This window comes from Pseudomonas syringae pv. coryli str. NCPPB 4273 (assembly GCF_000972175.1).
GTDB lineage: Bacteria > Pseudomonadota > Gammaproteobacteria > Pseudomonadales > Pseudomonadaceae > Aquipseudomonas > Aquipseudomonas syringae.
The window spans coordinates 1-43,012 of the sequence record NZ_AWQP01000064.1; the positions used below are offsets into that span (position 1 = coordinate 1).

Here is a 43,012-nt window from a genome sequence, read left to right on the forward strand (position 1 = left end):
ACAGATTTTTAGCGACTGCACTGGCCTCTTCGTGAGCAAGCTCACCCCCACAGTTCCGAGGTGTTTTCAGGGGGATCAGTGAGGACTAAAGACGGCTCATCAATCCAGCCCCAAGACCTCCAGCACCTCATCAACACCCCAGAACAGCCGGTCGACGTCAGGCAACTGCGGGCGTTTGAGGATCAGGACGGGCAGGCTGCGTTCGCGTGCGACATCGAGTTTGGGTTCGGTGGAGCTGCTGCCGCTGTTTTTGCTGATCAGTACGTCGATGCGGCGCTGTTCGAACAACTGGCGTTCGTCTTCCAGTATGAATGGGCCGCGTGCGCCGATCACTTCGCAGCGTTCGTTGCCGGGGTAGTCGTCCAGTGCCCGGAGTGTCCAGAACTGGTGCGGCGGGATTTCGTGCAGGTGCTGCAGGGGCTCGCGACCCAGCGTGAACAGCGGGCGCTTGAAAGGAAGCAGGGCAGTGGCCAGTTCTGACCAGTCAGCCACTTCGCGCCAGTCGTCCTCTGGACCTGCCTGCCACGCGGTGCGGCGCAAAGCCCAGCAGGGAATGCCAGCCAGTTTGGCCGCACGCGCTGCGTTGTGGCTGATCTGCGCGGCGTAGGGATGGGTGGCGTCCAGCAGCAGGTCGACGCCCTGTTCGCCCATGTACTGCGCCATGCCCTCGGCGCCGCCATAACCGCCGACCTTCAATTGGCAGGCCAGATCCGACGGCACCCGGCCCACGCCCGCCAGGCTGTAGATGTGCTCAGGCCCGAGCCTTCGCGCAATGGCCAGGGCCTCGGTGATACCGCCCAGCAGCAGTATGCGTTTCATGTCGCCTCTCTCTGTGAGTGAACGCCAGCCTGACCCACCAGCCCGCCCTGACGATCAATGGCGAAGACCTCCACCTGAACGCTCGCAGGCACGATGCTGCGCGCGAAATTCAGCGCGTGGCGACACACTTCGTCGCCCAGTGGCACACCCGCCGCGGCGCTCATCGCCAGCGCTTGCTGACTGGTGTTGGCTTCAAGGATCCGTTGTTGCAGGCCTGCATCCGCGCCGACATCCGCAGCCCAGTGCGCCAGCTGTGGCAGGTCGATGCTGGAATGGCGGCTGTGCAGGTCCATATGGCCGGCGGCCAGCTTGCTGATCTTGCCGAAGCCGCCGCACACGCTCAACTTATCCACAGACACCTTGCGCAAGTGCTTGAGCACCGCACCGACGAAGTCGCCCATCTCGATCAGTGCGATGTCCGGAATTTTGTAGACGCGGCGCATGGTGTCTTCGCTGGCATTGCCAGTGCAGGCGGCGATATGCCGATAGCCGTTGGTGGTGGCGACGTCGATGCCCTGATGGATCGAGGCGATATAGGCTGCGCAGGAGAACGGCCGGACAATCCCGCTGGTGCCCAGAATCGACAGTCCGCCGAGAATGCCCAGGCGCGGGTTCATGGTCTTGAGCGCCAGCGCCTCGCCCCCCTCGACGCCGATCGTGACTTCGAATCCGCCGCTGTAGCCTTGTTCTTCGGCCAGTTGCAGCAAGTGCTCGGTCATCATGCGCCGAGGCACCGGGTTGATGGCCGGTTCACCGACTGCCAGCACCAGCCCGGGGCGGGTCACGGTGCCGACACCTGCACCTGCAACGAAGCGCACGCCTGCTGCCGCTTGCAGCCTGACGCGGGCAAACACCAGTGCGCCGTGGGTGACATCCGGATCGTCGCCGGCATCCTTGAGCGTTGCGGCTTCCGCGAAGTTATCCACAAGCCGGCAGAATTCCAGACGCATCTGCACCTGTTTGCCCTTGGGCAGGACGATGTCTACCGCGTCGCTGACCTGCCCGCAGAGCAGCAGTCGCGCCGCCGCCAGGCTGGTCGCGGTCGCACAGCTGCCAGTGGTCAGGCCACTGCGCAGTGGCGCAGGCTGTTCGGCGGTTTCTTCGCGCATCAGGGTTTGACTACGTCCAGCAGGGTGATCGGCAACGCCTGACGCCACGTGTCGAATTCGCCAAGGGGCTGCGCGTGGGCGACGTGGATACGGGTCAGCTCGCCGCCATGCCGTTCGCGCCAGGCCATCAAGGCCGTTTCGCTTTGCAGGGTGACCGCATTGGCGACCAGTCGGCCGCCTGGGCGCAGCTGTTCCCAGCAGGTTTCCAGCACGCCGATACGCGTTACGCCACCGCCGATGAAAATCGCATCCGGGCGTTCCAGACCGCTCAGTGCCTGAGGCGCGCTGCCCCGCACCAGTTGCAGGCCGGGCACGCCAAGTGCCTCGCGGTTGAATTCGATCAGTTGCTGGCGGCCTTCGTCGGCTTCGATGGCCATCGCCCGGCAGGTCGGGTGCGCGCGCATCCATTCGATGCCGATGGAGCCGCAGCCCGCGCCGACATCCCACAACAGTTCGCCCGGCAGCGGTGCAAGGCGTGCGAGGGTGATGGCGCGTACGTCGCGCTTGGTGAGTTGGCCGTCATGTTCGAAGGCGCTGTCCGGCAGACCTGAAACGGGGCTCAGACGGATGGCGCTGGCGTCGGCGCGACAATCGATGGCAACCAGGTTCAGCGCGGCAATCTCGGGGTTGCCCCACTCGCTGGCCAGCCCTTCGACGCGCCGCTCGGCTTCGCCACCCAGATGCTCCAGGACGGTCATGCGGCTTGGACCAAAGCCGCGCTCGCGCAACAAACCGGCAATCACGGCGGGGCTGCTGCCGTCGTTGCTCAACACCAGCAGACGCATGCCATGGTGGAAGTGCGCGTTCAGCGCGGCCACCGGCCGGGCAACCACTGACAGGGTGACGACGTCCTGCAGTGGCCAGCCGAGGCGGGCGGCGGCCAGAGAGTAAGAGGAGGGCGCAGGCAGAATACGCATTTCGTCAATGCTGACCACGCGTGCAAGACTGGCGCCGACGCCGAACATCATCGGGTCGCCACTGGCCAGCACGCAGATCTCGGCACCCCGCTGCTCGAGCACAGGGTTCAACGAGAAAGGGCTCGGCCACGCACGTCGCTCGGCGCGAATGCACGGCGGCAGCAACGCCAGCTGGCGCGGGCCGCCGAACACCTGATCAGCGTGCAGCAGAGCGTGTCTGGCGTTCTTGCCGAGCCCCTTGTAACCGTCTTCTCCGATTCCCACGACTGTCAGCCACGGCGACATGTACCTACCTCAATCCGAACTTCCGACAGAGCGCCTTTTCATGCCTGCGGACAAAGCAGGCATAATACCGCGCCCGACGGGGTACAAGTGCTCTAATCAACGTCCGTTTCCAGCCAGTTCACATCGGGTGACCCATTGAACGAGCAGCAGTCCGCTCGCACATCCTCTGCAACGCTACGCCCCTCGGCCTGTCCGGGGTTGCTGCGTATCGTCCCGGCACTGGACGGCGGGATCTGCCGGATCAAGCTGGCGGGCGGGGTGATCAGCAGTGCGCAGGCCATGGCCGTTGCCGAGGCCGCGCGCACCTATGCACAGGGCGTTATCGAGGCCACCAACCGCGCCAACCTGCAGATTCGCGGCATTGTTGGCGATCATGACGGGTTGATCGGTGCCTTGATGGCGGCAGGGCTCGGCCCCGCCAACCCGGCCAGCGACGATGTGCGCAACCTGATGCTCAGCCCGACGGCCGGCCTGGACCCGCAGATGCTCTTCGATGCCCGGCCGCTGGCGGCGCAGATTCTCGACGCGCTGGAACATCACCCGCGTTTTCATGAGCTGTCCCCCAAGTTCGCCTTGTCGCTGGACGCTGGTGAAGCGCTGGTCATGCTCGAACACCCGCACGACGTGTGGCTGTCGGCGCTGAAACTCGACGACGAAGTGCTGCTGGCGTTCGGCTTGGCCGGCTGCCCGGCCCATGATCGACCGCTGGCCGCTGTTCCTGTGGCTGAGGGTAAGACGCTGGTTGTCGCCCTGCTGGAGCTGTTTCTCGACTTGGGCCGTCCCGAGCACACCCGGATGCGGCATCTGCTGGCCGAGGTATCGACCGCCGATATGCTGCGCGAGCTGTCGACCCGGTCCGGCTGCACAGTGCGGACCGACAAGGCGATCACCGATTGGCAGCGTCCGGCCATTCAAGGCACTCGGCATATCGGTGTTTATCCACAGGCTCAGCCGAATCAGGTGGCGGTGGGCGCTGCAGTACCGTTGGGGCGTCTCGATGCGGCGATGCTTTCCAGCGTGGCGCAACTGGCGGCGGATCAGGGCGACGGCACGCTGCGCCTGACGCCCTGGCAAAGCCTGTTATTGCCCAACGTGCCGGTCGAGCGCGCGACGGCGGTGCTGGGCGCGTTGCAGGCATCGGGCTTCGTCGGGGCGGCCGGGCAACCGCTGGCGCAGATGCTCGCCTGTACCGGTTCTGCCGGGTGCGCCAAGGGGCTGGCCGACACCAAGGCCGACGCCCTGCAACTGGCTGCCGTGCTGGCTACCGGCCAGGCTGTTCACTTGAGCGGCTGCACGCGTTCCTGCGCCGCCGCCCACGTAGCGCCAGTAACCTTGCTGGCTGTCGCGCCGGGCCGTTACGATCTTTATTTTCGCGATGCAGCGCATGCCGGTTTCGGCGTGCTGCGCGCGCGCAACCTTACTATTGAAGCAGTCGGTGCGCAGTTGAACGCCGGCTCACGGAGCAACATGCATGATTGATTACATCCGCGATGGTCAGGAGATATATCGCAACTCTTTCTCGATCATTCGCGCCGAAGCGCGTCTTGACACGATCCCTGCCGACCTGGAAAAACTCGCCGTGCGCGTGATCCATGCCTGCGGGATGGTCGAAGTCATCGAAGACCTGCGCTTCTCGCCGGGTGCCGGTGCTGCCGGGCGCAACGCTCTGGCCGCCGGAGCGCCGATCCTGTGTGATGCGCGCATGGTCTCCGAAGGCATCACCCGCACCCGGTTGCCCGCCAATAACCCGATCATCTGCACCTTGCATGATGAAGGCGTGCGGGAAATGGCCCTGGAGCTGGGCAATACGCGTTCTGCGGTGGCGCTTGAGCTGTGGCGTCCGCACCTGGAAGGCAGCGTGGTTGTAATCGGCAACGCGCCGACCGCGCTGTTCTATCTGTTGGAAATGCTCGATGCCGGTGCGCCGAAGCCTGCACTGATTCTCGGCTTTCCGGTCGGCTTTGTCGGCGCCGCCGAGTCCAAGGCGATGCTCGCCGCCGATAGCCGCGGCGTGCCGTTCGTGATCATGCAGGGCCGTCGTGGCGGCAGCGCCATGGCCGTGGCCGCTGTCAACGCACTGGCCACGGAGATCGAATGATGCAGGCACGCGGTCGATTGATTGGCCTGGGCGTCGGTCCTGGCGATCCGGAGCTGATCACCGTCAAGGCCCTGCGCCTGCTGCGCGAGTCGCCGGTGGTGGCGTATTTCGTGGCCAAGGGTAAAAAGGGCAACGCCTTCGGCATCATCGAAGCGCATCTGCAGGACGTTCAGACCCTGATGCCGCTGGTCTACCCGGTCACCACCGAGGCATTGCCGGCGACACTGTCCTACGAAAAGCTCATCAGCGACTTCTACGACGAATCCAGCCGGCACATTGCCGCGCACCTGGACGCCGGACGCGACGTGGCGGTGATCTGCGAAGGCGATCCGTTTTTCTATGGCTCCTACATGTACCTGCACGATCGTCTGGCCGAGCACTACGACGCTGAAGTGATTCCGGGCGTGTGCTCGATGCTCGGCGGTGCTTCGGTGCTGGGCGCACCGCTGGTGTATCGCAATCAGAGCCTGTCGGTGCTGTCCGGTGTGCTGCCCCACGATGACCTGAAACGCAAGCTGGCCGACGCCGACGCGGCGGTGATCATGAAACTGGGGCGCAACTTTCACAAGGTCCGCGAAGTGCTGACCGAGCTGGGCATGGCCGGGCGTGCGCTGTATGTCGAGCGCGCCACGATGAGCAACCAGAAAATCGTCCCGCTGGATCAGGTTGACCCGATGTCGTCGCCCTATTTTTCGCTGATTATCGTTCCTGGCGACAGGTGGCAAGGCTGATGACCTCCATGACTCCGGCCATCGTCATCCTCGGTAATGGCAGCCTTGCTACCGCGCGGCGCATTCAACAGCTGTTTCCCGATGCGCTGATTCATGGCCTGGCCGAGCGCGTGCAGGGGGCCGACCGTACTTACACTGACTTCGGCGCGACGCTGCGCCAGCTGTATCAACAGAACACGCCGATCATCGCCCTTTGCGCAGCCGGTATCGTAATTCGTACGCTGGCCGCCGTGCTGCTGGAGAAGGGCGCCGAACCGCCGGTGCTCGCCGTGGCCGAAGACGGCAGCGCCGTGGTGCCGCTGCTCGGCGGCCTTGGCGGGGTGAATGTTCTGGCGCGCAGCATCGCCAGCGGGCTTGGCGTTGCGCCGGCGATCACTACCAGCGGCGAGCTGCGTTTCGGCACCTGCCTGCTCAATCCGCCAAGCGGCTATGCGTTGGGCGATCTGGAGCTGGGCAAGCGTTTCGTTTCCGACCTGCTGTCCGGCGAGCCCGTGCGCATCGAGGGTGAAGCCCCCTGGCTGGCTCAGGCGCAACTGCCCGAACATCCACAGGCGGCGCTGGCCATTCATGTCGGCAGTGCCCTGCGCGAGCCGTCGCTCCATGAATTGCTGATCTACCCACGTAACGTGCTGGTGGCGGTGACTGACCTCAGTGATGAGTTGGCTGAGCACGTGCGCTCGGCCCTGCACGAGGCACGTATCGCCGGGCAGTCCCTGGCCTGTCTGTTGGCGGCCGAGGAGCAGATGGCCAATCCGCATCTGCACAAGGCTGCCGCCGAGCTGGACGTTGCGGTGCGATTCGTCAGCGCCGCTGCGGCCAGCGAGATGGCCATGAAGGCTGTGCCGCAGCTGTTGCCACCGCTCTGCGTCGATGCCCACACCGCGATTGCCGTCGCGGCGCAACCGCTGGAGGTGCAGAGCATCGGCCGCGGGCGTGGCCGCGTTGCAGTCATTGGTCTGGGTCCTGGCGCTGCAGACCTGATGGTACCTGCGGTCAAGGCCGAACTGGCGCGTGCCAACGATGTGCTGGGCTATGAAACCTACGTGCGCATGGCGGGGCCGTTTCGCGCTGATCAGGTACTGCACTGCACTGACAATCGCGAAGAAATGCAGCGTGCCCGGCATGCTTTCGAGCTGGCTGCTCAAGGCCGTTCGGTAGTCGTGGTGTCATCAGGTGATCCGGGAGTGTTCGCCATGGCGTCAGCGGTGCTTGAAGCGTTGCATGAGTCGGATAATCCTCATTGGCATGCGGTCGAGCTGGAGATTCTGCCGGGTGTCTCGGCCTCTCTGGCCACCGCAGCCCAGGCCGGTGCGCCGCTGGGGCATGATTTCTGTGTGCTGTCGCTGTCCGACAACCTCAAGCCCTGGGAGATCATCGAAAAGCGTCTGGACCTCGCCTGCCATGCCGATCTGGCGCTGGCGTTCTACAACCCGATATCCCGCTCCCGACCCTGGCAACTGGGGCGTGCGCTGGAGATTGTCCGCCAGCATCGCATCCCTGCAACCCCCGTGACGCTGGGCCGCGACATCGGCCGTCCCGGGCAGACATTGAGGGTTATCACGCTGGGCGAATTGACACCGGAGCAGGTGGACATGCGCACCATGGTGTTGATCGGCTCTTCCCTGACGTGCACCTTTGCGCGCGCCGAAGGCGGCAACTGGGTCTACACGCCGCGTTGGTACGGCAACAAACCTACAGGGTGAGCGCGCACGCGTGTCATACCTGCCGCCATCCAGCGTGGGAAAGCGCTGAAGTGGCGATGTCACCTCAAGCCTGTGAGCCAGTGTTTCGGCCCACAGGCTTGAGCGAATCGGCTCTCTTCAACCTTCGTCGCCCGTAGTCCGATTCCAGAAACCTCCCCGGAATCTTCGCTTACCTGCGGTATGCCGGGAGGCAGATGGCGGGTCGAATTTAGCTCTGCGTATCGAGTTCGGTAGTCAAGTGCCCGAAAGCCATCAGAGGACAACCGGAAAGCGCCGAAAAAAATGCCTGATTTATTTCGTTAGTCTCGATTCAGTCCATCAGGACGCATGAATTAAAGGACTAATTAAATGACACAGGACAAAACCATGAACATCACTGACAACCTCGACTACATTGCCGCCTGCGAGCTGGCTGAATGCCCACCTTCGTTGGGCGCATTCGCGGCCCCCGCAACTTCCGGATTACTTAAGGCAGGTGACGTCACTGACGCACAGTCCGGCAATGAAGGTGCGGTGGTTGCAGGCAGTGTGCTGGCATTTCCCAACGGTATGTCGGCGCAGAGCAAGCAGGACGTGATGAATTCCTTTCTGTTCGCCACCCTTGTGGCCAACAAGGCGTTCAGCTCTGAAACCCAGGGCGATCAGTGGTATGACAAATTCAACGAAGTGCTTTCCAAGGTGGGCTGGCTCTCCACCCATTGGAACTATGCGCGCTATCGTGCCACCCAGCAGCGTTTCACCATGGACGAAGTCGGTCTCGAGATCCTCGGTTCGGCCATTGCAGCTGCCGCGTTACCCGGACCTGCATCGGTACTGATGCTCAAAGTGGCTGCAGATGCCGTCGCCGCACTGCAGGCCAGGAAAGAACCCCTGCGCCTGTTCGAGAGCCAGACCAAGGCACACCGTGGCGGTAGCTTCCGTATCGCATCCTGCATCGAATCCGAGGACAGCATCGTGAGTCTGGCCATGGCGGCAGTCAGCTTCCAGGCCGACAGTGACGTCACCAATGTGCTGTTCTGGGAATGGCAGGACACCAGTGTCCAGACCTGGAAGGGCGAGGACAACCTGTTGCTCAACACGGCCTTGTATGCGCGCCATCGCGAGCTGATCGAGCAACGGCTTGGCGACAATGTCAGTAATGCGATTGCAGAATACGAAATCTGATCGGAGTGTTGGCGGAGGCGCGGACTGCCTCCGCTTTCGGGATAAAAGGAATTCTCCCATGAAGCAGGAATTGGATGCTGTAGTCGTCAATGCGGGCTGTTTGATGTTTTTCCCCGAGCCGCAGCGGGTCGCCCTGAAAAACGATGTGCTGGACTCGATGCTGTACGTGCAACTGGCCGCATCGAAACAACACTCGAAGTTTGCCGAAGCCGAAAAATGGAATGAAACCCGTCTCGCCGCTGCGCAGCGTTTCGGCTGGTTGCCGAGTGCCAGCGAACATATCAGCCAGCCCTTGCCGCCAGAATCTGTCGAAACGGCATGGAGTTGCATGGCGCGCGCGCTTGCACCCTTCGTCTCCGCCGAGACGCTCCTGCATGCGGAGGCGTTCATGCGCAGGGCAGGCAGTCAGCCCCTCGCCAGCGAAGCGCTTCATCTGCTGCGCAGTCAGACGGTACAGAGCGGTTTGAATCATGCGGGAAGATTGCAGGTCAACGTGGTTCTGCAACTGGCTTTCGTCGACACCCGGCAAAACCTCAAGCTGGCGCAGTTTCAGTTCGCCACACGTCAGCCGTTGTCATCCGGGTTTCTTTTCGAGGTCATCGAGCCGAACAGTGTCTACGGCAACATCGCTGTGACTGTCTATGCAATGCAACTGTTCGAGCAGGTCTATTCACAGTTTCGCGATGGCATCGACACCGCGCTGTCGAGCAAGCGTGCGGGCCTGATCATGCCGCTTGGGGGCAGTCCTGATGTCTGATCCGGATGAAGCCCTGCTGACGGGTGCCAGCCTGCTGTCCTTCGCCGGCAATGTCGAACCTGATTTGCGCCAGGACATAATGGATTGTCTGCACCATGCCCGACTGGTCGCAGATGATCGCCATTCTTCCAGGATGAACTGGCGTGCATGGCTGGATGCTTACCAGCGCTCGATTGCCGCCACCGGTGGTCCGCGGAGCGCCGGGATCAACGATGCCCGCTTGAAAATCCACAGTTTCAGTGACATCGGAAAACTGCAGCTACCCGTGGTCGATAACACTGGCGAGCTTCGCCAGCTCTACCGCAGTTCGCTCGACAAGCTATTGAACAGCGATCATGCGACGCGTTTTTTCGGCAGTTGGTTCACGTCCGGGCGTTCTGAAAGCTTCCAGCTCATGCCCTGTGCAATGCGCAATGAGGACGAGGTGTCGATCCTTCTGTGCAGCCTGCAGATGACCACCCTGGCGCTGCGGCCCGCGCGTTATTTCTGGCAGATATTGGGCGGCGAAATGCAGGTGCATGCCGTCACTACTGCGTTCCGCTTCAGTCGCCAGAGTTTCGAGCCTTTTCGCCAGACGGTGCGGGACGCCTTGGCTGATCGCGCTGCAGCCGAAATCATCAGTCTTTAGCAACCTGGACAAGCCCATGGAAGGGAGTAACGCAAATGAATGCAGACACAGGCAACGCGGCCTATCTGGGCACTATCCCCAGTATGGTCGCGTTTTTGCCCGGGCTTTCGAGCGAGGAGCGCACGGATATTCAGAACGTGCTTCTGGACGCCCAGTTGTTCGCGGGCAGGCAGTTTGATTTCAAAACCCAGTGGGGCACCTGGATGCATTACTACCGCAGTCGCCTCAAGGCGCGCGGCATACAGCAAAAGGGCGTGGTCCTTGGCGACTCGCTGGTGGTGAGCAGTGTCGACGATTTACTGCAGGCCACGTTCAAGGTCAGTCATCCTGCGGATCGCAAGCGTCTTGGCGGCATAGTGCAGCGTGCGGTCGCTGCAATGGGAGTGGGACAGGCCGCAGAGTCGTACTTTCAGAGCGGCTTCGACCAGGGACGGCTGGGCAGTTTTCAGATCGTACCCTGCGAAAAGTATGAACCTGGCCGGATGCTCCTGTTGCTTTGCAGTCTGCACCTGAGTGTGGACGACCATGCGCCAGGAAGACGAAGACTGCTGTTTCACTTCAAGGGCGGCAGTTACATCTTTGACAGCAAGGTGTATGCAGCTCATCGTGACGAGGTGATGCGTTATCTGGACGGCAGGGCGCAGGAGCTGGTGCGGGCTGCCAGTATCTGAACCCTGTCAGGGCAGCAGGTAGCCTCTGATGCCGGTGAAAATGATTTGCGCGGCCAGCGCACAGACGAACAGCCCCATCAAACGGCTGACAATCTGCAAACCCTGATCGCCGAGGATGCGTTCGATACGGTTGGAGAGGTAGAGCACGACGCCGACGGTGAGGCTGGCCAGCGCAATACTCAGGATGGCGGTGAGTTTGTCGTCCCAGTGGGGCTGACTGACGCCCATGACCAGCAGCGCACCAATCGTGCCGGGGCCGACGGTAAGCGGGATGGTCAGAGGAACGATGGTCACATCCTGCTGGATATTGTCGGTCTGCACTGCCGACTTGCCTTGGGCCATGCCCAGTGCCGATATGAACAGCACGCTGCCGGCACCAATCCTGAACGCATCCACGGTGATGCCGAATACATCGAAAATCACGCGTCCGAACAGATAGAGCAATACGCTGGAAACCAGTGTCGCCAGTGCCACCTTCCAGGCCAGGCGCCGTTGTTCCTTGCGCGAGTGACCACGCGTCAGGCTGATGAAGCAGGAAAGAACGAAAAACGGGCTGTAGAGCACCAGCATTTTCAGATAGACGCTGAACAACACGTGAAGCATGGCTTCGACTCACAGCAGCAGGTGGATGGCATCGCCAGTCTATCAGGCCACAGGCCTTTCCCGTCGCTGTCAGTTTTGTCGATAGTGTTCGCCTTCCGACGTCAGCCCGCGGGCCTTGTCACGATGCGCTACCCAGTGCTCGACCAGTTCGCGCAACTGGGACAGTTCGATGGGCTTGGCCATGTGGCCGTCCATGCCGGCCTGGCGTGCGCGGTCCTTGTGCTCGGTGAGAATGTGCGCGGTCAGTGCAACGACCGGGGTGCGTACACGCTGATTGCCGACTTCCCAGGCGCGCAATTGCTCGGTGGCCGAGAAGCCGTCGAGTATCGGCATCTCGCAGTCCATCAGCACCAGGTCATAACGCTGCGCCTTCATGGCTCGCAGCGCTTCTTCGCCATTGCTCGCGGTATCGGGGTTGAGGTTGAGCTTGCCGAGCATGCCGCGGATGACCTTGGTCGAAATGCTGTTGTCTTCGGCCACCAGAATCCGGAAGTCGCCGGGAACGTTGACCGGCGGCGTCACGACCGGGCCGGGCTTGCTCGACACAACACCCTTGTTCAACTGGGTCAGTTCATCTGCCAGCGTGGTCTTGAGCGTATAGCCTGCCACCGGTTTGGCCAGAATGCGCTTGATGCCGGAGTTGCGCGCGATGATCTTGCTGGGCGCATTGCTGATGCCGGTCAGCATGATCAACAGAATGTCGTGATTCAGGCTCGGGTCTTCCTTGATCTTGGCGGCCAGTTGCATGCCGGTCATGCCCGGCATGTTCTGATCGAGCAGGACCACATCGAAATAGTCGCGCAGGTGAGCCTTGGTTCTGAGCAGGGCCAGTGCCTCCTTGCCGGACGCCACTGCGCTGACATTCAGGCCCCAGGCGCTGCATTGCTGGACCAGGACCTTGCGGCACGTGTCGTTGTCGTCGACCACCAGCACCCTGGCATCTTTCAGCGGGCTGTCCAGATCGATGGTCGGCTGTTCGAGCAGCTTTGCATCCAGCGGCAGGTTCAGCCACAGCGTATTGCCTTGCGCCCCACTGTTCTGAATGCCGAACTCGCCGTCCATCAGTACGATCAACTGACGAGCGATCACCAGCCCGAGATGACCGCCGAGCCGGCTGCTGGCCAGGAAGTTACGGCTGTGCAGTTCGGCGTGCAGCAGCTCTTCACGTTCTTCATCGGAAAGCGATTCGCCGCTGTCCTGAACCGAAATACGCAACCGCGTATTGCCGCTTTTCGAGGACTCAAGGGCGACGGCCAGAAGAATTTCGCCTTCGTCGGTCTTCTTCAGGGCATTTTCCAGCAGGCTCAGCAGTGTCTGGCGCAGACGGGTCGGGTCGCCATTGATGACACGAGGCACCTGAGGCTGGATCTGGCTGATCAGCTCGACCTGTTGCTGCTCGGCCTTGGCGCGGAAGATATTCAGGCAGTCCTCGACCAGCGCGCCGATGTCGAACTGCACGTCGTCGAGTTCGATCTGCCCTGACTCGAGCTTGGTGATGTCGAGAATCTCGTTGATCAGCGTCAGCAGTTCGTTGCCGGCACTGTGGATGGTCTGCACGTAGTCGCGCTGCTTGACCGACAGCGGGGTGCCGAGCAGCAGTTCGGTCATGCCCAGCACGCCATTCATCGGGGTGCGAATCTCGTGGCTGATCTTGGCCAGAAACTCGGCCTTGGCGTTGATTTCGGCAGTGCTGGCCGCCTGATCGCGGCTGATGCTGAAACGGTCTTCGGTGATGCTGCGATGGCGTTCGCTGAGCGCCAGGCTCATCAGCAGGCCGCTGATGCAGAACACGCTGAGCAGCGCCAGAATCAGCCATTGTGGCGGCACCAGGCTCAGCCACAGCAGGCCGGGCAGAACCACCATGTAGCCGATATTGAAGGTGATCATCCCCAGGACAAACAGACGCGCCGAACGATAGCCCTTCTGCCAGTGCCACATCGACACCGCCAGAATGCTCAATGTCGTCAACGAGACCAGGCCGAACGTCAGGAAGTTGATCGGCAGCTTTTCGTCGAACAGCACCAGCAAGGCGCCGATCCCCATGAGCACTGCGTTGCCCAGCAACAGACGATCGAGTTTGCGGGCATTGCGGTGGACGAAGAAACAGTAGGTGTAGATCAGGCCTGCGACAGCGGCCAGCAGCAATGCCAGGTGTGCGCTCGGGGTTTGCGCGATATTCCACGGGTCGATCGGGCGCAGCAGGTTGAGGAGCAACAGGGCACTGAGCCCGAGTAACGATTCGCAGGCGGCCAGCCACAGATTGCTGCGCGACCGGGTGTGTCCGTAACGTGTCAGGTTCTGCACGATCAACATGGACAGCGCGCCAAACAGCAGACCGAACAGCAGCGGCTGGGTCTCGTTGGCGGCGCTTTCGATGGCCGGTTCAAGGGTGATGCTGGGGCGCATTTTCTGCGCGGAGACCAGCCTCAGGTAGATATCCAGCGGGGCCGAGCTTTGCGGGACCGGCAGCAGGAAATCGTTGGACGGCAGTCGCTGATCTTCAATCGGCACGTCATTGCCGGTGCGCACATGGTCAATCTGTCGATCGCCGTCCATGACATACATGTCGGCGCTGGACAGGTCCGGGGCGAAGATACGCAGCAGTTGTTCGTGCTGGGTGGGTTGCAGGCGGTAATGCAGCCACACAGCATCGTCGCGATCCGCTGCAGCGACCCGTTCCAGTTCGGTGGGGCTGAATTGATTCTGATAGCGCGCCGAGCGGATTTCATCCAGCGTCAGATGGGCCTTTTCGTCGAGCAGCGTCGACCAGCCTGCACCATGCTCGGCCTGCGCCGAAAGCATGAACAGCAGGGTCAGCAGTCCGACGGTTGAGGCTATGGCAATCCTGAGCCAGCGCACAATGAAATCCCTTCGTGAGTGAATGCCTGGTAAAACCGCGAATACCGGAGCAACCGGCCAGCCTCTGGTTGAAGAGGCTGGTCCGATCGATTATTCCTGGTCTTCGCCACGCTCACGGGCAATGGCACGGTAGCCAATGTCCTTGCGGTAGAAACACCCTTGCCAGTCGACTTTTGCGGCCAGCGCGTAGGCATTTTCCTGCGCGTTGCCGACGCTGTCACCCAGCGCTGTGGCACACAGTACACGACCACCACTGGTCACGACACGCTCATCCTGCAAGGCCGTGCCTGCATGGAAAATCTTGCCTTCGAGCTGTGCCGCTGCGTCCAGACCCTCAATGACTGCGCCTTTGGCGTAGTCGCCAGGATAGCCTCCGGCGGCCAGCACGATACCCAGGCTCGGGCGCGGGTCCCACTGTGCTTCGATCTTGTCCAGCGCTTGCGCCAGCGCAGCTTCGACCAGCAGTACCAGGCTCGATTGCAGGCGCAGCATGACCGGCTGGGTTTCCGGGTCGCCGAAGCGGCAATTGAACTCGATGACTTTCGGGTTGCCCGCTTTATCGATCATCAGACCAGCATAGAGGAAGCCGGTGTAAACGTTGCCTTCATCGGCCATGCCCCTGACGGTCGGCCAGATCACCAGGTCCATGACACGTTGATGAACTTCGGCGGTGACCACCGGGGCAGGGGAGTAGGCACCCATGCCGCCGGTGTTCGGCCCGCTGTCGCCGTCGCCGACGCGCTTGTGGTCCTGGCTGGTGGCCATGGGCAATACATTCTTGCCGTCGACCATGACAATGAAGCTGGCCTCTTCGCCGTCGAGAAACTCTTCGATGACAACGCGCGAACCGGCGTCGCCAAAGGCGTTGCCAGCCAGCATGTCACGTACGGCATCTTCGGCTTCTGCCAGGGTCATGGCGACGATCACGCCCTTGCCCGCGGCCAGGCCGTCGGCCTTGATGACAATCGGCGCGCCTTTTTCACGCAGATAGGCCAGGGCAGGCTCGATCTCGGTGAAGTTCTGGTAGTCGGCGGTCGGGATCTTGTGGCGCGCCAGGAAGTCCTTGGTAAACGCCTTGGAACCTTCAAGCTGCGCAGCACCGGCGGTCGGACCGAAGCAGTCCAGGCCACGGCTGCGGAACAGGTCGACGACGCCTGCAACCAACGGTACTTCGGGGCCGACGATGGTCAGCGCAACGTTCTTTTCAGCGAAATCCGCCAGTTGCTCCAGTGCCAGAACGTCGATGGCCACGTTTTCGCATTTGGCCTCGATCGCCGTGCCCGCATTGCCCGGTGCGACAAACACCTTCTGCACGCGTGGGTCCTGGGCGACTTTCCATGCCAGGGCGTGTTCACGACCGCCGCTGCCAATGATCAAAACATTCATTTCAAAAACCTCGATGACGCTGATTCTGGAGTACGCGGTGTGCCTGAGGCGGCCCAGCCCGCAGTACGAGGCCGCACTGACGCCGCAGACACCTGCGCCAGTGCGGCCGTTTTTCTGATTAGTGCCGGAAGTGACGCATGCCGGTAAACACCATCGCGATGCCGGCTTCGTCGGCCGCAGCGATCACTTCATTGTCACGCATCGAGCCGCCTGGCTGGATGACAGCGGTGATGCCGACCTTGGCCGCGTTGTCGATGCCGTCACGGAACGGGAAGAAGGCATCGGAGGCCATGACTGCGCCCTGAACCTGCAGGCCGGCATGCTCAGCCTTGATGGCAGCGATACGCGCGGAGTTCACGCGGCTCATCTGGCCAGCGCCGACGCCGACGGTCTGGCGGTTGCGGGCGTAGACGATGGCGTTGGACTTGACGTACTTGGCGACTTTCCAGGCGAAGATCAGGTCATGCATTTCCTGTTCGGTCGGCGCACGCTGGGTGACGACCTTGAGGTCGGCCTCGGTGATCATGCCGATGTCACGGCTCTGTACCAGCAGGCCGCCATTGACGCGTTTGTAGTCCCAGGCAGGCAGGCGCTCGCTCCACTGGCCGCTGGTCAGCAGGCGCACGTTGGCTTTGCTGGCGACGATGGCGCGGGCTTCGGCGCTGACGCTCGGTGCGATGATCACTTCGACGAACTGGCGCTCGACGATGGCCTTGGCGGTTGCAGCGTCCAGCTCGCGGTTGAAGGCGATGATGCCGCCAAATGCCGACTCTGAGTCGGTGGCGTAGGCCAGTTCGTAAGCCTGACGAATGCCGCCTTCATCATCCGGGCAGACCGCGACACCGCACGGGTTGGCGTGCTTGACGATCACGCAGGCCGGTTTGACGAAGCTCTTGACGCATTCCAGGGCGGCATCGGTATCGGCTACGTTGTTGAACGACAGCTCTTTGCCCTGCAACTGGGTGGCCGTGGCAATGCCGACCTCGGCAGGTTTGGCTTCGACGTAGAACGCCGCACTCTGGTGCGGGTTCTCGCCGTAGCGCATTTCCTGAGCCTTGACGAACTGGGTGTTGAAGGTGCGCGGGAACTGGCTGCGGCCTTCGGTACTCAGGGTTTCGGCGGTCTGGTCGACGCCGCCCAGGTAGTTGGCGATCATGCCGTCGTAGGCGGCGGTGTGTTCGAACGCCTTGAGCATCAGGTCGAAGCGCTGAGCGTAGGTCAGGCCACCGGCCTTGAGGCTTTCCAGGACCTGGCGGTAATCGCCTGCATTGACCACGATGGCGACGTCCTTGTGGTTCTTCGCCGCGGAGCGGACCATGGTCGGGCCGCCGATGTCGATGTTTTCGATGGCGGTCGGCAGGTCACAACCCGGCTTGGAAACAGTGGCCTCAAACGGGTACAGATTGACCGCGACCAGATCGATCGGCTTGATGCCGTGCTCGGTCATGATGGCGTCGTCTATGCCGCGACGACCCAGAATCCCGCCATGGATCATGGGGTGTAGGGTCTTGACCCGGCCGTCCATCATTTCGGCGAAGCCGGTGTAGTCAGCCACTTCGACTGCCGCGACACCGTTGTCCTTGAGCAGCTTGAACGTACCGCCAGTGGAAAGAATCTCGACGCCCAGCGCTTCAAGCTCGCGGGCAAACTCAAGGATTCCTGTCTTGTCGGATACGCTGATCAGAGCGCGGCGGATCGGCAGGCGGGTAGTCTGGTCGGTCATCTCGATTTCCATCAGAAGCAAAAGAAGTCAGCAAAAAAAAGCGACCGCGGTGCAAGGTCGCCTTTTCTGTTTTGAATGCTTTAAAGCAGATCGTACTGTTTGAGTTTCTTGCGCAGCGTGCCGCGATTCAATCCCAGCAGCTCGGAGGCCTTCGTCTGGTTGCCCTTGACGTAGTTCATCACGCTTTCCAGAAGCGGAGCCTCGACTTCCGACAACACCAGGTTGTAGACGTCAGTGACGGATGCGCCTTCGAGGTGGGCGAAATAATTGTGCAGCGCCTTCTCGACACTTCCGCGCAGGGTCTGACCCTCTTCGCTCGGCGTGTTGAGGTGCTGTTTCAAATTGACGTTGTCGCTCACGGGTGTTGTTCCACTCACTAAAGTCTCGGTCATCATCGTCATGCGGCCACCTCTTTATCATTCTCGTTATCCGGGCCCTTGCAGCCTTGGCTGAAGAACTCCCGGACGTTGGCGCACTGTGCTTCCGTATCTTCCAAACGATTGAAGTGGGCGCGAAACTCTCTGGCGCCCGGCAGGGTTGCGAGATACCAACTGACGTGTTTGCGTGCAATGCGCACGCCCATCACGTCTCCATAGAAAACGTGGAGCGCTGCCAGATGCTCAAGCAGAATGCGTTCCACTTCACTCGACTGCGGCGCCGGGAGTGTCTCTCCGGTGCGCAGGAAGTGTTCTATCTCGCGAAAAATCCAGGGACGCCCCTGTGCGGCCCTGCCAATCAGTAATCCGTCTGCACCGGTGGCCTTCAGCACGTGCCGGGCCTTTTCCGGTGAATCGATGTCGCCATTGGCAAAGACCGGTATCGACACGGCCTGTTTGATCTGGGCGATGGTGTCGTACTCGGCCTCGCCGGTGTACAGGTCGGCACGGGTTCGCCCGTGTACCGCCAGTGCCGTGATGCCCGCCTGCTCGGCGATTTTCGCCACTGTCAGGCCATTTCGGTTGTCGCGATCCCATCCGGTGCGGATCTTCAGCGTGACCGGTACATCGACTGCAGCCACGACGGCCTGCAGGATGTCGTTGACCAGTTGCTCATCCTTCAACAGCGCCGAGCCTGCTGCCTTGTTACAGACTTTCTTGGCCGGGCAACCCATGTTGATGTCGATGATCTGGGCGCCCAGTTCGACATTGGCACGTGCTGCGTCTGCCAGCATCTGCGGATCACCACCGGCGATCTGTACCGAGCGCGGCTCGGGATCACCCTCATGGATCATGCGCAGACGCGATTTGCGGCTGTTCCACAGGCTCATGTCACTGGTGACCATCTCCGAAACCACCAGGCCGGCACCGAGTCTTCGGCACAGCTGACGGAAAGGCTGGTCGGTGACGCCCGCCATCGGGGCGAGAATCAAGCCGTTTTGCACTGTATATGGGCCGATGCGTACTGCCGACATAGCCTTACCTGTTGTGGAGGCCAAATCATCCGCAGGCCGTGTAAAAAACTGTTTCACCCGGTCTGCAACGGCTCATCCCGCCAGCCGCATGCGCCACCGTCAGATCGAACCGAGAGTTTGAAAAAGGGTTGGCATGATACCCGCTCTCGATGACTGGATAAAGGCTGAATTGGATAAAATCTGAACAGTTCTTGCCGGGGCTCGACCACCTCGACAAGAGGGTATTTTGCAGCGAAATTTCTGCGATCGTGTAGCGTTCTTTGATGAAATTAACGTGTAAAGAAGCAGTCTTGACCGACGCTTCAGCGTCGGGCGTGTCATTCCGGCGAGCGGAAGTTCAGGCTGTAGTTCACCGCCTTGGCGCCTGGATCAAGGATATCCAGCGCGATATGGATCGGCGTCTGCGGCGGCATCTCTTCCTTGCCGGCCATTTCGCCGCTCAGGTATTCACTGGGCTTGAACCGACGACTGGCAATCAACTGACCGCCGGTATCGGAAAAACGTAGCTCCAACAGGGGAAACGGTTGGGAAAACGAGGCGCGGTTGTAGATGATCGCATCGACCACCAAAGCCCCCTGAAACTCCGGGTGACTGCGCACGACCAGGTTGCTGCTCTTGAGCTGGGAAATGTCGACCTTGCTCGGCACCTTGCAGCCAACCTGCGGGCAAATCTGCTGAAACAGCGGGCGATACTGGTCCTGGCGTGCCAGCTGATCGAAGTGATACCACACGTACTGTCCTGCCAGACCCGCCAGCGCCAGCACGATCAGCAGACCCCAGGCCAGACGCCTGCCCCAGCGTGGTTTGGGCCGTTGCCAGTCCAATTGCAGAGGGTCGTCGGTCAGGTCAAGGAGTGTCTGGTCGCGCACTGCCGGTTCGTTACGGCTGCGCTTGCCCCGGGTTTCAGGCTCCGGCTCATGGTCGTCGTCCTCATCATCGTCATCCACCGCCGACCAGCGCTCGACCTTCTCGGCAGGCGGGGCCTTGCGCTGGATGATGACTGGCATCGGCGGCTCGTCATCGTCCAGATCCTTGTCCAGTGACAGCGACGGCTCTGTGCGTTTGTCGTCCTCCGGCAGATCCTGAGCTTCTGCAGTGTCTGCATCCGGGATAACTTCTGCATGCAACTCGGGCAGTTGCTCGACATCGTCGTTATGCAGCGTATCGACCCAGGCAGCCTCATCGCTCTGCCGGCTGTCACGCTTCGCCGTCAGGCTCACAGCGTCGTTGTCGATGTCGCTGACGGGACGGGCAAAGGTGTCGGGCCTGCGCGTCTCGCGTTGTTCGAGGCGGGCCAGTTCTTCGTCCAGATTGAGATTGTCCAGATCCAGTTCACTGACCTGCCAGGGATCGTCCTCTTCGGGCGCCTTTTCCGGCTCTGGCTGTGGCTTCAGCTCGGGCTCGGGCACTGGCGTCGGCAGGGGCTCCGGTTCGGGCAGGGCTGCGACCACCGGCGATGCGGGCACGGCCTCTTTTTCGGCGTCATCGCTGGCGCGTTGCTCGAGCAACTGCCGCGCTGCGTTGAACACCTGCAGGCAGGCGCCGCACCGCACCACGCCACGGGCCACGCTCAGTTGAGCGTGACTGACTCTGAAACTGGTCTGGCAGTGCGGGCACTGAGTGACGAAACTGTCGGTCATGCGGCTGTCCGGTTGAAGCGGCGGTTAACGGCGGCGACCCGTGATGCGTACCCAGCCATCTCGGTTTGCGATCGGGTCCAGATCAAAACTGTCAGCATAGGCTGCCGCGACTTCCTCACCCTGTTCGGCAAGGATGCCTGAGAGTGCCAGGCGTCCGCCGGCTCTGATCAGGGTAGCCAGTTGCGGCGCCAGGGAAACCAGCGGGCCAGCCAGAATGTTGGCGACCAGCACATCGGCCTGCTGGTGTGGCAGATCCTCGGGCAGGTACAGCGGGAAGCGTTCGGCGGCGATATTGTTGCGTCCGGCATTGTCACGAGAGGCTTCCAGGGCCTGCACGTCGATATCGGTGCCAACGGCCTGTTCGGCACCCAGCAGCAGTGCGGCAATGGCCAGAATGCCCGAGCCGCAGCCGAAATCCAGCACGTTGCAGCCTTCGAGGTCCTGGCCGTCCAGCCACTCGAGGCACAGCGCGGTGGTCGGGTGCGTCCCGGTGCCGAAGGCCAGGCCCGGATCGAGCAACAGGTTCACGGCGTCCGGTTGCGGTGCGGCGTGCCAGCTCGGCACGATCCACAGACGCTTGCCGAAACACATCGGCTGGAAGTTATCCATCCAGCTGCGTTCCCAGTCCTGATCTTCGATGACTTCGGCGCTGTGTTCGGGCAGCTCTTCGCCGGTCAGCAGGCTCAGGTGCGCCAGGGCCATCTCGGCATTGGTGTCGGCTTCGAACAGCGCCAGCAGGTGGGTGTGTGCCCACAGCGGCGTGGTATTGAGTTCGGGCTCGAAAATCGGCTGGTCTTCAGCGTCCATGAAGGTCACGGACACGGCGCCGACTTCAAGAAGGGCGTCTTCGTAGGTTTCGGCTTGTTCTGGGCTGATGGCGAGACGGACTTGCAGCCAAGGCATGGCGGATTACCTTCGATTTGGAAATAAGTGCGGCTTGTAAGGCCAGTGCGGCCGCAGGAAGCGGGCAAGTTTACTGCTATGCGCTGCAAACAACAAAGCCGCATCACTGCGGCTTTGTCGTTGTGAAGCAGACTGGCTTATTGATTGGCCAGTTTGTGCTCCAGGTAGTGGATGTTGACTCCGCCTTCGCAGAAGCCTTCATCGCGGGTCAGGTCGCGGTGCAGCGGGATATTGGTCTTGATCCCGTCGACCACGATTTCGTCCAGGGCATTGCGCATGCGTGCCATGGCTTCTTCGCGGGTCGCGCCCCAGGTGATCACTTTACCGATCAGCGAGTCATAGTTGGACGGTACCTTGTAGCCACTGTACAGGTGCGAATCGACCCGTACACCGTTGCCGCCCGGTGCGTGGAAGTGCTTGACCAGACCAGGGCTTGGCACGAAGGTCTTCGGGTCTTCGGCGTTGATCCGGCATTCCAGCGCATGACCCTTGATGACCACGTCATCCTGGGTGTACGACAGTTTGTTGCCGGCGGCGATGCTGAGCATCTCCTTGACGATGTCGATGCCGGTGACCATTTCCGAAACCGGGTGCTCCACCTGAACACGGGTGTTCATTTCGATGAAGTAGAAACGACCGTTCTCGTACAGGAACTCGAAAGTACCCGCACCGCGATAGCCGATATCGATACACGCCTTGACGCAGGCAGCCAGAACATCCTCGCGCGCCTTTTCATCGATGAACGGTGCCGGCGCTTCTTCCAGAACCTTCTGGTGACGGCGCTGCAGCGAGCAGTCGCGATCGCCCAGGTGGATGGCCTGGCCCTGACCGTCGGAAATCACCTGGACTTCCACGTGACGTGGGTTGGTCAGGTATTTTTCCAGGTAGACCATCGGGTTGCTGAACCAGGCGGCTGCTTCGGCACGGGTCTGGGACGCGGCTTCGATCAGGTCTTCTTCGCGATGGACCACACGCATGCCGCGACCACCACCGCCACCGGCGGCCTTGATGATCACCGGGTAACCGACTTCACGACCAATGCGCAGAGCTACGGCTTCGTCTTCCGGCAGCGGGCCGTCGGAACCGGGGACGGTCGGCACGTTGGCCAGCTTCATGGCGTCCTTGGCGGAAACCTTGTCGCCCATCAGGCGAATGGTGTCTGCTTTTGGACCGATGAAGGCAAAGCCCGATTTTTCGACCTGTTCGGCGAAGTCGGCGTTCTCGGCGAGAAACCCGTAACCCGGGTGGATCGCCGTGGCGCCTGTCACTTCGGCAGCCGAAATGATCGCCGGAATGTTCAGGTAGGACAGATTGGCCGGTGCCGGACCGATGCAGACGGTTTCGTCTGCCAGGCCCAGGTGCATCAGCTCGCGATCTGCGGTGGAGTGTACAGCGACGGTCTTGATGCCCAGTTCTTTACAGGCACGCAAGATGCGCAAGGCAATTTCGCCGCGGTTGGCGATCAGAACTTTTTCCAACATCGCAGGCTCTCCCCGGGTCAAACGATTGTGAACAGCGGCTGGTCAAACTCAACCGGCTGACCGTTTTCTACCAGGATGGATTCGATCACACCGCTGGCTTCTGCCTGGATGTGGTTCATCATTTTCATCGCTTCGACGATGCAGATGGTGTCGCCTTTCTTGACGGTCTGGCCGACTTCGACGAATGCAGGCGAAGTAGGCGCCGGGGTACGGTAGAACGTACCGACCATTGGCGACTTGACCACAAAGCCGTTCAGTTTCGGAGCCGATGGCGCTTCTGCAGCGGCCGCAACCGGTGCTGCTGCCGGAGCCGGAGCGGCTGCAGGTGCGGCAACCGGAGCCGGTGCGTAGTAAGGCTGTGCCGGAGTCTTGCTGTGGCGGCTGATCCGTACGGATTCTTCGCCTTCACGGATTTCCAGCTCGTCGATGCCGGACTCTTCCAGCAATTCGATCAGTTTCTTGACTTTGCGAATATCCATTAATCAACTCCCAAGGTTCTGTAAGGGCAATGTGTCGGCCGGCTCAAGCCATATGGTCAGCTTCAGGCTGGACTCATCATGGCTTGGCACTGGCGGCCAGTTGTTCCAGGGCGGCTTCCAGGGCCAGTCGGTAACCGCTGGCGCCAAGGCCGCAGATCACTCCTACAGCGACATCTGAAAAGTAGGAGTGATGGCGGAAAGGTTCGCGTTTGTGCACGTTCGATAAATGCACTTCGATGAATGGGATGCTCACTCCCATCAGCGCGTCACGTATTGCAACGCTGGTGTGCGTAAAAGCAGCCGGATTGATCAAAATAAAATCCACACCCTCACCGCGAGCGGCGTGAATGCGATCGATCAGTTCGTACTCGGCGTTGCTTTGCAGATACATCAGATGGTGGCCGGCATCGCGAGCGCGCTGCTCCAGGTCCTGATTGATCTGAGGCAGGGTGATAGTGCCGTAGACCCCGGGTTCCCGAGTGCCCAGCAAGTTCAGGTTGGGTCCGTGAAGGACCAGGATGGTCGCCATTGCGTGTTCCTTTTATTGTCTGCGAGCGGTTTACGCCCGGCGACTATGCCGGAAGGGCAATGGACTGTCCAGTTAACAACAGTAGCCAGCACAATGAGCGATATTCGCGCAAAGTTTATGACTCAGGTATCAGTTTTGGTCATTGGCGCTGTTCAGACGCTCTATCAGGCCTGCTGCGTCGATTTCGCCGACGACCCGGACAGTTTGCAGTTCTTCGCCGTTTTTATCGAAGAAAAGCAGCGCTGGCGGGCCAAACAGCTTGTACCGGTCAAGCAGGGCGCGTTGCTCTGCGTTGCTGTCGGTCATGTCGAAACGCACCTGTTTGTAACCCGACAAGCGAGCGACCACGCCCGGGTCAGGCAGGACTTCGTGTTCGATCACCTTGCAGCTGATGCACCAGTCGGCATACCAGTCGAGCACCAGCGGTTTGCCCTCGCTTCGGGCTTCCTGCATCACACGGTCCAGTTCGGTGGAGGTGGTGATCGTTTGCCACTGTGAAGCGGCCGGAGCTGCCGCCCCGCTATTCGCCGTAGCGTACTCGCGGCCCAGTGGGCGCATGGGGTCGGTTTGCCCGGACAGCGCGCCGTACCAGCACGCCAGCGCGTAGACCAGCAGCGCCAGCCCCAGCAACTGGGCGAGTTTCTGGCGTGTGGTTTTGACGTTGAATTCCAGCGCGCCGAGAAACAGTGCGACACCGGCCGACAGCAGGCCCACCAGCAACAACGTGACCTGCCCTGGCAGCACACGGCTCAGCAGGCCGATTGCCAGCCCCAGCAGCAGCACGCCGATGGCGTTTTTGACCGTCACCAGCCAAGGGCCGCTTTTCGGCAGCCAGGTGGCACCACCGGTTGCGATCAGCAACAGCGGCGCGCCCATGCCCAAGCCCAGCGCAAACAGTTTCAAAGCACCGCCGAGCGCATCGCCGCTGGCGCTGATATACAACAGCGCACCGGCCAACGGCGCCGATACGCAAGGTGACACCAACAGGCTGGAGACCACGCCCAGCACCGCTGCACCCCATAAGGAACCGCCCTGGGTCTTGCCGGCGATACGGTCCAGACGAGAGCTGATGGACTGAGGCAGGCGCAGTTCGAAAGCGCCGAACATGGCAATGGCGAAGATCACGAAGAATGCCGAGAACGGCACCAGAACCCAGGCCGATTGCAAGCGCGCCTGCAGGTTAAGGCCTGCACCGAACACGCCCATCAGCGCGCCCAGCAGGGCAAAGCACGCCGCCATTGGCAGTACGTAAGCGAGAGACAGGCTCAGGCCGCGCAACCCGCCCACCTGACCGCGCAGTACCACGCCGGACAGAATCGGCAGCATCGGCAGTACACAGGGGGTAAAGGTCAGGCCTACACCGGCGAGAAAAAACAGCGCCAGTTCTTTCCAGCTCCAGGCTGCCGTGGCGACGGGTGGGGTGGCAGAGGCCTGATTGGCCGGGCTGGCGGCCACATCTCCAATGCTCAGGCGCTCGGTTTCAGGTGGATAGCACAAGCCCTTGTCGGCGCAGCCCTGGTACGTGACGGCGAGGGTGAAGGGGCGCTGTTCGCCGGGTTTGCGTGGCAGGTCGATATCGAGAATGCCGTGGTAGACCTCGACATCGCCAAAGTACTCGTCGTGTTTCTGCTCGCCCTTGGGCAGTTGCGCTTCGCCAAGGCCGATGTCGGCAGGCTCGGTGCGGAACTGGAAGCGGTGGCGATACAGGTAGTAGCCATCGGTGGCGACCAGCCTCAGCTTGATCGACTCCGGCGTCGTTTCGATCAGGCTCAACTGAAAGGCCTGACGCACAGGCAGGAAGTCCTTGCTGTTATCCAGCGAGCCGCCGCCCAGGGTGGATGAAGGTCGGCTATCCAGCAGGCCGGCGCCGGAGGCGGGCAGGGCCAGGATCAATAACAGCAGGCATAACAAACGGCGCATGGCAGTCTCGAATATCGAAAGTCCGCGCATGATAACGGAGTGCCCGGCGGCGTGCCGAGGGCAGGTTGTAAGAGTGGGTGTCAGCAGGCCCACGACCGTGCCGGAATTATTTCTTGCCCGAGGAAAAGCTGCCACCAGCCTCCTGATCGTAAAAATCCGGGATCTTGTACTTATACGTGTCCAGCCAGCGTTGCAGGCTGAGGTCGCGTTCTGCCGCGGTATTGACCTGCGGCGTCGACGAAGCAGCCTTGCCGCTGGCTTGAAGCTGCAGCCAGGTCTCGGTCTGCCGGGTTTCAGAGGTCGCAGTTTCGTTGTTGTCCGCCCAGGCATCACCTGCGCTCAACAGCAGTACACACCCGGTGAATAGGATGCGCTTCATGGTCGTACCTCCTGGGACTGACGATCATTTTGTCCTGTCAGGCTCGCAATGGGCCGTGCAGATGCTCGAGGAGCGGCAGGGGGCTTTCGCAATTGCTCGGCACGCGCCTGGGCATCGGTCACCTGTTCAGGCGTCAGCCCGGCCCGCGACGCCAGTTCGGCGGCTTGTGTCCAGTTGTTCTGATAGATCAGCAGCGTGGCCAGGTTCACCGCCGCCAGCGAGTCCGATTGTTTGAGCTCCATGGCCGTCAGGAACTGAAAGCGTGCCTGTTCCAGTTTCAGCTGGTTGAGGTAGACGACGCCCAGGTCGTTACGGATCTTTTCATCGGTCGGTTGCAGCTTGCTGGCCATCAGCAGGTGTTGCTGTGCCAGCGCATTGTCACCACGCGCTGCGGCCAGTTGCCCGAGGCCATGCTCACCCTCGGCTGCCCGGCAGGTGCCCAGCAGGCTGCGGTACAGAGGCTCGGCCTCGTTGCTGCCCAAAAGCCGCAACACCCGGGCCTTGCGCAGGCGAACCTCGCCCAGGCTGTCGGGCAGGCTTTCCAGGTTGGCAAGGCTGGCATGCAGGCGGCCTTCATCGGCCATGTTCTGAGCCAGATTCAGGGAGAACTCCTGATCCGAGGTCAGCTTGGGGCACTGGCCCGGCTGAGCCGTGGTCTGCGTCCAGAGGGGGCGACCATCACTGGCGCATCCGCCCAGCAACAGCAGCCCGAATAGTATGATCACTGGTTTCATTGCAATGCGTCCTTTCGTGCACGGTAACACCGGGTCAACTGCCCAGTGCGCGGCTGATTGCCATAAATCCTGGCCCGGCCAGCACAATCAGCAGGGCAGGGAACAGAAACACCATCATGACCACCGACATCTTTGCCGAGAGTTTGGAAATGTATTCCTGCAGACGGGTCAGGCGTCGGTCATCGATCAGTTGCTTGAGCGTGAGCAGAGACTTCAATGCGCCGCCGCCCTGATGAATCAGTTGATTGAGGATCACACAGGTGTCGCTCAACTCGTCGACGTCCAGCAGGGCGGCGGTTTTTCTCAGTTCTTCGCCCAGTTCCAGGCCGGAATCAACGCGCATCAGCACCACGCGAATTTCCTCGGACAGCACCGGCAGCAGGTCTTTGCCTTCGTTGCTGAGCACCCGAAGCGCCTGCTCGACCGCCATGCCGGACTCGAACAGGATGCGCAGCAACGGGATAAAGGTAGAGATTTCCACCACCACTTGTTTCTGACGGCGCCGAGCCACGGCTGCCAGAATCCGCTTGGGCAGCAGATAGCCGGCGCCCAGGGCAAAGATCGGCGCGATGAGCGGTTGCTGGATGCCTTTGAAAAACAGCAGTTGGCCGAGGATGACAATGACCATCAGGCCGACCGGGACGCCGACCTGGCAGGCCGCGAACAACGAGCGTTTGCTGGCGCGCCGCCAGCCGATGCGGTTGAGCAGTATCTGGGTTTCCGAATCCAGGCTGATGCTGCGTTGACCTATGCGGGTGTCACCGAGCAACCGCAACAAGCTGCCGATGCGGCTCTCGCGGATCACCTGGCCCCTCAAGCGTCTGGCCACCAGGCGTTCATTGCTACGTTGACGGGCTATGCCTGACAGCAGCAGAAATGCGGCAGCGGCAAGCATCATGGCGGCGAATAACAGTTCCATCTCAAATGCTCCTCAACATGCGCCACAACACCACGCACCCCGTGACCTGCAGGGCGAAGGCCACGCTCAGCATGATCTTGCCGCTTTCGTCGTCCCACATATGCAGCAGGTAGCTGGGGTTAACCGCCAGAAAGTAACCGGCCATGCTGATCGGCAGCAGGGCCAGCACTACGGCAGTCATTCGGGTTTCGCCGGTCATTGCGCGCAATTGGCGACCGGCCTGTTCCCGATCACGAATCAGCTTGATCAGGTTTTCCATCAGCTCGCTGGCATTGCCGCCGTAGCGGTGGTTGACCCGCAAGCCGATGGCGAACAGGTGAAATTCGTCGCGCTCATACAGTTCGGCAAAGTCCCTTGCCGCATCCGGCAGGCTGACCCCCAGTTGTACGTTGCGCTCGATCCGGCTCATGCCGTCCTTGAGCGGCTGGTCGGTGGCGTCGATGCCGTGCAGCACCGCGTCGGCCAGGGTTCTGCCGGACTTGAGGCTGCGCACGGTATGGTCGAGCAATTGCGGCAGTTGCTGGATCATGCGGCGCACGCGCACCTCATAGCGCCACGACACGAACACACGCAGTGTCAAAGGCACCGCCAGCAGCACGCTGAGCGCACCGACGACGCCGGCCGTTGCGTAGCCGATCAGTATCAGCAGCGCATACAGCGACAAGGCCAGGCCCATGCGTTTGGTCGGCTGTCCCAGCCCGGCGCGCAAAAAGGCCCGATCCAGGTAGCTCCAGCCGGTCTTTTCAGCCACGGGCTGCACTTGCCCGGCCATCAGCCGCTGCCGGACCCGTTCACTGGCTCCCTGATTGAGCGCCAGGTAGAACATGCGAATGGACGCAATAAACAGCAGCAAGGAGATCAGGCCCAGTACCAGAGACGCACTCATGCCGACTCCTTGAGCATGTCAGTAGCCAGGCCGCAGCTTGTCGCCAGCGGCGTGGGCCGCTTCGCGCATGAAGCCGACCCCGGTGCGGCGATCAACACGGAACAGGGTATTGGTGACGTAGATGTCATCGCGTATGCCGACCACTTCCACCACTTCACTGACACAACGGCGCCCGTCAGGCAGGCGCGTCAGCTGGATAATCACATCCAGCGCCGCGCAGACCATCTGGCGCAGGGTCTTTTCCGGGATCAGCCGCCCGGTCAGGCCCACCAGCGTTTCCAGACGCAGCAGGGCATCCTGTGCATTGTTGGCGTGCACGGTACTCATCGAGCCGTCGTGGCCGGTGTTCATCGCCGTCAATACGTCCAGCACTTCGACGCCGCGAATCTCACCGAGGATGATGCGGTCCGGGCGCATCCGCAGCGAGTTGCGGATCAGGTCGCTGGCGCGCACCTCGCCATGCCCTTCGGCGTTGGGCGGGCGGGTTTCCAGGCGCACCACATGCGGGTGACTGAGCTGTAGCTCGGCAACGTCCTCGATGGTCACCAGACGCTGATTGCTGTCGATCAACTGGCTCAGCACGTTGAGCATGGTGGTCTTGCCCGTGCCGGTGCCGCCGCTGACCAGAATGTTGCAGCGTTTGCCGACGGCCTCCTGGAAGAACTCGAAAATCGACTGATCGATGGTCTGCATGGCCACCAGGTCGGCGCTCTTGAGCATGTCCTTGCGGAATTTCCGGATCGACAGGCAAGGGCCGTCCAGCGCAATGGGCGGAATGATCGCGTTGACCCGGCTGCCATCGGGCAGGCGTGCGTCAACCATCGGTGAGGATTCGTCCAGTCGCCGCCCGAGTGGTGCCAGGATGCGTTGCATCACGCGCTCGACGTGGTGCGAATCGATAAAGCGCAGGTCGGTGTGGTGCAGCACGCCGTCGCGCTCGACAAAGACCTTGCCTGGCCCGTTGACCAGAATTTCCGTCACCGAGGTGTCGCGCAGCAGCACTTCCAGCGGGCCGAAACCGGTCAGTTCGTCGACCAGTTCTTCAGCCAGGCGCTCCATTTCGTAACGCGAGATGGCCAGCCGCAGGCGTGCGACGTATTCGGCCACCTTGTCGATGACGAATTGCGCCAGGGCCGGTCGTGAGCCTTCGAGCAGGCTTTTGCCGCTTTCTTCCATGCCGTCGATGATGTAACGGTGCAGCACCAGTTTCAGGCCTTGCCCGTCGTCAGGCTTGCCTTGCGTGCGCGATGAGACGCCAAACAGTTTCTCCGCCATTACCGGTTCCCCCACAGTCGAGCGAGCCAGCCCTGATCGGCTTTCTCGCGAGCCTCGGTATGCCGTGCCAGATGCTCGCCAAGCCGCCGCAGCCCGGAGCACAGCGCGTCGCGTGACGCCAGTTCGAACAGCGTCACGCCCTGATTCTTGGCGTTCAGGCGCAACTCCGGCGCAAGCGGCAGCACCGCCAGCACCGGCAGGCCGAAGGTTTTGCTCACGGTTTCGGAATTGGGCGCGACCGAGCGCTGATAACGATCGACCAACAGGCCGGCATGCTGCATTTTCATGCCCTTTTCGCGCCAGTTGTTGAGCACCGTCAGGTTGCGTCGACAGCCCAGCACGCTCTGGTCGGTGTACCACAGCAACTGATCGCAATGGCTGACCAGCGAGCGCAAGGCTTCGCTGTCCGGCTGCCCCACCAGGTTCACGACCACATGCTGAAAATGCTGGCGCAGCGCGCTGAGCAGCATATAAAGCTCGGCGGCACTGGACTGTTCCAGATGATCGTCGGCTTCGCTGTAAGCCAGAATGCGCAGGCCGCTTTCGCTGGTGGTGAAAGCACTGTCGATCAGCGTTGCATCGAGCCTGCGCAAGTGGCGCAGGGCGTCACCGAAGCTGAAGGTCGATTCCAGACCGAGCATCAACAGGCTGTCGCCGCGTGGCAGGCCAAGGTCCAGCAGTAGCGTGCGCTGCCCGCTCTTGTGCACGACCATCGCCAGGTGCGTCGCGATCAAGGCCCCGTCGTCATCGCTTTGTACGCCATACAGCACCGACAGGCCGCTCATGTTCGGGTTGGGCGTCACAGCGGGCAGGCGCTTGCTCAGGCGTCTGACCAGGCCGGCGACCTCACTGGAGCGAGAGCCATAGGCAACGAAGTCCCTGGCCCCGGCGCGCATGGCATTGAGCACCAACTGGTTATCCATGCCATCGCCGAGCGCAACGATGGCCAGCATCGGTTTGGCTTCCAGCGCACTTTCGATCAGGGCGCTCTGGGTCATCAAATGCTCACGGTCCAGGCCGACGAACACCACGCTGGCGAACGTCACGTCCACCAGCGCGAGCAGGTCGTCGAGGCTGCCCGTACCGGCACTGACCACCTGGCCCAGCGAACCCAAGGCACTTTGCAGCCACTCCAGGTCGGTGTTGTTACGGGTGATTGCCAGGAAGGTCTGGCTCAGGCTCTGGCTCATTTGGATAACCCGTCGCGGCGGTCGAAATCGCCGTTTTCCAGAAAATACAGGCGCGGGAAGCTCGGGTCATAGGTGCGCAGTCCCTCACCCGGCAGCGACGGCAGCCGGGCGTTGGCGGCCAGTGGCTGGACCAGATGCGGAGTGACGATCATCAGCAGTTCGCGCTCGTCGCGCTGGATTTGCGAGCTGCGGAAAAAGGCACCGAGAATCGGGATGTCGCCGAGGCCGGGAAACTTGTCCACCGAACCGCTGTTGCTGGAACTGATCAGGCCGCTGACCACGAAGCTCTCGCCGTCGGCAAGCGCAATGCTGGTGTCGGTACGGCGGATGTTCAGCGCTGGCACAGTGGTCCCGGCGATGGTGATACCGGCCGAGAAGTCCAGCTCGCTGACTTCCGGTGCGACCTTCAGCAGAATCCGGTCGCGGCCGACGACAGTCGGGGTCAGGGTCAGGCGCACGCCGAACTCCTTGTACTCGATGGAGATACCGTTGCCCTCACCGTTGGGCACCGGCACCGGGAATTCGCCGCCGGCCAGAAAACTCGCACTTTGCCCGTTGAGGGCGACCAGGCTGGGGCGTGCCAGGGTGTAGGCGTAGCCGCTGTTTTCCATGGCATTGATCATGCCCAGCACCTTGCTGCTGCCACCGCCCCAGACGATATTGAAATTGCTGTTGTTCAGCGGAATGCTCGGCGTTATGCCGCCCACAGCGCCAGGTGTGACGTTGACGCCCGGCACCGTGCCGGGCGCGCCGAACAGAAAGTTGCTCGATCCTTTGCCGAAGATCGAGGTGCTGGCCTCCTTGAGCTTGGTGCGGCTGACTTCGATAAAGCGGATGTCAGTCTGCACCTGGCTGGGTAACTGCGCATCGGCAGACGGCGCGGTGACACTCTCGACCATGGCGGTCGTCGCCCGGCCACGCACGAAGACCATGCTCTGGCGCGGCGCACTTGCGCAGGCCGTCCAGACCATCAGGCTGGTCGTCCCCTGTGCGACGCCGGTCAACAGAAAACCGTCGGTGCCGTTGACATGCACATCGGCGATTTTCGGATCACCCACGGCGATGCGGGTGATGGGCACCGCAGAGCGGACCTCCTGTTGAATGCCCTGGTCGATTTCCACGGCCGCCGGCATCTCGGCAAGGCCGGCACAACTGCCCGAAGCGGCCCACGCGCCTGGCGCGCATAATGTCGCGATGGCTAACGCCAGCAAACGGGTTTTTATAACTGGCACGGAACAACAGCTCATCAAATGCAATCCTTGCTCAATCAGGGAGTTTGTTGCGTGATCTGGTTACCGCGTATGACCTCGACAGCGCGAGACGTACGCGGGATTGCGCCTACTGTTGGCGCGCTGGCTGGCCCCAGGCTCAGTTGTCTGAAGCTGACCAGTTGGCGGTTGGCTGAATCGAGTCGCTCGGCAGCGTCAGGGCCGCTGGCTTCGTTGGCCCAGTAATCCTGCAGGTTGCCCTCGTCGGCGCTGCGCACGGCCAGACGCAGGACACCGGTTTGCGACGCCAGCATCAGGCGCGCCACCAGGGCCTGGGGCACCGCGACCGTGACGGTTCGCGCGTTGATTCGCTGCTGCTCCTGTTTGAGGCGTTCGTCAGCGTTGATGTTCTGCACCGGCTTGCCGTTGCGGTCCGGACCGAGCAGCCCGCCAACGCCGAGAATGCGCAGGGCAGGCACCACGACCTGGCTCGACCGATTCGGATTGCTCACGTCTTCAGGCAGGTAAAGCAGCACATCCACGTAGTCGCCGGGGCTGAGTTGCCCGGAGGCGCCCGTCACTTCATCGACCTGTAATGCCAGGGCCCGCTCGTGTGGCCGGATCATTCGCGCCAGGGTGCCGCCTGCTTCGAAGTTGCTCTCCGTAAGCCAGCTTCCGGCGGTCAGCGTGCGCCAGCTGCTGCGCCCGACGATCTTGTCGATGGCTTCAAAGCTCCCGGGTGGGGCGACCTTGAGGCGCTCGATGGTCAGGTCATCGGCCGTGATTGCGGTATAGGCAGGGATATCCCTGGCCAACACCACGACGTTGTGACGCAGAGCGTCCTCGACGGGAGGAGTCGGCGCAGGCGGGGTGGTTTGTTCGGTGGTTACAGGTGGCGCCGATGGTGGGGGTTCAACAGGCACCTCAGTTGGTCTGCCGACAACAATTCCCAGATATCCAGCGATTAACGCACCCAGCAAAAACAGTACAGCGAGCACCATGGTGACACGACTGCTCATGGCAAGTTTCCCTTTGTCATCGCAGGATATTCTCGAACCGGTGCATCAACTTTAAACACAGCAACGTTGAACGGCATAACGGCTTTTAATGACATTAGCTCATTCATTCAAAAGCGCCATTGTGCTTTGGTATATAAGGGTTTTTTACTGACGAGACGCCGTTTGAGTCCTTTGTTTTTTTGGGGAGTGTAGGGACTATAACTTTCCGGTTAATACTTTGTTGCGATTGTGGGTTTATGGATTGCAGACAATGCTGGAGGGGCACACAGTTTCGCATGTGTCATGCATGTTCGCGTCTCGGAGGCGCAAGGAGAAATGAGATGTTCCTGACCAAGATTTACGTAGGCGCCTATACCCGGATCAGTTGTTTTTTGAGAGATCGTGAAGCGGCTTCGGGTATTGAATACGCTTTGGTGGCAGCGATGGTTGCTGTTGCGTTGATTGCCTTTGTTCCAACGATAAGCACAAGTGTGGGGGCGATTTTCACAAAGATTCAGACTGCCTTGACGGGTACTACGACAGGGGCCTCCACACCTGCTGCGGGGTAGTCTATGATTGCGACATGAGTTCACCCTGTTGAGAGAACCACATGGCTGTCCACCCCATCCGCCAACAACTGCTTCTGGTTGATGACGAAGAGGACGCGAACGAGGAATTGGCAGAACTGCTCGAAGGTGAGGGGTTCTGCTGTTTCACGGCGTCTTCCGTCAAGATGGCCTTGCACCAGTTGACCCTCCACCCGGATATCGCGCTGGTGATCACTGACCTGCGGATGCCGGAGGAAAGCGGCATCCAGCTGATCCGTCACCTGCGCGATCACACCTCACGCCAGCATTTGCCCGTTATCGTCACCTCCGGCCACGCCGACATGGATGACGTCAGCGACCTGCTGCGTTTGCACGTGCTCGACCTGTTTCGCAAGCCGATCTATCACGTCCGTCTGCTGGAAACCCTCAACAACCTGTTTCCCGAGCCGAAGGTTTTTCAGGTTCAGTGACGACAGGCTCGCGCCCCGCAGCATGTTCACGCTGGAGTATGGGCACGGAGTCAAAGGCCTGTCGTTCCTCACGCTCCAGTGGGAATGCCTTTCGTAACGCTCTGCGACACCCGTCTGCGTTCACTCCACTACGCTGAATTCAACCCGCGCCGTCTGGCCGCTCTCGTCCAGCACGCTTAACTGATAACGCCCCGGTTTACTCAGGGTGGGGGTGAAGTCTTGCCGGGTGTCGGTGTCTGCCAGAGGTTTGCCATCGATAAACCACCAGCGATGGCCGCTGCCGCCGAGTGCCGAGAGTGTGAGGCGTAAAGCCTGACGACTGGCGGCAGGCAGGCGCAGGTTGTCGCCTTCGCGCACACCGACAATGCTCAGCGGGGGCGCCAGGTTCAGGTTCTGCGGTGGGCAATCCGGGGCCGCGGGCGGCAGGCGTGCATCACGCCGCTCTGCCCTGGGCAGCCAGGGCTCCAGAGGCGCAGGCCACAGCGCGATGTCTTGCGCTCGGGCGTCCGGGCAATTGGCCGCGACGCGCAACCCCTTGGCATTGACCCAGACACGCTCCTGCAAACCCAGCCCGAGCGGTTGGTCGGCCGCTTGCAGGGTGGGCGGCGTGGTGCCGTCCAGCGTCCAGGCGAAACGTTGGCGCCGGCAATTGGGGTCGCTTTTGCTCATCGGTTGACCCAGCGGCCAGCAGATGGCTGCCACACCGACGTTCTGCGGCACGGGTTGCACCGGTGCGGCGATCCCGCGCTGACTGTCGCGATTGACCAGCACATCGTGCACCTGAAGCATCAGCGGCGCCGCCGAAGCCAGCCCGAACTGCCCTGGCACCGGTGTGCCATCCGGCCGGCCGATCCAGACACCGACCAGGAAACGCGGCCCGACGCCAATCGCCCAGGCATCGCGGAAGCCATAGCTGGTGCCGGTTTTCCAGGCCAGTTGCGGGCGCTGTACCAGCTCGGCACGCGGGTCGATGTCCGGGCGTGACTGGCCACTGAGAATGCGTCGAATGATCCACGCAGCGCCCGGTGACATCATCCGCCGCTCGCGCAGTCGGTCCTGCGGTTGCAGTCGAACATCGGCACTGCGCCCGCCGCGCGCGAAGGCGCTGTAGCCTGTCACCAAGTCCTCTAACCGACTGCCTGCGCCGCCAAGAATCAGCGCCAGACTCGGCTCCGCCAGCGGCGGCAGGGTCAGGGGCACGCCGCCATTGCGCAGTTCGGCGGCGAAGCGTTTCGGCCCGTAGACCTCCAGCAATTGCACGGCAGGCAGGTTGAGGGACATCGACAGCGCCGAACTGGCCGCCACCGGCCCGCCGAAACCGCTCGAAAAGTTGCCCGGTCGGTAATCGCCATAGCGCCGCGGTACATCCTGCATCAGGGATTCGGAGTGGATCAGCCCGGCGTCCATGGCCATGCCGTACAGGAACGGCTTGAGCGTCGAGCCCGGCGAACGCAGGGCGGTGACCATGTCCACATGGCCGAAACGCTTGGCGTCATTGATGTCCACCGAGCCGACGTACGCGCGCACGGCCATGTTTTCCGCCTCGACCACCAGAATCGCTGTCGACGTTCGTTCCGGGAGGCGTGCGCGCCAGCCCATCAGCAGGTCTTCCATGCGCCGTTGCAGTGAGGCGTCCAGCGTGGTGCGGATCAGTGGCGGGCTGTTGGGGCGATTCAGGCGTCGGGCCAGCAGCGGCGCCAGGCTCGGTTCCTGTCGCGGCGCCAGCCACAATGGCTCTTCCAGTGCTTCGTTCACGCTTGCTTGCGGCCATACCTGAAACTCGGCCAGACGTCTCAGCACCTTATCGCGGGCCTGTTGCGCGCGCTGCGGGTGGCGATCAGGACGCAGGCGGCTTGGCGCCTGTGGCAGCACCGCCAGCAATGCCGCCTCAGCGCGGGTCAGGTTTTGCGGCGACTTGCCCAGATAGGCCCAACTGGCAGCTGCGACGCCTTGCAGTGTGCCGCCGAACGGGGCGCGATTGAGGTACAGACTGAGGATCTGATCCTTGGACAGGTGCCACTCAAGCTGCAGCGTGCGCCACAGCTGGCGAAACTTGCCGGATAGTGTGCGTGAATGCGGATCGAGCAACCGCGCCACTTGCATCGACAGTGTGCTGCCGCCCGAGACTACACGGGCACCGCTGAGGTTTTGCCAGGTGGCGCGTAACAACGCCAGCGGATTCACCCCGGGATGACTGTAGAACCAGCGGTCTTCGTAGGTCAGCAGGGCTTCGAGGTAGTAGGGCGAGACCTGCTCATTGCTGACCGGGTAGCGCCACACGCCATTGGCGTCGGCAAAGCGCCACAGTGGCGTGCCGTCCTCGGCCAGGACGACGCGAGCCAGATCGTCCCTGGGCAGTGGCAGCGGCCAGAGTCGGTCGGCCAGCCAGAGGAGGGCGATCAGCAGCATGATCGCGCCCGCCAGCCACTTGAATGTTCGTGGCAGGCGCAGAAGAAATTCAGGTTTCAACGCAAAGAGCCTTTATGATCCACGGAACCTGACACGCATTGCGACAGCCAAAGCGGACAGACCATTTTCTTCACGACCCCAATCAGGACGTACATATGCAGGTAGAAGGCTTTTTTGAATGGCTCGGGCAGGCCATCGGCGCGATCATTCGCTTCTTTGTCGACGGTCTGGCGTGGTTGTTCAACGGGTTTACCCATGCTGGGGGAAATTTTGTCGATGGCTTGTCCCGCACGCTGGGCATGGACACCTCGCTGATCAGCATCATCGCACTGGTCATCGGCCTGATGCTGCTGTACTCGGCGGTCCGCGCCTTCATGCGCGCTTCGATCATCCTTGGCATCATCTGGCTGGCGCTGGGCCTCTGGTTGCTGAGCTGGATCATTCATTGATGCGTTGAAAGGCTAACCCGCCGCCATTGTGGGTGAACGGGGCGACGCCTTCGCGAGCAAGCTCGCTCCCACTGGATCTGCGGTGTGTCGGGGCAGTTGTGTATGGTGCCTCGATCGTTTCTGTGGCGCACATCTGAGACACTTTTTACTTTTGTAGGAGCGAACTTGTTCGCGAAGGCTCTGGTACGGGCGATACATCTTCAGCGGATGTACCGGCCCTTTCGCGAACAATGCGGATCGCCGCCCCGGTCGCTCCTACTGGATCTGTGGTGCGTCGGCCCCTTTGTGAGCAAGCTTGCTTCCACTGTCATGCATTCCAATCAATTGGCGATCATTTCCCCTTCACCACCATCTGCGCTGGCGCTTCGCCCAGGGCTTGCCAGTTCGGGCGGTACATGGATTCGACCTGCGGTGGCGGTACGCGGTAGGTGCCCGGGGTGACGGCTCGCGCCAGGTAGAGCAGGTGCACGGTGCTGCTGCCCTCGATGTCCAGGGCTGCCACGTAGCGGTCGCCACGATATTCCTGATGTTTGATCCCGGCGTTTTCCATCGACTCGCGGATGGTTTTCACGTCTTTGTTGGCGTCTTCCAGGCTGGCCGCGCTCTGCGCCAGGTTCTGGTTTTCCAGCTCCAGGCCCGCAGGCAGCAGGTCCACCACCAGCGCATCCGGCACGCGCTGTTTGGCACCGATCTCCAGGTGCACCAGCACCAGTTGCCCGGTTTTCAAGGCGCCGATGTTCAGCGGTGCGCCGCTCAGGTTCAGGTACTCACGGCGAATGCTCAGGTTTTCGCCACCCGCTGCAGGCGTCTGGGTTGGATAACCGGAGACGGTCAGTTGCTGGTAAAGCGCTTCGCTGCTCTGGTTGTGCACCGAAAGCGGCGAGGCCAGCAACGAACCGTCCAGCTTGAGGCCCGGCTGCCGGTTGCTCAGCTCGCGGGTTTGAGTGCCGCTGGCGATGCTGGCGGTCCAGTCCTTTTCCGGTTTGCCCAGCAGGTTACGGCCAGCCATGAACAGTGAATTACTTTCCTGCGTGGACAGGTAACGATTGGCGGCCACCTCATCGGCCAAGGCAAACAGGCGCTCATCACGCTTGTCTTTGGCGAGGTCGTTTTCTTCCAGCAGTGCCAGTATCAACGCCTGATCACGCAGCGAGCTGCCGTAGTCGGCCAGCCATTCATTCTTGCGGCTGGCGGCCAGACCCGCCATCAGAGCCTGGTCGGCGCGGGGTTTGTCGCCCATCTTCTCCAGCGCGACTGCCAATTGCACCAACGGCAGGCCGGAGCGCGCATCACTGCGGCGGTCGAACAGGCTGCGCAAGGCCGCGAGCGGTGCCTGCTGACTGCGCGACAGCACCAGCCCGGCATAGGCCTGCACTGCGAAGCGCGTATGTTCGGCGTTCTGGCTGTAATTGACCTGAATCTGGCCGCCATCCTGCAGATAACGCAGCAGGCGTTCACTGGCTTTCTTCAGCGCATCCGGCGGCACGGCAAAGCCCTGATCGCGGGCGCGCAGCAGAAAATCGGTGACATACGCCGTCAGCCAGTATTCCTCGTCGCTGTCCGAGCCCCACAGGCCAAAACTGCCGTTGTAACGTTGCATGCCCAGCAGCCGCTCGATGCCGATCTCGACCTTGCGCTTGCGTTCGGCATCCGTTTCGCCGGTCAGGCCCAGGCGCTTGAGGGTTGCGGCATCGGCATACAGCGACGGGTACAGGCCGCTGGCGGTCTGTTCCAGGCAGCCGTAAGGGTAGGCTTTCAATGCGCGAATCTGTTCGCCGAGGTTCAAGGGCGGACGGCTCGACAACGACAGCAGCGCTTCACGACCGGCCGGTTCGAACGCTTCCAGCGCGCCCTCCGGCAGGCTCCAGGGCTGATCATTGAGGGTGGCGCGGTAATGCTTGAGCATCGCTGGGTAGGCCGGGCGCACACCGACGGTCCATTCGCGGGTGAAGGCCGGCAGGTTTTCGCCCGGCAGGTCCAGACCTTCGACCAGCACCTTGATTTTGCCCTGACCCAAGCCGCCTTGCGCCAGCACCGGAATCTTCAGGGTGACGCGCTGGCCTTCCTTGAGCTGCAAGGGCTTGCTCTGGTCGCCGCCCGGAAGGCTCAACTGGCCCTCAGCGCTGATTTTCACGTCCAGCTTCTGTGCCTTGCCCGACAGGTTGGAGACGTCCAGCGCCACGCTGGTCTGGTCGCCACCGGCAAGAAAGCGCGGCGTCGACAGTTCGGCGATGATTGGCGCGGCAACCACGGTTTTCGCCTCGGCCATGCCGTAGCGGTCGTCGGTCCAGGCTTGAGCCATGACGCGCAGTTCGCCGTTGAAGTCCGGGATATCAACGCTGACTTCACCTTCACCGGCGTCATTGAGCGTCACCGGCGCACTTTGCAACGCCACGATGGTGACGCTGGTGTCCGGACGTTTGCCGCCCTTCGCCAGTGCATCGCCACCGAACGCCATGCTTGCCAGGCGCCCCTGGCCGGCTTCGATCAGTTGACCGTAGATGTCCAGTTGGTCTGCTCCGTACTGCTTGCGGCCAAACAGGCTGGCAAACGGATCGGGCGTCGCGTAGCTGGTGATGTTGAGGATGCCGACGTCCACCGCCGACAGCAGCACGTGGACCTGTTTGGGGACGCTGCCGTCAGCATTTTTGGCGGCGACCTTGAGGGTCAGCGGTTGTCTGGGGCGCATTTTCTCCGGCGCGGTGACCGTCAGCGCCAGCTTGCGCTGCGCCCGGTCCAGCGGCAGGTGCAGCACGCCCACAGCGCGCTTGGGTGTGACATTGGCCTTGCGTTCACCGGGACGTATCACCAGCGCGGTGACGTACAGGTCGTGACGCGCCCATTTTTTGTCCAGCGGGATGTCATACGATTTGCCTTCGGCAGGCACGTCGATTTCCTGCCACCACAGCGGCCCTTCACTGGACTCGACCAGCAGATAACCCTTGCCCGCAGCCGGCGGGGTGACAGTGATTTTCGCGGTGTCGCCATCGTTGTAGGCCGGCTTGTCCAGCGCCAGCTTCACCTGATCCGGCCTGACCGCGCCGCCGTCAGTGTTGTCCTGCCAGCGGTAACCGGCCCAGAAGCGCAGGCTGCTGACCATTCCGGTGGACGGATCTTCCACCTCGACACGGTAAGGACCCCATTCGACCGGGAAGCTGACCTTGGCGGTGGCGTCCTTGGAGATGCTGACGGTTTCTTCGTTCAGGTTGAGGAATTTCTCGTTGAAGTGGTAACTCCAGCCGTCGTCGGCCGAGTAGTTCCAGTAGTAATCGCGGCGCTCGCGGATCAGCCGGACTTTCACGTTGTCAGCGCCCAGCTTGTTGCCAGCCGCGTCGGCCATGACGATTTCAAAATCGGCCGGGCCGTCGCCGTTGGTCTGCGCCTCGCCCTTGGCCTCGTTGTCGTAGTCATCACCACCCGTGCTGCTGCCGAACAATGCACGCACGCCGGGCAGGTGTTCGGCAGGCCAGATCGGCTGCACCAGACGGCGGGTGATCGGCCGCCCGCCAGACTCTTGCAGGCTGGCTTGCAGAATCAGTTGCAGCGGCGATTTGGCCTGCGCCCACTCGCTCTGCACGGCGAGCGTCGAACGACCTTCGGCATCGAGGGTGACGGGCTCAAGCTCCAGATCATGCTTGAGGTCTTCTTCGGTGATCGAGCCGAACTGATAACCCGGCAGCTTCGGCACCGCCTCGCGCAGCGGGCGGACATAGACCTGACCGGTCAGCGTATTGCCCGAAGCGGGGGCGCCGTACAGGTAGCGGCCAGTGATATCGAATTGCGGGTTGTCAGCAGGCGCCACCGGCGTGTCGCTGCCCTTGAGCTCCAGCGCCAGACGCTCGGGCAGGAAGTCCTCGACCTTGAACTCGTAGAGCTGCGGTTTGCCGTCGCCCAGGTCGAACACCAGTTGCCAGCGTCCGGTGGGCGCTTCGTCGGCAAGCGGCAATTGATACTGGTAGAAACCGTTGCTGTCGGCTTCCCAGACGAATTTGCGGCTGACCTGATCATCGGGACGGCGCACTTCGACGGTGATGGGCTGCGGCTTGACGGTGTTGCCGTCGCTGTCGCGCAGCAAGCCGTTGAGTAGCACGGTTTCGCCAGGGCGATACAGGTCGCGCGGGCCGAAGATGAAGAATTGCAGCGGGTGAGCCTGCGGGCCGGAGATATCGAACTCGGCCAGGTCCAGCGCCGAGCTGTTGAGGCGCAGCATGCTGGTCTGTTCGTCCTTGTGCGCCAGTACCACGGCAGCCTTGGCCGGCAACGGCAGTTGCGCGTGACCGTCGCTGTCGGTCTTGCCCTGGGCGACGACCTTGCCGTTGTCGTCATACACATCGACGCTGATATCACCCAGCGCCTTGCCACCCTCGAGCGCTTGAGTGAAGACGTCCAGACGATTGCTGTAACGATGCACCGACAGGCCGATGTCACTGAGCGTCAACAGGGTGGCCGGCTGCGAGTAACTGTAGGTGCCCGAGGCGCGCATCACCGCCAGATAGACACCTGGCTGTTGCAGGGGCTTGATACCGGCAATCGGCAGCAGCAGGGTTTCACGGGTGTTGCGCGCAGGCTTGAGGTCGAAGCGGCCGCTGTAGACCAGTTCGGCCATGGGCAGCAGTTCTTCGGAGCTGTAGCTGGACAGGCTCGACGCGCCGTCCCACTGGGCGAGGAAGTTCGGCATCGAGTCGGGTTTGATGCGGAAGAACTCGACATCCACCTTGTCGACGTTCAGCGCGATCACCGGCAGGCCCTCGGCCAGACGGGTCGGCAACAGGCTGCCACGGCTGGCGAAACCGACGGAGGCCTGCAAGTCGCGGGTTTCCAGACGGCTGATGTATTCGGCGGCGAGTTTGGCCTTGTTGACGGCCAGCAAACCGGCATCGACGGTCAGGACCAGTTTGCGCTGCGGCTCCAGGTGGCGCAGGCGCAATTCCATGAGGTTGTCAGATAGCTCCCAGGCACCATCGACCTTGCCGCTCTTGCTGTCCACCAAGTGAAGTTTTTCGTCGAATTTCTGCTCGGGGTCGAGCGGTACCGAGAAGCTCACCGACAGCGTGCTTGCGCCGTCGACCTGGATTTCCGACACGTCGATCACCGTCAGTTCGCGGCCTGCGTAGCGCTTGCTCAGCGCGGCGAGGTCGACTGCGGGTTTGGGCTTTGTGTCGGTGACCGTTGCCTGGGTCGTGGGGGCCGTGGCGGGCGCGGGTTTATCCGTGGAGGAAGAATCACAGGCGCTCAGCAGCACAAGCGCGCAAGCCAGAAACAATCCTTTGTTTAACATGGGGGCACTCATCGGCAACGGTAGAGAGGGTGCGACTATATAACAGTCGTGATGACAAGTATTACTGTCAGATTGACCAGTAAGGTCACATATCGAACGGACTGACTATCTGCGATTGCGCGTTGGCATGCAGAGGGTGACGCAGAGCGTCACGAAATGCATTCCCAGGCTGTGGACTGACCCCAAAAAGTTAGACAGTTGACTATCGTTCCTCACGCTCTGCGTGGGAATGCAGTTCGTGACGCTCTGCGTCACACGGCGGTTTTTCTTTGTCAGGTGGATTTGGGTTCGGCTCAGGTCACCTTTTCGCCCCTCGGCGAGTCACTTTGATGGGGCCAAAGTGACCAAAGCCCCTGGCTCCGTTTCCGGCCCGACTTCGCCCTGTCACTTACGTCGCACTCTGCGTCGTCAGTGCCATCGCGGTTGAAAAGCACTTTAGGGCAATTTGGCTAA

The 43,012-nt window shown here is 61.8% G+C and carries 36 protein-coding genes; 11 read left to right on the forward strand and 25 right to left on the reverse strand.

The annotated features are described in order from the left end of the window. Positions 1–99: 99 nt before the first annotated feature. From P406_RS22490 to P406_RS22500, 3 genes are read right to left on the reverse strand one after another with little or no spacing between them, the layout of a single operon-like run. Positions 100–819 (reverse strand): cobalt-precorrin-6A reductase, encoded by a 720-nt coding sequence (locus P406_RS22490; RefSeq protein WP_046237409.1) that lies wholly within the window; start codon positions 817–819, stop codon positions 100–102. After that, positions 816–1,928: a cobalt-precorrin-5B (C(1))-methyltransferase gene (locus P406_RS22495; protein ID WP_046237410.1), complete on the reverse strand. Its 1,113-nt coding sequence runs from the start codon at positions 1,926–1,928 to the stop codon at positions 816–818. Before P406_RS22495 ends, P406_RS22490 begins: the two co-directional genes overlap by 4 nt. Further along, entirely contained in the window at positions 1,928–3,130 is a 1,203-nt protein-coding gene (locus P406_RS22500) for a bifunctional cobalt-precorrin-7 (C(5))-methyltransferase/cobalt-precorrin-6B (C(15))-methyltransferase (protein ID WP_046237411.1), read from the reverse strand. The genes P406_RS22495 and P406_RS22500 overlap by 1 nt, the downstream gene beginning before the upstream one ends. Positions 3,131–3,265: 135 nt before the next feature. On the opposite strand from P406_RS22500, the gene cobG reads away from it, so the two are divergent. From cobG to P406_RS22540, 8 genes are all read left to right on the forward strand, one after another. After that, positions 3,266–4,609, forward strand: coding sequence for a precorrin-3B synthase (cobG, locus tag P406_RS22505; RefSeq protein ID WP_082100907.1), 1,344 nt, complete (start codon positions 3,266–3,268; stop codon positions 4,607–4,609). Then, positions 4,602–5,228 (forward strand): precorrin-8X methylmutase, encoded by a 627-nt coding sequence (locus tag P406_RS22510; RefSeq protein ID WP_003313953.1) that lies wholly within the window; start codon positions 4,602–4,604, stop codon positions 5,226–5,228. The genes cobG and P406_RS22510 overlap by 8 nt, the downstream gene beginning before the upstream one ends. Further along, on the forward strand, positions 5,228–5,959 hold the full coding sequence (locus P406_RS22515) for a precorrin-2 C(20)-methyltransferase (RefSeq protein WP_003399679.1): 732 nt from the start codon (positions 5,228–5,230) through the stop codon (positions 5,957–5,959). The genes P406_RS22510 and P406_RS22515 overlap by 1 nt, the downstream gene beginning before the upstream one ends. Next, positions 5,959–7,662 carry a precorrin-3B C(17)-methyltransferase gene (gene cobJ, locus P406_RS22520; RefSeq protein WP_046237413.1) on the forward strand — a complete coding sequence of 568 codons (1,704 nt, stop codon included), beginning with the start codon at positions 5,959–5,961 and terminating at the stop codon, positions 7,660–7,662. Before P406_RS22515 ends, cobJ begins: the two co-directional genes overlap by 1 nt. 348 nt (positions 7,663–8,010) lie before the next feature. Further along, positions 8,011–8,826: a hypothetical protein gene (locus P406_RS22525; protein ID WP_004412017.1), complete on the forward strand. Its 816-nt coding sequence runs from the start codon at positions 8,011–8,013 to the stop codon at positions 8,824–8,826. Positions 8,827–8,884: 58 nt separating this feature from the next. Continuing rightward, the gene (locus tag P406_RS22530) at positions 8,885–9,583 is read left to right on the forward strand and encodes a hypothetical protein (protein ID WP_046237414.1); all 699 of its coding nucleotides are present in this window, start codon (positions 8,885–8,887) and stop codon (positions 9,581–9,583) included. Further along, positions 9,576–10,211, forward strand: a complete 636-nt coding sequence (locus P406_RS22535) for a hypothetical protein (protein ID WP_046237415.1) — start codon at positions 9,576–9,578, stop codon at positions 10,209–10,211. Before P406_RS22530 ends, P406_RS22535 begins: the two co-directional genes overlap by 8 nt. Positions 10,212–10,246: 35 nt before the next feature. After that, entirely contained in the window at positions 10,247–10,882 is a 636-nt protein-coding gene (locus tag P406_RS22540; RefSeq protein ID WP_046237416.1) for a hypothetical protein, read from the forward strand. A 6-nt stretch (positions 10,883–10,888) separates the two neighbouring features. Here the strand turns inward: P406_RS22540 and tspR are convergent, their stop codons facing one another. From tspR to cpaB, 20 genes are all read right to left on the reverse strand, one after another. After that, positions 10,889–11,485 (reverse strand): type III secretion system genes modulator TspR, encoded by a 597-nt coding sequence (tspR, locus tag P406_RS22545; RefSeq protein WP_003313945.1) that lies wholly within the window; start codon positions 11,483–11,485, stop codon positions 10,889–10,891. Between the two features lie 69 nt (positions 11,486–11,554). Further along, positions 11,555–14,344, reverse strand: coding sequence for a hybrid sensor histidine kinase/response regulator RetS (gene retS / locus P406_RS22550; protein WP_003419424.1), 2,790 nt, complete (start codon positions 14,342–14,344; stop codon positions 11,555–11,557). 90 nt (positions 14,345–14,434) lie between these two features. Next, entirely contained in the window at positions 14,435–15,730 is a 1,296-nt protein-coding gene (purD, locus tag P406_RS22555; RefSeq protein ID WP_003431732.1) for a phosphoribosylamine--glycine ligase, read from the reverse strand. A gap of 118 nt (positions 15,731–15,848) precedes the next feature. After that, positions 15,849–17,453, reverse strand: coding sequence for a bifunctional phosphoribosylaminoimidazolecarboxamide formyltransferase/IMP cyclohydrolase (gene purH, locus P406_RS22560; RefSeq protein WP_046237417.1), 1,605 nt, complete (start codon positions 17,451–17,453; stop codon positions 15,849–15,851). Positions 17,454–17,533: 80 nt separating this feature from the next. After that, complete coding sequence (fis, locus tag P406_RS22565) at positions 17,534–17,854, reverse strand: DNA-binding transcriptional regulator Fis (protein ID WP_002555375.1); 321 nt, start codon at positions 17,852–17,854, stop codon at positions 17,534–17,536. Then, on the reverse strand, positions 17,851–18,864 hold the full coding sequence (gene dusB, locus P406_RS22570) for a tRNA dihydrouridine synthase DusB (RefSeq protein WP_003419414.1): 1,014 nt from the start codon (positions 18,862–18,864) through the stop codon (positions 17,851–17,853). Before dusB ends, fis begins: the two co-directional genes overlap by 4 nt. A 317-nt stretch (positions 18,865–19,181) precedes the next feature. Further along, a complete protein-coding gene (locus tag P406_RS22575; protein ID WP_046237418.1) occupies positions 19,182–20,504 on the reverse strand; it encodes a DUF3426 domain-containing protein in 1,323 nt (440 codons plus the stop codon). A 24-nt stretch (positions 20,505–20,528) separates the two neighbouring features. Further along, on the reverse strand, positions 20,529–21,407 hold the full coding sequence (gene prmA, locus P406_RS22580; protein ID WP_003313937.1) for a 50S ribosomal protein L11 methyltransferase: 879 nt from the start codon (positions 21,405–21,407) through the stop codon (positions 20,529–20,531). A 137-nt stretch (positions 21,408–21,544) separates the two neighbouring features. Continuing rightward, a complete protein-coding gene (gene accC / locus P406_RS22585) occupies positions 21,545–22,888 on the reverse strand; it encodes an acetyl-CoA carboxylase biotin carboxylase subunit (protein WP_046237419.1) in 1,344 nt (447 codons plus the stop codon). 17 nt (positions 22,889–22,905) lie between these two features. Further along, complete coding sequence (gene accB, locus P406_RS22590) at positions 22,906–23,367, reverse strand: acetyl-CoA carboxylase biotin carboxyl carrier protein (RefSeq protein WP_003368836.1); 462 nt, start codon at positions 23,365–23,367, stop codon at positions 22,906–22,908. Positions 23,368–23,443: 76 nt separating this feature from the next. Next, positions 23,444–23,896 carry a type II 3-dehydroquinate dehydratase gene (gene aroQ / locus P406_RS22595; RefSeq protein ID WP_002555369.1) on the reverse strand — a complete coding sequence of 151 codons (453 nt, stop codon included), beginning with the start codon at positions 23,894–23,896 and terminating at the stop codon, positions 23,444–23,446. Between the two features lie 129 nt (positions 23,897–24,025). Further along, complete coding sequence (locus P406_RS22600; protein WP_280136212.1) at positions 24,026–25,816, reverse strand: protein-disulfide reductase DsbD; 1,791 nt, start codon at positions 25,814–25,816, stop codon at positions 24,026–24,028. Positions 25,817–25,922: 106 nt separating this feature from the next. After that, a complete protein-coding gene (locus tag P406_RS22605; protein ID WP_046237421.1) occupies positions 25,923–26,195 on the reverse strand; it encodes a DUF3613 domain-containing protein in 273 nt (90 codons plus the stop codon). After that, complete coding sequence (locus P406_RS22610; protein ID WP_024693339.1) at positions 26,192–26,929, reverse strand: tetratricopeptide repeat protein; 738 nt, start codon at positions 26,927–26,929, stop codon at positions 26,192–26,194. The genes P406_RS22605 and P406_RS22610 overlap by 4 nt, the downstream gene beginning before the upstream one ends. Positions 26,930–26,963: 34 nt before the next feature. Further along, a complete protein-coding gene (locus P406_RS22615) occupies positions 26,964–27,848 on the reverse strand; it encodes a type II secretion system F family protein (protein ID WP_003419404.1) in 885 nt (294 codons plus the stop codon). Between the two features lies 1 nt (position 27,849). Beyond that, entirely contained in the window at positions 27,850–28,734 is an 885-nt protein-coding gene (locus P406_RS22620) for a type II secretion system F family protein (protein ID WP_003419403.1), read from the reverse strand. A gap of 18 nt (positions 28,735–28,752) precedes the next feature. After that, complete coding sequence (locus P406_RS22625) at positions 28,753–30,009, reverse strand: TadA family conjugal transfer-associated ATPase (protein ID WP_003313926.1); 1,257 nt, start codon at positions 30,007–30,009, stop codon at positions 28,753–28,755. Next, positions 30,009–31,199 carry a CpaE/TadZ family protein gene (locus P406_RS22630; protein WP_003399727.1) on the reverse strand — a complete coding sequence of 397 codons (1,191 nt, stop codon included), beginning with the start codon at positions 31,197–31,199 and terminating at the stop codon, positions 30,009–30,011. Before P406_RS22630 ends, P406_RS22625 begins: the two co-directional genes overlap by 1 nt. Further along, positions 31,196–32,446: a type II and III secretion system protein family protein gene (locus tag P406_RS22635; protein ID WP_046237422.1), complete on the reverse strand. Its 1,251-nt coding sequence runs from the start codon at positions 32,444–32,446 to the stop codon at positions 31,196–31,198. Before P406_RS22635 ends, P406_RS22630 begins: the two co-directional genes overlap by 4 nt. A gap of 20 nt (positions 32,447–32,466) precedes the next feature. Beyond that, positions 32,467–33,426 (reverse strand): Flp pilus assembly protein CpaB, encoded by a 960-nt coding sequence (cpaB, locus tag P406_RS22640; RefSeq protein WP_046237423.1) that lies wholly within the window; start codon positions 33,424–33,426, stop codon positions 32,467–32,469. 320 nt (positions 33,427–33,746) lie between these two features. Here cpaB and P406_RS22645 point away from each other — a divergent pair, with 320 nt between their 5' ends. Beyond that, a complete protein-coding gene (locus P406_RS22645; protein ID WP_032699783.1) occupies positions 33,747–33,974 on the forward strand; it encodes a Flp family type IVb pilin in 228 nt (75 codons plus the stop codon). A 41-nt stretch (positions 33,975–34,015) separates the two neighbouring features. After that, complete coding sequence (locus P406_RS22650) at positions 34,016–34,423, forward strand: response regulator (RefSeq protein WP_003340978.1); 408 nt, start codon at positions 34,016–34,018, stop codon at positions 34,421–34,423. A 120-nt stretch (positions 34,424–34,543) separates the two neighbouring features. Here P406_RS22650 and pbpC read toward each other — a convergent pair whose 3' ends face one another. Further along, positions 34,544–36,892: a peptidoglycan glycosyltransferase PbpC gene (gene pbpC, locus P406_RS22655; protein WP_046237424.1), complete on the reverse strand. Its 2,349-nt coding sequence runs from the start codon at positions 36,890–36,892 to the stop codon at positions 34,544–34,546. Between the two features lie 95 nt (positions 36,893–36,987). On the opposite strand from pbpC, the gene P406_RS22660 reads away from it, so the two are divergent. After that, positions 36,988–37,281, forward strand: a complete 294-nt coding sequence (locus P406_RS22660) for a hypothetical protein (protein ID WP_003307908.1) — start codon at positions 36,988–36,990, stop codon at positions 37,279–37,281. 331 nt (positions 37,282–37,612) lie between these two features. Here P406_RS22660 and P406_RS22665 read toward each other — a convergent pair whose 3' ends face one another. Beyond that, complete coding sequence (locus P406_RS22665; protein WP_046237425.1) at positions 37,613–42,559, reverse strand: alpha-2-macroglobulin family protein; 4,947 nt, start codon at positions 42,557–42,559, stop codon at positions 37,613–37,615. Positions 42,560–43,012: the final 453 nt, after the last annotated feature.

Bases quoted from the DNA above. Each gene is read 5' to 3' on its own strand.
- P406_RS22490 (WP_046237409.1), bottom strand. From the start codon at position 819: ATGAAACGCATACTGCTGCTGGGCGGTATCACCGAGGCCCTGGCCATT.
- P406_RS22495 (WP_046237410.1), bottom strand. From the start codon at position 1,928: ATGCGCGAAGAAACCGCCGAACAGCCTGCGCCACTGCGCAGTGGCCTG.
- P406_RS22500 (WP_046237411.1), bottom strand. From the start codon at position 3,130: ATGTCGCCGTGGCTGACAGTCGTGGGAATCGGAGAAGACGGTTACAAG.
- P406_RS22510 (WP_003313953.1), top strand. From the start codon at position 4,602: ATGATTGATTACATCCGCGATGGTCAGGAGATATATCGCAACTCTTTC.
- P406_RS22515 (WP_003399679.1), top strand. From the start codon at position 5,228: ATGCAGGCACGCGGTCGATTGATTGGCCTGGGCGTCGGTCCTGGCGAT.
- cobJ (WP_046237413.1), top strand. From the start codon at position 5,959: ATGACCTCCATGACTCCGGCCATCGTCATCCTCGGTAATGGCAGCCTT.
- P406_RS22525 (WP_004412017.1), top strand. From the start codon at position 8,011: ATGACACAGGACAAAACCATGAACATCACTGACAACCTCGACTACATT.
- P406_RS22530 (WP_046237414.1), top strand. From the start codon at position 8,885: ATGAAGCAGGAATTGGATGCTGTAGTCGTCAATGCGGGCTGTTTGATG.
- P406_RS22535 (WP_046237415.1), top strand. From the start codon at position 9,576: ATGTCTGATCCGGATGAAGCCCTGCTGACGGGTGCCAGCCTGCTGTCC.
- P406_RS22540 (WP_046237416.1), top strand. From the start codon at position 10,247: ATGAATGCAGACACAGGCAACGCGGCCTATCTGGGCACTATCCCCAGT.
- tspR (WP_003313945.1), bottom strand. From the start codon at position 11,485: ATGCTTCACGTGTTGTTCAGCGTCTATCTGAAAATGCTGGTGCTCTAC.
- purD (WP_003431732.1), bottom strand. From the start codon at position 15,730: ATGAATGTTTTGATCATTGGCAGCGGCGGTCGTGAACACGCCCTGGCA.
- purH (WP_046237417.1), bottom strand. From the start codon at position 17,453: ATGACCGACCAGACTACCCGCCTGCCGATCCGCCGCGCTCTGATCAGC.
- fis (WP_002555375.1), bottom strand. From the start codon at position 17,854: ATGACGATGATGACCGAGACTTTAGTGAGTGGAACAACACCCGTGAGC.
- dusB (WP_003419414.1), bottom strand. From the start codon at position 18,864: ATGTCGGCAGTACGCATCGGCCCATATACAGTGCAAAACGGCTTGATT.
- P406_RS22575 (WP_046237418.1), bottom strand. From the start codon at position 20,504: ATGACCGACAGTTTCGTCACTCAGTGCCCGCACTGCCAGACCAGTTTC.
- prmA (WP_003313937.1), bottom strand. From the start codon at position 21,407: ATGCCTTGGCTGCAAGTCCGTCTCGCCATCAGCCCAGAACAAGCCGAA.
- accC (WP_046237419.1), bottom strand. From the start codon at position 22,888: ATGTTGGAAAAAGTTCTGATCGCCAACCGCGGCGAAATTGCCTTGCGC.
- accB (WP_003368836.1), bottom strand. From the start codon at position 23,367: ATGGATATTCGCAAAGTCAAGAAACTGATCGAATTGCTGGAAGAGTCC.
- aroQ (WP_002555369.1), bottom strand. From the start codon at position 23,896: ATGGCGACCATCCTGGTCCTTCACGGACCCAACCTGAACTTGCTGGGC.
- P406_RS22600 (WP_280136212.1), bottom strand. From the start codon at position 25,816: ATGCGCCGTTTGTTATGCCTGCTGTTATTGATCCTGGCCCTGCCCGCC.
- P406_RS22605 (WP_046237421.1), bottom strand. From the start codon at position 26,195: ATGAAGCGCATCCTATTCACCGGGTGTGTACTGCTGTTGAGCGCAGGT.
- P406_RS22610 (WP_024693339.1), bottom strand. From the start codon at position 26,929: ATGAAACCAGTGATCATACTATTCGGGCTGCTGTTGCTGGGCGGATGC.
- P406_RS22615 (WP_003419404.1), bottom strand. From the start codon at position 27,848: ATGGAACTGTTATTCGCCGCCATGATGCTTGCCGCTGCCGCATTTCTG.
- P406_RS22620 (WP_003419403.1), bottom strand. From the start codon at position 28,734: ATGAGTGCGTCTCTGGTACTGGGCCTGATCTCCTTGCTGCTGTTTATT.
- P406_RS22625 (WP_003313926.1), bottom strand. From the start codon at position 30,009: ATGGCGGAGAAACTGTTTGGCGTCTCATCGCGCACGCAAGGCAAGCCT.
- P406_RS22630 (WP_003399727.1), bottom strand. From the start codon at position 31,199: ATGAGCCAGAGCCTGAGCCAGACCTTCCTGGCAATCACCCGTAACAAC.
- P406_RS22635 (WP_046237422.1), bottom strand. From the start codon at position 32,446: ATGAGCTGTTGTTCCGTGCCAGTTATAAAAACCCGTTTGCTGGCGTTA.
- cpaB (WP_046237423.1), bottom strand. From the start codon at position 33,426: ATGAGCAGTCGTGTCACCATGGTGCTCGCTGTACTGTTTTTGCTGGGT.
- P406_RS22645 (WP_032699783.1), top strand. From the start codon at position 33,747: ATGTTCCTGACCAAGATTTACGTAGGCGCCTATACCCGGATCAGTTGT.
- P406_RS22650 (WP_003340978.1), top strand. From the start codon at position 34,016: ATGGCTGTCCACCCCATCCGCCAACAACTGCTTCTGGTTGATGACGAA.
- P406_RS22660 (WP_003307908.1), top strand. From the start codon at position 36,988: ATGCAGGTAGAAGGCTTTTTTGAATGGCTCGGGCAGGCCATCGGCGCG.
- P406_RS22665 (WP_046237425.1), bottom strand. From the start codon at position 42,559: ATGTTAAACAAAGGATTGTTTCTGGCTTGCGCGCTTGTGCTGCTGAGC.